The 55,294-nt window shown below is 64.1% G+C and carries 54 protein-coding genes, 1 tRNA gene and 1 pseudogene (2 of these 56 cut by a window edge); 25 read left to right on the top strand and 31 right to left on the bottom strand.

Annotated features, from left to right (window positions below; all coding sequences use genetic code 11):
- Positions 1 to 1,184, bottom strand: partial view of a glutamine-hydrolyzing GMP synthase gene (gene guaA, locus H8F27_RS07545; RefSeq protein ID WP_231596584.1) — the 5' portion only. The gene continues 469 nt to the left of window position 1, outside the view; only the first 1,184 of its 1,653 coding nucleotides appear in the window; it begins with the start codon at positions 1,182 to 1,184; its stop codon lies beyond the left edge, outside the window.
- 49 nt (positions 1,185 to 1,233) lie between these two features.
- Positions 1,234 to 2,385, bottom strand: a complete 1,152-nt coding sequence (cbiD, locus tag H8F27_RS07540) for a cobalt-precorrin-5B (C(1))-methyltransferase CbiD (RefSeq protein WP_370594480.1) — start codon at positions 2,383 to 2,385, stop codon at positions 1,234 to 1,236.
- A gap of 74 nt (positions 2,386 to 2,459) precedes the next feature.
- On the opposite strand from cbiD, the gene H8F27_RS07535 reads away from it, so the two are divergent.
- The 4 genes and pseudogenes from H8F27_RS07535 to H8F27_RS07520 all read left to right on the top strand — a co-directional run bounded on the left by H8F27_RS07535 (position 2,460) and on the right by H8F27_RS07520 (position 6,104).
- A complete protein-coding gene (locus H8F27_RS07535) occupies positions 2,460 to 3,614 on the top strand; it encodes an alanine--glyoxylate aminotransferase family protein (protein WP_197153430.1) in 1,155 nt (384 codons plus the stop codon).
- Between the two features lie 73 nt (positions 3,615 to 3,687).
- Positions 3,688 to 3,759: transfer RNA gene (locus H8F27_RS07530), tRNA-Gly, on the top strand.
- 258 nt (positions 3,760 to 4,017) lie between these two features.
- A pseudogene (locus tag H8F27_RS07525) lies at positions 4,018 to 4,265 on the top strand (type II toxin-antitoxin system Phd/YefM family antitoxin).
- A 270-nt stretch (positions 4,266 to 4,535) separates the two neighbouring features.
- Complete coding sequence (locus tag H8F27_RS07520) at positions 4,536 to 6,104, top strand: IS5 family transposase (protein ID WP_197148269.1); 1,569 nt, start codon at positions 4,536 to 4,538, stop codon at positions 6,102 to 6,104.
- A 528-nt stretch (positions 6,105 to 6,632) separates the two neighbouring features.
- Here H8F27_RS07520 and H8F27_RS07515 read toward each other — a convergent pair.
- The gene (locus H8F27_RS07515) at positions 6,633 to 8,156 is read right to left on the bottom strand and encodes an alpha/beta fold hydrolase (protein WP_197152798.1); all 1,524 of its coding nucleotides are present in this window, start codon (positions 8,154 to 8,156) and stop codon (positions 6,633 to 6,635) included.
- Between the two features lie 286 nt (positions 8,157 to 8,442).
- On the opposite strand from H8F27_RS07515, the gene H8F27_RS07510 reads away from it, so the two are divergent.
- Positions 8,443 to 9,540, top strand: coding sequence for an IS5 family transposase (locus tag H8F27_RS07510; RefSeq protein ID WP_197153429.1), 1,098 nt, complete (start codon positions 8,443 to 8,445; stop codon positions 9,538 to 9,540).
- A 318-nt stretch (positions 9,541 to 9,858) separates the two neighbouring features.
- Here H8F27_RS07510 and H8F27_RS07505 read toward each other — a convergent pair whose 3' ends face one another.
- Positions 9,859 to 10,140 carry a hypothetical protein gene (locus H8F27_RS07505; protein ID WP_197152796.1) on the bottom strand — a complete coding sequence of 94 codons (282 nt, stop codon included), beginning with the start codon at positions 10,138 to 10,140 and terminating at the stop codon, positions 9,859 to 9,861.
- 191 nt (positions 10,141 to 10,331) lie between these two features.
- Here H8F27_RS07505 and H8F27_RS07500 point away from each other — a divergent pair, with 191 nt between their 5' ends.
- The gene (locus H8F27_RS07500) at positions 10,332 to 10,556 is read left to right on the top strand and encodes a hypothetical protein (protein WP_197152794.1); all 225 of its coding nucleotides are present in this window, start codon (positions 10,332 to 10,334) and stop codon (positions 10,554 to 10,556) included.
- Positions 10,557 to 10,838: 282 nt separating this feature from the next.
- Here the strand turns inward: H8F27_RS07500 and H8F27_RS07495 are convergent, their stop codons facing one another.
- From H8F27_RS07495 to istA, 6 genes are all read right to left on the bottom strand, one after another.
- Positions 10,839 to 11,822: an IS5 family transposase gene (locus tag H8F27_RS07495; protein WP_197152793.1), complete on the bottom strand. Its 984-nt coding sequence runs from the start codon at positions 11,820 to 11,822 to the stop codon at positions 10,839 to 10,841.
- 44 nt (positions 11,823 to 11,866) lie between these two features.
- Positions 11,867 to 12,766 (bottom strand): DUF302 domain-containing protein, encoded by a 900-nt coding sequence (locus H8F27_RS07490; protein ID WP_197152792.1) that lies wholly within the window; start codon positions 12,764 to 12,766, stop codon positions 11,867 to 11,869.
- 17 nt (positions 12,767 to 12,783) lie between these two features.
- Entirely contained in the window at positions 12,784 to 13,413 is a 630-nt protein-coding gene (locus H8F27_RS07485; protein ID WP_231596582.1) for an alpha/beta hydrolase, read from the bottom strand.
- A gap of 174 nt (positions 13,414 to 13,587) precedes the next feature.
- Positions 13,588 to 14,190: a hypothetical protein gene (locus tag H8F27_RS07480; RefSeq protein ID WP_197152790.1), complete on the bottom strand. Its 603-nt coding sequence runs from the start codon at positions 14,188 to 14,190 to the stop codon at positions 13,588 to 13,590.
- Positions 14,191 to 14,547: 357 nt separating this feature from the next.
- Entirely contained in the window at positions 14,548 to 15,261 is a 714-nt protein-coding gene (gene istB, locus H8F27_RS07475) for an IS21-like element helper ATPase IstB (protein ID WP_231596354.1), read from the bottom strand.
- Positions 15,215 to 16,852, bottom strand: a complete 1,638-nt coding sequence (gene istA, locus H8F27_RS17535) for an IS21 family transposase (RefSeq protein ID WP_231596581.1) — start codon at positions 16,850 to 16,852, stop codon at positions 15,215 to 15,217. Before istA ends, istB begins: the two co-directional genes overlap by 47 nt.
- A gap of 493 nt (positions 16,853 to 17,345) precedes the next feature.
- Between istA and H8F27_RS07470 the strand changes: the two genes are divergently transcribed.
- Complete coding sequence (locus tag H8F27_RS07470; protein ID WP_197152789.1) at positions 17,346 to 18,371, top strand: AraC family transcriptional regulator; 1,026 nt, start codon at positions 17,346 to 17,348, stop codon at positions 18,369 to 18,371.
- Here H8F27_RS07470 and H8F27_RS07465 read toward each other — a convergent pair.
- From H8F27_RS07465 to H8F27_RS07455, 3 genes are read right to left on the bottom strand one after another with little or no spacing between them, the layout of a single operon-like run.
- Positions 18,308 to 18,841, bottom strand: a complete 534-nt coding sequence (locus tag H8F27_RS07465) for a hypothetical protein (protein ID WP_197152788.1) — start codon at positions 18,839 to 18,841, stop codon at positions 18,308 to 18,310. The two genes, H8F27_RS07470 and H8F27_RS07465, sit on opposite strands and share 64 nt — an antisense overlap.
- A 25-nt stretch (positions 18,842 to 18,866) precedes the next feature.
- On the bottom strand, positions 18,867 to 19,844 hold the full coding sequence (locus H8F27_RS07460) for an alpha/beta fold hydrolase (protein WP_197152787.1): 978 nt from the start codon (positions 19,842 to 19,844) through the stop codon (positions 18,867 to 18,869).
- A gap of 55 nt (positions 19,845 to 19,899) precedes the next feature.
- On the bottom strand, positions 19,900 to 21,765 hold the full coding sequence (locus H8F27_RS07455) for a sulfatase-like hydrolase/transferase (RefSeq protein WP_197152786.1): 1,866 nt from the start codon (positions 21,763 to 21,765) through the stop codon (positions 19,900 to 19,902).
- Between the two features lie 147 nt (positions 21,766 to 21,912).
- Here H8F27_RS07455 and H8F27_RS07450 point away from each other — a divergent pair, with 147 nt between their 5' ends.
- On the top strand, positions 21,913 to 22,770 hold the full coding sequence (locus tag H8F27_RS07450) for a formylglycine-generating enzyme family protein (RefSeq protein WP_231596580.1): 858 nt from the start codon (positions 21,913 to 21,915) through the stop codon (positions 22,768 to 22,770).
- Positions 22,771 to 22,783: 13 nt separating this feature from the next.
- Here the strand turns inward: H8F27_RS07450 and H8F27_RS07445 are convergent, their stop codons facing one another.
- Positions 22,784 to 23,296 carry a hypothetical protein gene (locus tag H8F27_RS07445; protein WP_197152782.1) on the bottom strand — a complete coding sequence of 171 codons (513 nt, stop codon included), beginning with the start codon at positions 23,294 to 23,296 and terminating at the stop codon, positions 22,784 to 22,786.
- Between the two features lie 987 nt (positions 23,297 to 24,283).
- Between H8F27_RS07445 and H8F27_RS07440 the strand changes: the two genes are divergently transcribed.
- The 4 genes from H8F27_RS07440 to psbA all read left to right on the top strand — a co-directional run bounded on the left by H8F27_RS07440 (position 24,284) and on the right by psbA (position 28,825).
- Positions 24,284 to 24,538: a type II toxin-antitoxin system Phd/YefM family antitoxin gene (locus H8F27_RS07440; RefSeq protein WP_197152775.1), complete on the top strand. Its 255-nt coding sequence runs from the start codon at positions 24,284 to 24,286 to the stop codon at positions 24,536 to 24,538.
- The gene (locus H8F27_RS07435) at positions 24,528 to 24,806 is read left to right on the top strand and encodes a type II toxin-antitoxin system RelE/ParE family toxin (protein WP_197152769.1); all 279 of its coding nucleotides are present in this window, start codon (positions 24,528 to 24,530) and stop codon (positions 24,804 to 24,806) included. Before H8F27_RS07440 ends, H8F27_RS07435 begins: the two co-directional genes overlap by 11 nt.
- Positions 24,784 to 27,210: a DEAD/DEAH box helicase family protein gene (locus H8F27_RS07430; protein WP_231596579.1), complete on the top strand. Its 2,427-nt coding sequence runs from the start codon at positions 24,784 to 24,786 to the stop codon at positions 27,208 to 27,210. Before H8F27_RS07435 ends, H8F27_RS07430 begins: the two co-directional genes overlap by 23 nt.
- Before the next feature lie 535 nt (positions 27,211 to 27,745).
- Complete coding sequence (gene psbA, locus H8F27_RS07425; protein WP_197147936.1) at positions 27,746 to 28,825, top strand: photosystem II q(b) protein; 1,080 nt, start codon at positions 27,746 to 27,748, stop codon at positions 28,823 to 28,825.
- Between the two features lie 1,501 nt (positions 28,826 to 30,326).
- On the opposite strand, the gene H8F27_RS07420 is transcribed toward psbA, so the two are convergent.
- Entirely contained in the window at positions 30,327 to 30,581 is a 255-nt protein-coding gene (locus tag H8F27_RS07420) for a hypothetical protein (protein ID WP_231596578.1), read from the bottom strand.
- A 44-nt stretch (positions 30,582 to 30,625) separates the two neighbouring features.
- A complete protein-coding gene (locus tag H8F27_RS07415; protein WP_197152767.1) occupies positions 30,626 to 30,889 on the bottom strand; it encodes a hypothetical protein in 264 nt (87 codons plus the stop codon).
- A gap of 101 nt (positions 30,890 to 30,990) precedes the next feature.
- Between H8F27_RS07415 and H8F27_RS07410 the strand changes: the two genes are divergently transcribed.
- Positions 30,991 to 31,404, top strand: a complete 414-nt coding sequence (locus H8F27_RS07410; RefSeq protein WP_231596577.1) for a DUF6554 family protein — start codon at positions 30,991 to 30,993, stop codon at positions 31,402 to 31,404.
- A 154-nt stretch (positions 31,405 to 31,558) separates the two neighbouring features.
- Complete coding sequence (locus H8F27_RS07405) at positions 31,559 to 31,792, top strand: hypothetical protein (protein ID WP_197152765.1); 234 nt, start codon at positions 31,559 to 31,561, stop codon at positions 31,790 to 31,792.
- Between the two features lie 4 nt (positions 31,793 to 31,796).
- On the opposite strand, the gene H8F27_RS07400 is transcribed toward H8F27_RS07405, so the two are convergent.
- On the bottom strand, positions 31,797 to 33,365 hold the full coding sequence (locus H8F27_RS07400) for a DEAD/DEAH box helicase (RefSeq protein ID WP_197152764.1): 1,569 nt from the start codon (positions 33,363 to 33,365) through the stop codon (positions 31,797 to 31,799).
- Positions 33,366 to 33,439: 74 nt separating this feature from the next.
- Between H8F27_RS07400 and H8F27_RS07395 the strand changes: the two genes are divergently transcribed.
- Entirely contained in the window at positions 33,440 to 33,862 is a 423-nt protein-coding gene (locus H8F27_RS07395) for an HNH endonuclease (RefSeq protein ID WP_197152762.1), read from the top strand.
- Positions 33,863 to 34,079: 217 nt separating this feature from the next.
- The gene (locus tag H8F27_RS07390; protein ID WP_197152754.1) at positions 34,080 to 35,015 is read left to right on the top strand and encodes an SDR family oxidoreductase; all 936 of its coding nucleotides are present in this window, start codon (positions 34,080 to 34,082) and stop codon (positions 35,013 to 35,015) included.
- On the opposite strand, the gene H8F27_RS07385 is transcribed toward H8F27_RS07390, so the two are convergent.
- The gene (locus tag H8F27_RS07385; protein ID WP_197152752.1) at positions 34,946 to 35,125 is read right to left on the bottom strand and encodes a hypothetical protein; all 180 of its coding nucleotides are present in this window, start codon (positions 35,123 to 35,125) and stop codon (positions 34,946 to 34,948) included. The two genes, H8F27_RS07390 and H8F27_RS07385, sit on opposite strands and share 70 nt — an antisense overlap.
- On the opposite strand from H8F27_RS07385, the gene pdxA reads away from it, so the two are divergent.
- Complete coding sequence (gene pdxA, locus H8F27_RS07380) at positions 35,124 to 36,149, top strand: 4-hydroxythreonine-4-phosphate dehydrogenase PdxA (protein WP_197152750.1); 1,026 nt, start codon at positions 35,124 to 35,126, stop codon at positions 36,147 to 36,149. The two genes, H8F27_RS07385 and pdxA, sit on opposite strands and share 2 nt — an antisense overlap.
- A 31-nt stretch (positions 36,150 to 36,180) precedes the next feature.
- Here the strand turns inward: pdxA and accB are convergent, their stop codons facing one another.
- Complete coding sequence (gene accB / locus H8F27_RS07375) at positions 36,181 to 36,669, bottom strand: acetyl-CoA carboxylase biotin carboxyl carrier protein (RefSeq protein ID WP_197152749.1); 489 nt, start codon at positions 36,667 to 36,669, stop codon at positions 36,181 to 36,183.
- 5 nt (positions 36,670 to 36,674) lie between these two features.
- Positions 36,675 to 37,235, bottom strand: a complete 561-nt coding sequence (gene efp / locus H8F27_RS07370) for an elongation factor P (protein WP_197152747.1) — start codon at positions 37,233 to 37,235, stop codon at positions 36,675 to 36,677.
- A 97-nt stretch (positions 37,236 to 37,332) separates the two neighbouring features.
- Between efp and H8F27_RS07365 the strand changes: the two genes are divergently transcribed.
- Positions 37,333 to 38,421, top strand: coding sequence for a peptidylprolyl isomerase (locus H8F27_RS07365; RefSeq protein ID WP_197152745.1), 1,089 nt, complete (start codon positions 37,333 to 37,335; stop codon positions 38,419 to 38,421).
- Between the two features lie 31 nt (positions 38,422 to 38,452).
- Here H8F27_RS07365 and H8F27_RS07360 read toward each other — a convergent pair whose 3' ends face one another.
- From H8F27_RS07360 to gap, 3 genes are all read right to left on the bottom strand, one after another.
- Entirely contained in the window at positions 38,453 to 38,656 is a 204-nt protein-coding gene (locus H8F27_RS07360) for a nucleotidyltransferase domain-containing protein (protein ID WP_197152733.1), read from the bottom strand.
- Between the two features lie 12 nt (positions 38,657 to 38,668).
- Positions 38,669 to 38,953, bottom strand: a complete 285-nt coding sequence (locus H8F27_RS07355) for a nucleotidyltransferase substrate binding protein (RefSeq protein WP_197152731.1) — start codon at positions 38,951 to 38,953, stop codon at positions 38,669 to 38,671.
- A 218-nt stretch (positions 38,954 to 39,171) separates the two neighbouring features.
- Positions 39,172 to 40,194, bottom strand: coding sequence for a type I glyceraldehyde-3-phosphate dehydrogenase (gene gap, locus H8F27_RS07350; protein ID WP_197152724.1), 1,023 nt, complete (start codon positions 40,192 to 40,194; stop codon positions 39,172 to 39,174).
- A gap of 190 nt (positions 40,195 to 40,384) precedes the next feature.
- Here gap and murC point away from each other — a divergent pair, with 190 nt between their 5' ends.
- The 3 genes from murC to H8F27_RS07335 are packed head-to-tail and all read left to right on the top strand — an operon-like array spanning position 40,385 to position 43,124.
- Positions 40,385 to 41,830 (top strand): UDP-N-acetylmuramate--L-alanine ligase, encoded by a 1,446-nt coding sequence (gene murC / locus H8F27_RS07345; protein WP_197152715.1) that lies wholly within the window; start codon positions 40,385 to 40,387, stop codon positions 41,828 to 41,830.
- 5 nt (positions 41,831 to 41,835) lie between these two features.
- Positions 41,836 to 42,747: a UDP-N-acetylmuramate dehydrogenase gene (gene murB, locus H8F27_RS07340; RefSeq protein ID WP_197152713.1), complete on the top strand. Its 912-nt coding sequence runs from the start codon at positions 41,836 to 41,838 to the stop codon at positions 42,745 to 42,747.
- Between the two features lie 35 nt (positions 42,748 to 42,782).
- Positions 42,783 to 43,124, top strand: a complete 342-nt coding sequence (locus H8F27_RS07335; protein ID WP_197152711.1) for a YbaB/EbfC family nucleoid-associated protein — start codon at positions 42,783 to 42,785, stop codon at positions 43,122 to 43,124.
- Here H8F27_RS07335 and rsgA read toward each other — a convergent pair.
- The 4 genes from rsgA to grpE are packed head-to-tail and all read right to left on the bottom strand — an operon-like array spanning position 43,099 to position 46,334.
- Positions 43,099 to 44,223, bottom strand: coding sequence for a ribosome small subunit-dependent GTPase A (gene rsgA / locus H8F27_RS07330; RefSeq protein WP_197152709.1), 1,125 nt, complete (start codon positions 44,221 to 44,223; stop codon positions 43,099 to 43,101). The genes H8F27_RS07335 and rsgA overlap by 26 nt on opposite strands.
- A complete protein-coding gene (locus H8F27_RS07325; protein WP_197152702.1) occupies positions 44,213 to 44,473 on the bottom strand; it encodes a sulfurtransferase TusA family protein in 261 nt (86 codons plus the stop codon). Before H8F27_RS07325 ends, rsgA begins: the two co-directional genes overlap by 11 nt.
- The gene (gene dnaJ / locus H8F27_RS07320; RefSeq protein ID WP_197152700.1) at positions 44,470 to 45,588 is read right to left on the bottom strand and encodes a molecular chaperone DnaJ; all 1,119 of its coding nucleotides are present in this window, start codon (positions 45,586 to 45,588) and stop codon (positions 44,470 to 44,472) included. Before dnaJ ends, H8F27_RS07325 begins: the two co-directional genes overlap by 4 nt.
- A complete protein-coding gene (gene grpE / locus H8F27_RS07315; RefSeq protein WP_370594479.1) occupies positions 45,588 to 46,334 on the bottom strand; it encodes a nucleotide exchange factor GrpE in 747 nt (248 codons plus the stop codon). The genes dnaJ and grpE overlap by 1 nt, the downstream gene beginning before the upstream one ends.
- Before the next feature lie 88 nt (positions 46,335 to 46,422).
- On the opposite strand from grpE, the gene H8F27_RS07310 reads away from it, so the two are divergent.
- From H8F27_RS07310 to H8F27_RS07300, 3 genes are read left to right on the top strand one after another with little or no spacing between them, the layout of a single operon-like run.
- Positions 46,423 to 47,922 carry a GspE/PulE family protein gene (locus tag H8F27_RS07310; protein WP_197152698.1) on the top strand — a complete coding sequence of 500 codons (1,500 nt, stop codon included), beginning with the start codon at positions 46,423 to 46,425 and terminating at the stop codon, positions 47,920 to 47,922.
- A gap of 29 nt (positions 47,923 to 47,951) precedes the next feature.
- Positions 47,952 to 49,031 carry a type IV pilus twitching motility protein PilT gene (locus H8F27_RS07305; RefSeq protein ID WP_197152697.1) on the top strand — a complete coding sequence of 360 codons (1,080 nt, stop codon included), beginning with the start codon at positions 47,952 to 47,954 and terminating at the stop codon, positions 49,029 to 49,031.
- Positions 49,032 to 49,034: 3 nt separating this feature from the next.
- Entirely contained in the window at positions 49,035 to 50,294 is a 1,260-nt protein-coding gene (locus H8F27_RS07300; protein WP_197152695.1) for a type II secretion system F family protein, read from the top strand.
- A gap of 15 nt (positions 50,295 to 50,309) precedes the next feature.
- On the opposite strand, the gene H8F27_RS07295 is transcribed toward H8F27_RS07300, so the two are convergent.
- The gene (locus H8F27_RS07295) at positions 50,310 to 51,575 is read right to left on the bottom strand and encodes an aminoacetone oxidase family FAD-binding enzyme (protein WP_197152693.1); all 1,266 of its coding nucleotides are present in this window, start codon (positions 51,573 to 51,575) and stop codon (positions 50,310 to 50,312) included.
- Between the two features lie 35 nt (positions 51,576 to 51,610).
- Here H8F27_RS07295 and dusA point away from each other — a divergent pair, with 35 nt between their 5' ends.
- Complete coding sequence (dusA, locus tag H8F27_RS07290; protein ID WP_197152691.1) at positions 51,611 to 52,636, top strand: tRNA dihydrouridine(20/20a) synthase DusA; 1,026 nt, start codon at positions 51,611 to 51,613, stop codon at positions 52,634 to 52,636.
- A 28-nt stretch (positions 52,637 to 52,664) separates the two neighbouring features.
- Here the strand turns inward: dusA and H8F27_RS07285 are convergent, their stop codons facing one another.
- From H8F27_RS07285 to H8F27_RS07275, 3 genes are all read right to left on the bottom strand, one after another.
- A complete protein-coding gene (locus tag H8F27_RS07285) occupies positions 52,665 to 53,192 on the bottom strand; it encodes an RNA-binding protein (protein ID WP_197152689.1) in 528 nt (175 codons plus the stop codon).
- 90 nt (positions 53,193 to 53,282) lie between these two features.
- Entirely contained in the window at positions 53,283 to 54,677 is a 1,395-nt protein-coding gene (gene argH / locus H8F27_RS07280) for an argininosuccinate lyase (RefSeq protein WP_197152682.1), read from the bottom strand.
- 32 nt (positions 54,678 to 54,709) lie between these two features.
- A protein-coding gene (locus H8F27_RS07275) for a PP2C family protein-serine/threonine phosphatase (RefSeq protein ID WP_197152680.1) crosses the window boundary here: on the bottom strand, positions 54,710 to 55,294 show its 3' portion. Its footprint extends 774 nt past the window's final position; the window shows 585 of its 1,359 coding nt (coding positions 775-1,359); its start codon lies beyond the right edge, outside the window; it ends in the stop codon at positions 54,710 to 54,712.

Raw genomic sequence — 55,294 nt, 5'->3', positions numbered from 1 at the left:
AACTGGAGATCCTTGGGCAGGCCGCCCACGTTGTGGTGGCTCTTGATCTTCACCGCCACCCGCTCGCCGGTTTTGGGATCGATGCCCGTACCGGCACTTTCGATCACGTCGGGATAGAGGGTGCCCTGGGCCAGGTAGGCGAAGGGGCCGAGCCGCTTGCTCTCCTCTTCGAACACGCGGATGAACTCCGTGCCGATCAGCTTGCGCTTCTCCTCCGGATCGGTGACACCATCGAGCTTGTTGATGAACCGCTCCCGGGCATTGATGTATTCGACGTTGATGTGGAAGCGCTTATCGAAGAATTCCACCAGAAATTCAGGCTCCCCTTTGCGCATGAAGCCCTGGTCGATAAACATGCAGGTGAGCTGGTCGCCGATCGCCCGGTGCAGCAGGAAGGCCAGGGTGGAGGAGTCCACACCGCCCGACAGGGCCAGCAATACCCGCCTATCGCCCACCTGGGCGCGCACGTCGGCCACGGCCTCGTCGATGAAGGCGGCGGTGGTCCAGTCAGCCTCACAGCCGCAGATGTGGTAGACGAAATTGCGGATCAGGGCCATACCGCAGCTGGAGTGCACCACCTCGGGATGGAACTGCACGCCGTAGAGGCGCCGCTGGTGGTCGGCAACGGCCGCTTCCGGGGTGTTGTCGGTGTGGGCCAGGCGCGCAAAGCCATCCGGCAGGCGCTGCACCGAATCGCCATGGCTCATCCACATCGTGGAGCCCGATTCCACGTTGGTGAGCAGGTCGATCGGGTCGTCCACGTGCAATGGCGCCTTGCCGTATTCGGCGCGACCGGCGGCCACCACCGCCCCGCCCAGCTGCTGCACCATCAGCTGCATGCCGTAGCAAACCCCCAGCACCGGGATGCCCAGCCCCCAGATAGCCGGATCACACACCGGCGCCCCGGCCTCATACACGGAATTGGGGCCGCCGCTGAGGATGATGCCCTTGGGCGCCAGGGCCGCCAGCTCCTCGGCGCTGGTGGTGTAAGCCATCACCAGGGAGAACACCTCGGTTTCCCGCACCCGCCGGGCGATCAGTTCGGAATACTGGGAGCCGAAATCGAGGATCACGACCGCCGGATAGCGGCTCGATTGGGACGTGGCGTCGATTTGGGGCGACAGGGCGGTCTGGGGCGACAGGGCAGTTGTAGATGCGAAGGTGGGGGATGGGGCTTGGGACATCGACAGCGCTTTAGCCCGAAGGCATTCTGGTCAGCCTAGGGGCGGCGATCTACGACTGCACTCCCAGGGCGCTGAGCTGCTCGAAACCCACCGGCCCGACAGCGCAGATCTGCCGGGAGCGGTCAAAGAGCACCGCCCCCACCGCCATCCGCTCCTGGCCATAGCGGGCCAGGTAGGCGAGGCTGCGCCGCTCCACCGCCGCCGCGATGCTCTGGCGCAGCCGCTCCGCCCTGGCTGGGTCGTGCCGACTCAACTGCGCCAAGGCCTCCTCCACCGTGGCGGCATCGTGCAGGGCCTGCAGCGCAGCCCCGCCCAGGCCTGCTAAGGCTGCCAGCGCCGTGAGCACCTCAGCCCGTCCATCGGCCAGATGGTGATGGGTGTGAAAAATACCGCCCGCCAATTTGATCAATTTGCCCTGATAGCCAAACAACAGCAGCCGCTGCACCCCCGCCTCGGCCGCAGCCACCAGCAACGGCCCGATCCAATTGCCCGCCTTAACCAACAGGTCAACCGGCACCCCCAGCTGCTGGGCCAGATCCAGGCCGTTCTCGCCGATCACCAACACCAAAGCACCGCCAAAGCCTTCAGCCCCGCAGCGCCCGCGCAGGTCAGCCAGGGCCAAGGCCAGCTGATCGGGGGCCGCACTGCGCTGCACCTCGGCCTGGGTGCCAATCAGGGCCAGTCCGTCCACCACGCCAAAGGCGGCGTTGCTGGTGCGCTCGGCCAACCGCCGCCCCTGGGGTATCACCACCACAAGCTCGAGGCCCCGGCCCTCGGGCACCAGGGGGCGGAGATTGCACTCCAGCAGCTGGCGGGCATAGGCCGAGAGGCAGGGCTCGCCGCTGGCCTGCAGCACCCCCACCCCCTCACCGGCCCGCAGCGCAAGCCACTCACCCGGGCCCTGGCGCCAACGCAACAACACCCACAGAACCAGGCCCCGGGTGAGATCGAGCACCTCAGGCCCCGGATCACAGCGGACCATCGCCAGCACCCAACCATCGGCGAGGGGTGCGGCCGACTCCACCGGCACCAGAGCGGGCTGCTGCGCCTGCTCCGGGCCCGCCGGGCTGGGATCGAGCCAGAGGGGCTGGAGACGCTGCCAGGCTTCGCCGCGCAGGCTGAGCAGGGCCGCCCGCGCCGCCGCCGCCAGCCAAACCGGCACGGTGTAGCCCTGGGGCGGGGCCGACGGATCGATCGGCATGGGCACAGACACGGGCAGGACTTTTTTATGGTGGTTGATTGGCCAGCCCGCTGCCGCCAGCCCTACCCCTCACCATGCAGGACAAACTCAGCCTGATGATCCCCGGCCCGACCCCAGTGCCGGAAACCGTTCTGCAGGCCATGGGCCGTCACCCGATTGGTCACCGCAGCGCCGATTTCCAGACGATCGTCAAGCGCACCACCGAGCAGCTCCAATGGCTGCACCAAACCAGCAGCGATGTGCTGGTGATCACCGGCAGCGGCACCGCCGCCATGGAGGCCGGGATCATCAACGTGCTCAGCAAGGGCGAGCGGGTGCTGTGCGGCGACAACGGCAAGTTCGGGGAACGTTGGGTGAAGCTGGCCCAGGCCTACGGCCTGGACGTGCAGGTGATCAAGGCCGAATGGGGCCAGCCGCTGGATCCCGAGGCGTTCAGGGCCGCCCTCGAAGCCGACACGGCCAAGGCGATCAAAGCGGTGATCCTCACCCACTCGGAAACTTCCACGGGCGTCATCAACGACCTGGAAACCATTGCCCAGCACGTGCGTGCCCACGGCACCGCCCTCACGATTGCCGACTGCGTCACCAGCCTGGGGGCCTGCCCTGTGCCGATGGACGCCTGGGGCCTGGACGTGATCGGCTCCGGCTCCCAGAAGGGCTACATGATGCCGCCGGGCTTGGCCTTCGTGGCCATGAGCGCCCGCGCCTGGGCCGCCGCTGGGCGCTCCGATCTGCCCAAGTTTTATCTGGATCTGGCCAAATACCGCAAAGCGGCCCAGGCCGACAGCAACCCGTTCACACCGGCCATCAACCTCTACTTCGCCCTTGAGGCCGCCCTGGAGATGATGCAGGCCGAAGGACTCGAGGCGATCTTCGCCCGCCACAGCCGCCACCGCACCGCGGCCCAGGCGGGCATGAAGGCGATCGGCCTGCCCCTCTATGCCGCCGAGGGCCATGGCAGCCCGGCCATAACGGCGGTGGCACCAGACGGCATCGATGCAGAAGCCCTGCGCAAGGCCGTCAAACAGCGCTTTGACATCCTCCTGGCCGGTGGCCAGGACCACCTCAAAGGCCAGGTGTTCCGCATCGGCCACCTCGGCTTTGTTTGCGATCGCGACGTGCTCACGGCCGTGGCCGCCATCGAGGCCACCCTGGCAGACCTGGGCATGCACCAGGGCAACCCCGGAGCTGGAGTCGCCGCCTGCGCCGCTGCCCTGGCCCAGGGCTGAGTCGCATGCGTTGCGGGAAGCCACTGACTGGCCGTAGGCTTCCCGTGACTCTGTTAATTTAAATCTACACCTTGCGGGTGTAATTCAGTGGTAGAATGTCAGCTTCCCAAGCTGAACGTCGCCGGTTCGAATCCGGTCACCCGCTTTCAGTCCAGGACTGAGATTTATTGTGCCTTGAGTAATTATCTCTCTTGGCACGCGTTGGCAGCATGCCAGATGCTGACCGTGGATAACAGGTCATGCCCGCGATTGGTGCAACCTTCTCACAGGGCTTCTCACTGCCGGGTCGTTTCATGGCCTGATTTGACCGTCCTTGATCGGTCCGGATCGCCGCAGTGGATCGACCGAATCCGAGACCTGAAACGCGACCTCTGATGCAGTCCTGAGCTGGCCTGACCCCCAGGTGGCGTACCGCGTGCTGACCGAGACCGCCGTAAGCATCTCGGAACAAAAAAGAACCCGATGGCCACCGTGGCGGCCGGTGACGGGATGGCGGTCGCGGTGCCCAACAGCAATGAGCCGGCCATCTACTGCGTTCCGGCCAAGGCCTACGAGGAGCTGATGGATCTCGTGGAAGACATGGAGCTAGGCCGCATTGCCGATGCCCGCCTGGCGGCCGGCCAGGAAGGCTGCTGGTCAGCCTCGATCTAAGTGGTTGTGCCCAGGCGGTTTTGATTGTCAAGCGACATCCGCTTTTGGTCCTCCGCTCAGTTTTCAGTGTCGCTTGACACCGGCTCGCGGCTCTGGCCGCCAGGCACGATCTCCCGGTTGAGGAGAGGCCCACCTCGACGAAGCCATGCTGCTTAGGGACTCCTGAAAAAGCCAAATCGACTGCAGCGCAGCTTGTTTCAGCGATCTAAATTTGATAAACTGGGCTCGTTCAGGGCAATTGACGATTGCTACAACTGCTGAGCACTGCAGATGTACCAGAAACGCCATAACGGGCAGCTCTCAATCGAGGATTTCCATCTGCCTTTTGGCGGCACGTTGGACACGGACAATCGCTGGGTAATCTTCTCCTCCCTGATGCCATGGGAAGAGTTGGAGGAATCATATGCACCTCAGTTCAATCCCACCACTGGCGCCCCAGCAAAGCCTGTACGGCTGGCATTTGGTGCGCTGTTCATCAAGCAGCGGCTTGGTCTGACCGACGAGGAGACCGTTGAGCAGATCCGAGAAAACGCTTACATGCAGTATTTCCTTGGCTATGCCGGCTATTCCAGCAAGGCACCATTCGACCCATCAATGATGGTTCATTTCCGCAAGCGTTTCTCCGAAGAGGAACTCACCCGGATCAATGAACTCATTGCCGAGCGGGGCAAGGCCATGCTGATGGAGGTTGTGGCGTCACAACAAGATGACGACGACACTAACGATCCAAGTGCCTATGCTGACAACCAGCTCTCACTTGACGACTTTGTGAAGCCGGCCGATTGGCCAGAAGGCAAGAATTGGGGAACACTCAGCATTGACGCCTCGTGCACACCAGCCGACATTACCTATCCAACTGATTTGAAGTTGCTCAACGAAGCGAGGGAGTCGACCGAACGGATCATCGACGATCTCTGCGAACAGAATTCAGACCTACGGAAACACAGTCCCCGATATGACCGTGGCAAGGCGCGTGCCAATTTCCTCAGGGTTGCTAAGCAGAAAAAGCCGCGTCGCCGCAAAATCAAAGCCACGATACGACGCCAGCTGGACTATCTGCAGCGGAATCTTGATGCTATTGATGCCCTGATCCACTCCGGGGCAATGCTTTCGGGCTTGAAGACCCATTGGTGGCAGAAGCTCCTCGTGATCAGCGAGCTGCACCGCCAGCAAAGCATCCTGCTGTACTCGAAAACGCGCAGCATGCCCGATCGTATCGTGAACTTGGTTCAGCGACACGTTCGGCCCATGGTTCGTGGTAAAACGAGAGCTGCTGTTGAGTTTGGCGCCAAAATTAGTGTTTCTGTGCGAAATGGCTTTGCCTTCCTGCACAGGATCAGCTGGGATCCATACAACGAATCCGAAGACTTAATTCCACAGGCCATGAAATACAAGCAAGAGCATGGCTGCTACCCCGAGCGAATCTGCGCTGATCGAATCTACATCAATACCAAGAACCGAAACTTCTGCACTCGGAACGATATACGGCTCTCTGGTAAGCGATTGGGGAGGCCGCCGAAGAATCCAGAGATCAGTGCTGCTCACAAGCAGCAGCTAAGCGCTGACCAGCGGAGGCGAAATGAAGTGGAGGGATGCTTTGGATCAGGGAAGAGGAAGTATTCACTGGACTTGATTATGGCTCGGCTGAGCAAAGGTGCAGAGAACTCCATCTCCATGGCCTTTGTGGTGATGTGCGCAGAGAAGATCCGGAGGCTCCTCCGCCTCTTTTTTATCACTATTTTTGCCTGGTTATGTACCTGGAAATGGCCAGGTAGTCTCTGGATGGGGCTCAGGAACATTTGGCAGCTTGAAACAAACCAATCACTGGCCACTGGATAACCGTGCGTTTGGGCTGCCTACGCCCTGCTATTTGGCTGCGATCGGATCCAGGTTGCGGTTCTTTTTTCAGGAGTCCCTGCTTAAGACCCGCAGCCGCAAGGTCTGCATGACCTGCCACAGCTGCCGGCAGCACATTCGGCCCACGGACCTGCAGGACGATTGGTCCCCTGGCACCGGACAACGCCAGCATCGTTGCGAAATCCAGGTCGTGAGTGAACACCGCATAGCCATGGGCAGTCGCGCACTGCATCAGGGCCGGCGGCCGTCAGCAGCGGGATCTATGCGATCGACACTGTCTCTTGTCAGCGACCGGTCATGTCGACCAGAAGGCTGGCCATCAGCTCAGGACCAGCGCCTCTTCCCGCTCTTGCGCGCGCCAGGCGGTGTAAGCCAGACCCTCATCGATGACGACATGCCCACTGTGATGCTTGGGCTGTTGCCGGGAAGCGGCAAGGGCAAAAGGTCGGGAGCCTCGATCACCACCCGCGCGACAGCCACCAACCGGCGGCTTCACCGCATCCCGCTGGGTCAGGGGCTCGCCAGGCGGCTGGTGACATCGGCCATCGGCAGGTCGGCATTGCCCCAAGCCTGACCGGTCAGCAGAGGAGCAGCCCCCGGCGACGGCCGTACTGCGGGACCGGCTGCAAAGGCGGCTTCCGTCCAAGCCAGCAGGAGCGGCCCCACGGCACCACCTGCGCTGTTCTGCCCAGGCCGCAGATTGAAGTGATCCCCGTCCTGTACTAGCACCAGTTGGTTGCCCAGGGTCTTGCCCCAACGCATTGGCTGGATCGCTTCGGGATCGGGAGGCACGACCCAGTCGCGGCTGCCGCTCACCAGCAGCACACGGCCGCTCAATTCGCCGCCTGAGCCCCGGGGAAACAGCAGCGACACCGGCGGGCTGACAGCCCCCACGGCAATGACGCGGGGATCTCGGAGGGCGGCATTCTGTGCACCCTTCAGCCAGCTGCATTGCAGCGTCCAGCTCAGGTTTCGATCGGGATCATCCACGTTCGAGCAGCGTTGGCGCAGGCTGCTGTCGGTGGGCCTCACCCCGGCCACCTGCAGGGCCGTGGTCGCCCCCCAGGAATGGCCCAGCACCACGACCCGCTCGGCATCGACAGGCCTGGCGAAGCCCAGCCGACCCGCCAACACCGCATCGAGCACGCCGCTCAGATCCTGCGGGCGCAGGGCCAGCTCCTCGGGGCCCGGCGGCGGCGCCTGGCCCGCCAGCACCGCCTCCTGCTGGCTGCTGTCGCTACCGGGATGGCGAGGCAGCACCACGGTGTAGCCCCGTGAGGACAGCAGCGTTCCCCAGCCCTCGAAGCTGGTCGGCTTGTCCCACAGGCCGTGGGAGATGAGCACCAGACGGCCGTTGGCACCGCTGGCTGGCTCGATCACCATCACCTCCAGCGGCTGGGGCCGATGGGGAACCTGCAGGCTGGCCAGCCGCCGGTTCACAGCCACCCCAGGGCCGTTCGTCGTGCCAGCGGGCAGGGCGGCGGCGGTTGTGGTGGCGAGCAGCGCTTCAGCCTGCTGCCGTTGCCCCGCCATCCGGGTGACGATCTGACGGGCGCGGCCGAGATTGAGCGTCACCCGTTGACCGGGGATCGCCTGCATCAGGCTCAGCAGGGTGGGCTCGCCGTTCGCGGAGGCCCGCAGCAGGGCTTCATTCAGCGTCCGCCCGCTGAGGTCGGTCGTGCGCCCCTCCACCGTGCCGAGCGAGGCGATCACGAGCATGGCCTGCTCGAGCAGGGGCGAGCCCACCGAACCATCGGCCACCTGTTTCACGCTGAGGGGCACTGGCTGGAGCAACAGCTCCCTGAGCTGGCGACCTGCGGCGCCACCGGTGGCGCGATCCAGCTCGGCCAGATCACTGTTGCCCTGGCGCAAGGCCTCAGGGGACTGCAGTTCATCCAGGCGTACTGTGAAACGGGTCTCCAGCAGGGGGATCTCAATCACCACCTCTTCTAGGGCCCTAGCCGGGGCCGAAGCCATCAGGGTGGCGATCAGTGCGCTTCCAAGCCGTCCGGCCAGGCGTAAGTGGCAGTTCATCGTCTGTTCAGCATTGTTGGTGACTTTCGCTGCCGGGATTGCCGCTGGCCATGGTGACCCCGCCAGGGTTGCAGGCCCCAAGCCTGGCGGCCTGTGGGAGGCATCGATGAACAACGAGTCGTGCTCTTGAGCTTCCATGGGCATCAGTGCCAGGCTCGTCCCAGAAGTGCAATGTCTCTCCATGGCCGCATCAGCGGGAGCCCCGCTGGTGCGTCGGCTGCGGATCGAGCACGACGATCTGGGTTTTCTCGAGGAGACGTCACGGCTGCTGGGATTTCGCAGCCGCATGCTGCAGCTGGAGGCGGGCACCAACCCCAGCCACCCGCTGCGGCGGATCCGGAAACTGGCGGATCAGGCCCTCGATCGACTCAATCCCACCTTCTGTGCGCTCTACGCCGCAGAAGGCCGACCCTCGGTGCCGCCCGAGCAGTTGCTCCTGGCCTCGTTGCTGCAGGCGTTTTACGGCATCCGCTCGGAGCGGTTGCTGTTGGAGCAGCTCAACTACAACCTGCTGTTCCGTTGGTTTGTGGGGCTGAGCCCGGATGATCTGATCTGGCACCCCACCACATTCACCAAGAACAGGGAGCGGCTGCTCAATGACCAGGTGATGGGAACGTTCCTGAAGAAGCTGATGGCGGCTCCCGAGATCAAGCCCCTGCTCAGTGATGAGCACTTCTCCGTCGATGGCACGCTGCTGCAGGCCTGGGCGTCGCATGCATCTCTGGAGCGGATCGACGGGCAGGACGATCCACTGCCACCACCGTCAGGCCCCGGTGAGGGCTTTGGTGCTCCCAAAGGCGAAAAGAAGCGTGCCAAAGGCGACTTCCGCGGCATCAAGCTCAGCAACCAGACCCATCGCTCCAGCACCGATCCCGACGCGCTCCTGTGCCGGAAATCCAATGCCCACCCGGCACTTCCCAGCTACCGGGGGCATGTGCTGATGGACAACCGCCATGCCCTGATCGTGGACTGCAGGGTGACACAGGCCGTGGGCACTGGGGAGCGGGATGCCGCCAAAGACATGGCTGCTGCCATCCCCGGTGCCCACCAGAAAACCCTTGGTGCCGACAAGAACTACGACACCCGGGGCTTTGTCGTCCAGATGCGGCGGCGTGGCGTGACACCGCACGTGGCGCAGAACACAGCTCGGCCTGGTGGTTCTGCGATCGATGTCCGCACCACTCGCCACAAGGGCTACGCCAAGTCGATCAACGCCCGCCGCGGCATCGAGAAGGTGTTTGGTTGGATCAAGCAGTGGGGCGGGCTGCGCCAATTCAAAGTGCGCGGCACTGAGAACGTCAATGCGGTGTTTGGCCTGCATGTGATCGCCTACAACCTGATCCGGCTGGGCAACCTGCTCAAGCCAGCGATGGCAGCGGCATGACCATGAAAAGGTCGTTGCCCCGAAGTGTGACCAGGCGGCAGGGATCAGACAGACCCAACAGAGCAAAACGCAAAACATCGTGCGTTCTGATCCGCTGATTTGCTGAACCCGGGCCCTTCCGGCGTGTGATCAGTTCTCCGGAAGGAAAAACGCGCCTCGTCAGACGGTTTTTCTGCAAACTCCTAAGAGATCAAAACGGCCCACACCTGGAACGTTCGGCCCCAGGCGCCAACGCCAGCAGCTTCGACCATCTACAGCCATTGGAATGTTGATTGGTTCAGGACCCTCGGGCACTGCTCGGGGGTTTTTGATTTCTCCCTATTGGCCATCCCCGCACCCCCGCTGCAGCACTTCCCGTCGCAGAGCATCAAGGTCGTTGGAGCGCGGATCCTGTGGAGCAAAGAGCAGCGCCCAGGCCAGAGGCACTTGCTGGCGATCAAGAGCCGAATCCACGGCACTCAACCAAGCCTTGGCATCACCACCGAGCCGAGTCACCAAGGACTGGTTGGCCTCCATCTCGCTGGCGCTGGCACCGGTGAGCTCGATCCGCGCAAAGTCACCGCCTGAGGCGCCGCGGGGCCGCAGCCTTGAGGTCCACATGGGCAACGACGCCCGCTTCATGACGCGCGACCTTGCCAGCGCCTTTGATGTAGCCAATGGGGTGACGCCCGCACCTATCTCTATAGGGGGTTGAGGTTGTCAAGCGACATCCGCTTTTGGTCCCGGACCAGTTTTCGCTGTCGCCTGACAGAGGTGATTTCGCCTAGGGTCGCTGCACTCTCAAAAGGTCGATGCGCCTGATTCAGCTGCTTACGATCGTACTGTTCGCTGCTCCTGCCTTCGCTCAGGACGGGCAGGTCTACTTCCGCAGGAAGGGCAATCAGCAGTTCATCGGACCTAATACCGAGCTGAAGCCAACCAACTGCAAGACCGCAGACGACGGGACCATCAGCTGTGACGTTCAAATCCAGAACCCCGCCGACCCAAGCACCCGCTACAGAATCCAGCAGCAGTAGACACCACCCTGGCGGAGGCCCTGGCCCGCAGCAGCGCGTCCGGTCCAGCGCCTTGCGCTCGATGAGTGAACGACGCCGGCGACTAGATGGGCTCGAGCGGTCATTGCTCTAGGGAAACTCTGATCAAGCCCCGCTCCTCAGTTCAGGGTGGTCTCAGTCTCGTCTATGAGACCTCTACACGTGATGATTCTGCATCGCTGGCGCTTTAGATCGCTTCATGCGGCCTGAATCATCGTCTTCTGTTCAGGATTTCTGGCTTTTAGGCACACTGAGCCTCTGCACTCATGCTGTTGCTGGTCTTCGTTGCCTGATCTTGTAGAGGTTGGCCAGGGCGAACAGCATCTTGAGCTTGTGATCGTTCTTCTTGATGCCTCGGTAGCGCGTCTTCTGGAAGCCGAATTGTCGTTTGATCACCCGAAAGGGATGTTCCACCTTGGCTCGCAGGTGAGCTTTGGCCGTCTCAAACAAATCCTCCAGCCTTCCCTCCGCCGTATCGGGTAGCGCACGGCGCTGGCCTGGCCTCATGGCGATCCGGAACTGGCACGGACTGTCTGCGAATTCCTCGCGCTTCTCAATGCCGAGATGGCCTGAATCTCCGTAGACCATCTTCTCCTCGCCGTGCAGCCGCTCGGTGGCGGTGTTCAGTTCATGCACATTGGCGGCGGTGCTGACCACGGAGTGGACCAAGCCTGAGGCCGCATCCACTCCGATATGGCAACGCATGCCGAAAAACCACTGGTTCCCCTTGGCCACCGAGTGCATCTCCGGGTCCCGTTCACACTTCTTGTTCTTGGTGGAACTGGGGGCGTGGATGATCGTGGCATCGAGGATCGTCCCCTCCTGCAGCAGGGCGCCTTGATCCTTGAGCGCCTGCTTGACCGCCTCGAAAATCTGCTCGCCGATTCCGTGCTCCTCGAGCAGATGACGAAAATTCAGAATCGTGGTCTCATCTGGAATCCGCTCAGAGACCATGTCGATCCCCACAAAGCGCCTGAAACAGGGGGTGTCGATCAGCATCTCCTCCATCAACGGATCCGACAGCGTGAACCACTGCTGCAGCAAGTGAATGCGCAGCATCACCTCCAACGGAAACGGCGGCCTGCCTCCCTTGGCAGATGGCTGATGGTAAACCGGACGGATCAGTGCATGGAAGTTATTCCAGGGGATCGTCGCTTCCATCTCGTCGAGGAAGATCTGCCGCCGCGTCTTCTTCTTGGCGTAGACCTGCTCGTAATCGCTGAACCCCAGCTGAAGTGATCCGCTCACCGGACAGTCTCAAGCTTGGACTTGAGGCCAGTTTACTAGGTTTTTCAGGGGTTCCCTAGGGCTTCTGACAAGGTCTTCTTCAGCCGACGATTAATGAGCCGAAGCGGTAATCCAACTGAAATCTTCTGTCTGTCGGCAAGAGCCAGTAGGTCATTGAAGGTCACGTGAACGGTGCCACTATTGTCCTGCCAGATCAGAATCTTCTGACAAAAGGCATCGAGACCCATTGTCGGTGCCGACTCCATCGCCTTCCCACCGGGTCCCGGCGCGCCGAACAGAATCAGGGCTGTTGGATTCAAGACGACGCCATGCTCCTTCGCGCGGGCGGCAAAATCGACTCTGGCGAAGGTCACCGCGTCCGATTGAGCGTCAATCGTGCCTTGGATTCGCCGCTCGGTTGCCTCAAAGTCATGCGTACTCTGGAGAGTGACCAGCCCTGCGTCCGGCATTGCGTCAGAGGGAAACCTCGCTACCGAGCTATCTGGAATTCCCCTCACGGCCTTGGCAATTGCGGCCTCATAGCGCGTTCGGACGCCCGCATCCTCGGGCAACGAATAGCGACGTGCCACATAGTCGTAGGTGTTGGTAATCACGGCAGCCCTGCCCGTGCTCTGGTCCTCGAACGCGAGCGCTCGCAGCGGCAAGTCGACGCCCGCGCGCGGGTTGTTTCGCAGGATCGCAGCCTCCAGTTCCGGATCAGACCAGATCAGCACATGGGCCGGCGGCATCGATGAGCCAGCCTCCGCGGCACGCCGGGAGTGATCGATGTCCACGATTACCTCGAACTCCGGATTCGTCCGGACGTTATTTGCAAGAGCCTGGTACAGCCTGTCTGGCTCGACGTAACGGCTTTCCGAGATGCTCTCGTTATCGCGGGAACATGCTGTAGCCAGAAATAGGACGCAGATCAGGAACAATCGGCGCAGGCCGAGTCTGGGTGTCATGCTCACCTCCGGGTGAATCAATCATCGCGCGAACTGGCCGCAGCCACCGGCGCCTGGGGAGTTGCAGGGGCGGCTGTTGTTGCCGTTGTGCTGGCGAGGAGAGCCTCCGCCTGCTGCCGTTGGTGCGCCATCCGGCTGACGATGGCGCGGGCGCGGCCGAGATTGAGGGTCACACGCTGACCTGGGATCGCTTGCATCAGGCTCAACAGAGTGGGTTCCCCCTGGGCTGACGCCCGAAGCAGCGCGTCCCGCAACGTGCGTCCGCTCAGGTCCGTGGAGCGTCCCTCCACCGTGCCGAGCGAGGAGATCACCAACATCGCTTGTTCCAGCAGGGGGGAGCCCACGGAACCATCGGCCACCTGCCGGAGGCTCAGTGGAACGGGCTGCAGGAGGAGGCTCCGCACCTGACGCCCGACGGCGCCATCGGTGGCACGATCCAGCTCCGCCAGATCACTGCTTCCCTGTTGCAGTTTCTCAGCACCACCCAACTCATTGAGGCTCACCCTGACGGTGGTTTCCAGCAGAGGAATCTCGATCAGCACCTCCTCTAGGGCCAGAACCGGGGTCCCCGCCAACAGAGCGGTCAGCACCCCGGCACCGAGCAGGGCGGCCTTCAGAGCACGACGGCGGCACTTGTGGAAGGTCATCGGCATCTCGAGGATTGAAAACGGTTCGTGCCCAGGCCTGATCGCGACTGGATGCGCCGAAAGGAAGATTCTGAGGACGCTGCAGCATCGAGGCGGGGGCTGAAGCGGGCAGCGTCTGAGCAGCCAGCTGGCACAACCATGCAAATCCGCACCGCGCGGACCCATGCATGCTTGTCAGAACAACACCTTCACGCCAGCCTCCAAGCCGTTCTGATAGCTGCTGAAGCCGTTGTCCGGTGAGCCTCCGTTGTTGTAGTTGATGCCGAAGTAGCGCCAGGAGAGCCGCAGCTGGGTGCTGTTACCCACTGCATAGGCCAGTCCCAGTTGGGCATTGCCGCTGAGATCGTCGCTGCCACTAAGACCGAAGCCACCGATATCCGCCCGGGCGAACAGCTGCAGCCTTGGAGACAGAAACACCCCGGCCTGGGTGCCCAGCAGCGGCTGCACCCAGGTGCGATCAAGGGTTCCTTCCGGCTGTTGGCGACCATTGAGGAGCTCCGCCGAGACTCCCAGCTCCGCCTGCACCAGGCGTAGTCCTGCATAGGGGATGACGCTGAATTGACCTGAACGGCCCACGGCAGTCTCGCGATCACCGAATCGATAGCGCAGAGCGAGGTCGTAGAGCCCCTGGATCGTCGTCAGTTCACCGCTGCCGCTGAACACGCCGTAGCGACCTGTCCGCACCTTCTCTGCACCGAGGCGCACGTAACTCAGATCCGTGAGCAGGCCCAAGCGCTCGTGTTCAACGCTGCCGCGCAGGGCTGTGTCCCGCGTCAACCCCCTTGGCCGCTTGGCGTCAATCAAGTTGGCCGGTGAGGGGAACTGATTTCCCCCCGGTTGTCGCCGGCGACAACCGGGGGGAAATGGCGCTGGAGGCGACACGAATACTGAGCCATCCATCGCTCAGAGCCATTGCCAGCACTGACTTCCTCTGATCGGCACCAGGCGACAACCACGTTGGCCGGTTAGGCGCCGAGACCTCCGCTGAACCTTGCCCTGGAGCGCACGAGCCGGCGGACCGCACAGTCCGCCGGCAGCGCGGAGCTCCCCGCCGGGGTCTGGCACCATCGGCACCAGGTTGTCGCCGGACGACAATCTCCCGGGCTGTTCTCCGCTTCTCTACGGCTGCTGTGGCTATTTGCTGCCGCTGCGCCGGCTTGCTTGGGCGCGGCGGTGGCTGTCGCCGCTGATCTCGACGATGTGGCAGTGGTGCACCAGCCGGTCCACCGCCGCCACGGTCATTGAGCTGCTGGGGAAGATCTCATCCCAGGCGGTGAACGGCTGATTGGCGGTGATCAGCAGCGATCGGCGCTCGTAGCGGTGGCAGATCAGCTCAAACAGCACGCTGCTCTCCTGTTCATCCCGCCGCACATAGCCAATGTCATCGATCAGCAGCAGCGGGTAGCGATCCAGCCGCTCCAGCGCTGCCGGCAGGTTGTATTCGGCGCGGGCCTTCTGCAGCTCCTGCACCAGGCTCGTGGCGGGATAGAAGCGGCAGGCCTGATCCAGGCCGATCTGCGCCAGGGCGATGCCGATGGCCAGATGGGTTTTGCCCACACCGCTGGGGCCGAACAAGAGCACGTTTTCACTCCGCTGCAGCCACTCGCTCTGGCGGCTCAGAGCCTCCAGCTCCTGCCATCGGTGCGCCTCGATTCGGCCGCCATGGTCGTAATCCGCCAGCACCTTGCTCCAGGGCAGCTGGGCTGATCGCAGCAACCGTTGCTGGCGGGCCTGCTGGCGCTGCTCCACCTCCTGCTCACAGAGGGCATAGAGAAACTGGCTGGGGCTCCAGCCCTCGCCCTCAGCCTGCGAGGCGATGCTCTGCCAGTGGCAGCGGATCCATGCCAACCGCAGCTGTCGCAGCAGGATCGGCAGGGCGGCTTCCGCCGCCTGGGGCCGCGGGATGGAGGGCAAGGAGGTCGTCATAGCTCTGCAGGCTGTGTTGGGGAATGCGTTGCGGTGGGTGGGGGCGATGGGGCGGCAGCCGGAAGCGTTGCTGCAGCGCCGCCAGCGACAGCCCTTGCCGTTGATGGGCCTTCTCGAGCCAACCCAGCACTGGCTCGTAGCCCGCCAGGCGGCAGCCCACATACAGCGCCTCGACCATCAATCGGGCGGCGGCGTCACGGTCACCGCCATTGCGCAGCTGCTGCCACAGCTGCCACCAGCGCTCATCGGGGAACAGCTCCCGCTGGTAACTGCAGTGCAGCAATGCCCGGGGTTTTCGCCTGAGCGCATCGATCAGGTGCTCCAGATCGATGCTCCACGCCCGCCCATGACGCTCGACACCGCCGTGGCGCCGCTCCAGTTCGCAGGCGATCTGCCGGCCCAGAAGCAGCTGCAGCCGGTCGTGGAAGATCCGCACCGTCAGCCGCTGGTCGATCAGCCGCGGCGGCACCGAATACACGACTCTGCGTACCTCGATCGTGCTGGTGCGCCGCACCGTGAGCTGTTCAATGTCGTAGTCGGCAAAACGAAACCGCGGTAGTGGCCGCAGCGCCGCCTGCTCCTGCTCCAGCCGGATCAGGCGCGGCCTGTTGTACTGGTCAATCACCGCGGCCAGAAAAGCCTGGTATTGAGCCAGCGTCTCGAAATCACTGCTGCCGCGCAGCAGCAACGCCTGCTCGATCCGCCGCTTGAGATGGCCATGGGGACTCTCCACACGGCCGTTCTCATGCGCCACCCCCAGGTTGTTGCGGCTGTAGGCCAGGCTGTAGTGGCTGCAGAGGGCGTGATAACGGCGGGTGATGTCGGAGCTGAAACTGCCGTTGCGGTTACGGCACGCTGCTGATAACCGGTCGGTGCGCAGTTCACCTGGCACCCCGCCGCAGGCAGCCAGAGCGTTCTGCAGACCCTCGGAGAGGGCTGCAAAACTCTCGCCGCCCTGGACCACCTGCGCATAGCTCCAGCCGCTCCAGGCCAGGCGGTAGTGGAACAGCAGATGGGGGAACACCTGGCCGGCGATCGTCACCTCCACCCCCTTGAGCTGGGTGAAGTCACAGAAGGCAATTTCGCCAGGCTCATAGCTCAAAGGGAAGATCACCTCCGGCGCCGGGCCGTGCAGTGCCTTCCACTCCCGCACCCGGCGCTGCAGGGTGCGCTGTAGCGGAATCCAGTCCACATCAGGTTTCTGCTGCTGCAGATGCTCCAGGAGCGTGATCGGCGTCAGCGCGGGTGAGCGCTGCAGCAACGGCACCAGCTCCTCCTCCCATACCCCTACCAGCGGATCGGGGCGGGTGCGGCCACGGGGCTGGTTCGCCCGCGGCTGCAGCTGATTGCATTCAATCCGGCGAGCACTGCGCACTGAGATGCCCGCCGCCGCGGCAGCAGCCTCCTGGCTGCTGCCGCCTCGTCGTTTCGTCATGAACAGATTGCGTTGGTGGCTTGTCAGTGGTGCCGGCATCACCTGGTCCCTGCGCATCGGCACCAGGGTCTCCAGCACTCACCCCACCGGCCAACGAGCTTGTCGCCGACCGGCCAACTTCATTGTCGGCGGACAGGGCTGCGCCAAACTCGAGCAACGGCAGAGCCTCGCCAAGGGTCACGTCACTCTCGACCGTGAAGCCGCGCACGGTGGTGTCGCCAGTGGTGCGCAACGGAGCGAAGCCGTAAATCTCAGCCGTCCAGGCCCAAGGATTGGCGGCGGATTTCGGCTGATCCGATGCCGGGATGGGGAGCTGCTGCACATCAGCAGGCGACGACTCTGCTGGGTCTGGCGCCGCACGCATCGGCTCGGCCCGCAGCACTGCTGGTGCGCCGATGAACAGCAGCATCAGGAGTGCAGGCAGGCTCGGTCGGCGGCGGATGAATGGGAGCGACGGGGTGGCCTGGTGCGAGGCGTCCACAACAGAGCGGCGGGATTGTGCAGATTGTCTTGGAGTATCCGCAGCCCGCCCGACCCAGAAGTGCAAATCTCGCCACCACCTGGCACCCGCGTGGGCACTCCTTCGGTGCGGCGGCTGCGGCTGGAGCACGACGACCTGGGATTCCTGGAAGAGGCGGCGCGGCTGCTGGGGTTTCAGAGCCGCATGCTGCAACTCGAGGCGGGCATCAATCCCAGTCGCCTGGAGCTGGTGGCAACTGAGGGGGTGAGCCTGCTGCGGCTGCAGTTCAGTCGGCGCACCTTCATCAGCGGCCCCAAGCCGGTGGGGCGCGTGTTCTGCAACATCACGCTCCGGTCTGCGGCTGAGTTGCCGCGGGTGCATGGCCATGAGCTGAACCCTGAGATTGCGGTGGGCTTCGACCTCCAGCGCGAGATTCACTTCCAGGCCCCCGCTGCCCACCGGTTCGCCGCTGTGCTGGTGGAGGAGAAGCTCTTCTGGCAGACGGCGGCCCTGATCGGCCGAAGGGATCTGGATCCTGATGGGCTTGCTGTCAATGCCTTTCAGCTGCATCCGGCCTGCAGTGGTGATCTGCGGCGGCTGCTCTGCCAGGCCTTTCAGGCGCCCACAGGCCCGCCGGGCGATGCCGGGCAATCCTGGGCCACCTGCCGCTTGATGCGCGACGACCTGCTGCCATTGCTGATCGCCGCGATCGAAACGCCCGATTGCCACCACGGCATGACCAGCAGCCGCAATGACCGGCTGCTGATCACGGAGCTCAGCCGGCGGCTGATAGAGGAGCGGTTAGACGACACGATTAGCCTGCGCACTCTTTACAGCGCCATCCCCACTTCACGCCGCACCCTGGTATATGCGTTCGATGAGATATTCGGAATGGCACCGATGCGCTTCCTGCGCCTGCAGCGACTGGAAGCCGCTCGCCGTGCTCTGACCCGTGCCGAACCAGGCAGCACGACCGTGGCTGTGATCGCCCAGCGCCATGGCTTCGCCAACCCCAGCCATTTCGCTCGTCTCTATCGCCACCATTTCGGCGAGGTACCAGGCGACACTCTTCTTCAGCGCCAGAGGTTCCTGGGCTGGTCGCTGTCCTCACGGGTGGCCCAGCGGGCGGCGAAGTAGGCGAACAGCGGCGTTTCCTCATCTGCATGTTGTTGCGACCAGAAAAGGGTGCGAATCAGCTTGCTGGCGATGAAATAGAAGAATGGCAGCCGTGCGCCGATGCGACATTGAAACAGTGTGCGATCTGGTCCTGCGGCTTCTACCCTGAGATCCCAGTAGATAGGGAAAATCATCGGCCACACCTGCAGAAAGCGAGCTTTCGTGCGGCTTTCCAGACGCACGTGATGGGGCGTCATCACCTTAGGCCGATAGAACTGGGTCATCATGAAGCCACCGACGTATTCGTCATTGCGAATCACGATGTCGCCATCGGCATCACGGTAGAGGCCTGAATATTGGTGGGAGTGGGAGGCCGGCGTGCAGGCCACGTACTGCTCACAAGAGAAGTTCACGATCCAGTCGGCTAGATCGAGCTTCCCGACCGGGAGAGTCAGCAGCACCGAGGTGCCGAAGTTGAGGTTGTACTTCATGGCAAATGGCGACAGGGCAAGGGTCTCAGACCGTGCGGTGGTCGTGTTCCACCCAGCGGATCACCAGATCCGCGAACGTCTTCGCGTCGTCCTGGTAGCTGAAGTGGCCGGCGTTCTCGAGAACCTCCAGCCGAACGCGGTGCAAGCGCTGCTGCAGGCGCGTGGCGTTCTCCACATTCAGCAGGGCGTCATGGCGGCCCCAGAACAGCTGCACCGGTAGATCCAGCTGCGCCAGGGCGGGGTCTGTCGTGGCGAGGCTTCTGGGGTAATCGCGGAACCAGCGGCAGATCGGGCCGATCCGCCCCGCATAGGAGCGGATGTAGTCGTCCACCTCGATCTGGTTGGGGGTGTAGCTCACATAGGCCAGACGGTTGGCGGCTTCCACAAAGGTGCCGGCTCCGGCCATGGCCACCATGAAGCGCCAGAAACCGGAATGCACCAGCTTGTTGATGATGCTGCCGTTGTTCGAAGGGGCGATAGCGGGCCCGTCGCCGATCATCAGGCTGCTGGCCAGGCCGGGATGCTGGGCCTCACCCGCCACGGCAGCGGCCATGCCCACATCGGGCGCCACGATGTGGGGCTTGTTGAGCCCCAGCTTCGCGATCAAGGCCGCCAGAAAACGCCCCTGGGCTTCAAAGGTCATCCAGCCAACGCCTCCACTGCTGCCGCCGAAGCCCGGTAGATCCACCGCCACAAGATCGAAGCGCTCCGCTAAGGCGGTCCAGATCGGCGCAAAGGCCACGATGCTCTGGGGCAGCGGGCAGAGCAGCAGCACCGTGGGCGCCCCGGTGCGACTCTGGCGGGCGATGCGGATGCGCTCGCCCAGCAGCTCGATCGTCTCCAGGGGCATGGCCGGCGGCTGGGCCAGCGTCGGCGTGTTGGAGCGGCCGTTCCCGCGCTGCCGGCGACGCACGTTCCGGTACTCCGGCGTGATCAGCAGCAGGGCTGAAGCGATCGCTTTGTCCAGCAGCGAAGGGCGGCGCAATGGGGTGGCGGGAATCATCAGGGAGGGGTCAACAGGAGATGCACCACAGGCCGACTGATCAGCCGAGGTGGCTTCAGCGGCTGGCGGGAGCGGCAGAAGCAGGGGAAGCAGGCATTGGCAGTGGCGTTTCGGCGGGTCTCGGTAATGTCTTGAGATACCCCTGCCAGGGGCTCCAGTTGTCGGCAACAGGCACAATCCCCTTGGCCTTGGCATAGCTCATATAAAGGTCAAGCAGTTGCCGCAGGCGCTGGGGCTGGGAGGCATTGAGCGGTGTGGTCTCGCCGGGATCGGCTTGAATGTCGAACAGGCGCCACTGGCCGTCGCCGAACATGGCGCGGCTCTGGCGGGAGGCCTTGTAGCGGCCGGCCACAATCGAGCTGTTGCCGAAGATGTCGCTCACCACCCACTGCTGTTCCGTGCGCACGCTGCTAGCACGGCCCTCCAGAAAGGGCCGCATCGACAACCCCGTGGGCGTGACGATGGCGCGATCCTGATAGCGGCCCGAGGGGGCGCGAATCCCTGTGTAATCGAGAATCGTGATCGGCACATCCTTCACATTCACGTAGGCCTGGCGGATGCCACCACGGGACTGCAGGGCCGCGCCGACGGGAGGGCGAATCACCAGCGGCGTGCGCACGCCTCCCTCCGCCAGATACCACTTCCACCACTGCAGGACGCCGTTGGAGGCGTTGGCCCAGTTCGCTCCCATTTCCAGGAAGGTGTTGCCACGGCCGATGTCTGCGGGGTTCTGGCTGAAGTTCTCGTTCACCCAGCGGCTCAGGGTGGGGTTCGCAGTCGGACCTTCGTCGTCCATGCCCTCAGGACCATTGTCCGAGAGGTAGATGATCAGGGTGTTGTCGATCTGGCCGGTTTCGCGCAGGTAGCTCAGCACGCGGCCGATGGTCTGATCCTGTTGCTCGAGCATGGCCGTGTAGGTGGCCATGGCCCGGGCCTCACTCTGCTTCTCCGCCTCGCTCAACGCATCCCAGCGCTGCAGCAGCCAGTTGGCGCTCTGATCCGGGAACGGCGCATCAGCGGCGATCAGCCCGGAGCGCTTCTGGGCCTCGTAGCGAAGCCGCTTCAGACCCTGATAACCATGTTGATAGAAATAGGGGACGAATTTCTTGATCACCGGGGGCGCCACCTGCAGCGGCGAGTGCGGCGAGGTGAGGGCGAGATAGGCGAAGAAGGGCTTGCCGCTGCTGCGGCCCTCCTCCAGATCGGCCAGCAGCTTGCCGCTGAACAGATCATCCGAATGAATGCCCAGTGGCCGCTCCACCGGCCGGCCATTTTCAAAATATGGCTCGGTGGGCACGATCCGCTGGGCCATCAGCGCCCGATGCTCGGGGTTCTTGGGGCTGGGCCCGAACACCTGCTGGTTCCAGTGGTTGGCGCCGCCAGTGAGGATGCCGTAGGAGTGTTGGAAGCCCCAGTCCCAGGGCCCCCAGCCGCCATGGCCTGGGCCGCCCAGGTGCCACTTGCCTGCCATCACCGTCCGGTATCCGGAATCTCGCAGCAGTTCGGCGATCGTGGCGGTGTTGCGGGTCAGGTAGCCCTCGTAGCCGGGCTTGCCCTTGGTGGGGGGATAGATCGCGTAGTCGAATGCGCCGAGGCCGACATCGATCGGGTCGTTGCCGGTGAGCAGCGAGGCACGGGTGGGCGAGCACACCGGCGAGGTGTGGAAGTTGCCGAACGCCACACCATCGTTGGCCAGGGACTGGAGATTGGGCATGGCGGCATTGCCGCCTCCCCAGGGCACATCGCCAAAGGCGGCATCGTCGGAGACGATCAGCAGCACGTTTGGACGCTGGCGCAGGTTGCTGGATTCAGCGGCCTGCGCCGGCGTCGCTGCGCTGGTCAGGCAGAACGCCTGCAGCAGGGCCAGAAGCAGGGCGGCCTTCCCCTGAGGGAATCGGTGGTGGCGCTGGACGCGAGCCATAGCCGAAAGGAGCCGGAACCATTCATGCATCAGCTGGTTCTACGGGCGTTCGCCGGGCGGCAGTGATCTAAAAGTGCAAATTCGGCGCCGCTGCCCTTAGCTTCCCGGCGGAGCTGAAACAGTGGGGCAGAGCCAACGCCCCCGACCATGACACGGCGATCCTGCCCCGATAAGCCCGGTGGGATGGTGACGATCCCACCGGGCCGCTACCGCATCGGATCCGATCGCTTCTATCCCGAGGAAGCGCCAATGCGAGAGGTGCAGCTCACGAGCTTTCAGATCGCGTTGGCGCCGGTCACCAATGCTGAGTTCGCCACCTTCGTGGCATCCACGGGTTATGTGACGGTGGCCGAGCAGCCGCCTGATCCACACGCATACCCGCACCTAACGGCGGAGCAGCGGATCCCCGCATCCGCCGTGTTTCAGCCTCCACCGCCCAGCGTGGATCGCAGCCGGCCCCAGCGCTGGTGGGCGCTGGTTCCAGGGGCCGACTGGCGGCATCCCCAGGGACCCGGCAGCACCCTCGACGGGCTCGAAGCGCATCCGGTGGTTCACATCACCTGGGCCGATGCCCAGGCCTACTGCGTCTGGGCGGGCCTGCGGCTGCCCACAGCGCAGGAGTGGGAAGTGGCGGCTCGCGGCGGCCTGGTGGATGCCGATTACGCCTGGGGACAGGAACTTAATCCCCAAGGCCGCTGGATGGCCAACACCTGGCAGGGGCCCTTTCCGTGGAGCAATGAACAACGGGATGGTTGGTTCGGGACCTCCCCGGTGGGGGCTTTTCCGCCCAATGGCTATGGCCTGCTGGATGTGTGCGGCAACGTCTGGGAATGGACCAGCACACCCTGGCCCGTCGACCCTGGCGAGCAGGAGCGGCGGATCGTGAAGGGGGGATCATTTCTGTGCGCCGACAACTACTGCCTGCGCTACCGGCCCTCCGCACTGATCGCCCAGACCCTTGACACTGCCACATGTCACATGGGCTTTCGCTGTGCGTCGGACTGAACCTGGCACTGAATCAGTGCGTTCGGCAGCTCCAAGGAGGCTGGAGAGGCACCGCCTCAGCGACTGGCAGGAGCATCAAGAGGCCCCACAGCAGCACGCAGGCGACAGGAAGTAACAGCAGAACCCAGTCCGTCCACCGCAGATGTCTGAGCAGGCCGTCATCGGTGCGAATTGGGAACAGGAGATCAAGAACGATGCTGTTGCTGCGACACTCCCGATCAAGGATCTGAAGACGAAAGTGCAACTGATGGATTCGCAAGACAATCGCTCCTAGGGTGAGAGCCATGGCCACAGCAGACCCAATCCCCAACAGCGGCGCCCAAATGGGAGGCATGGAGCCCCGCCGCTGATCCGACAGGTACAGGGGAAACAGCACCCCTTGCGCGGCACTGAACCAACCAAGGCGATTCCCGATGATTACTTGTTGCGCTTGAATTTGTCCGCAGAGAAAGCTCAGACGGTCAAAGGCCCAACGCTGTTCGGAAAAGCCAGAAATAGGTGGTTCATGATGTCGAGAATCCGTCATGGGCAAATGCTGATTTCAGAGGCAAACCTTGGAAGCAAAACACAGCAGGAACGACTCCAGCCATCCTGAGGGGCTGAGGTGGCTGCGGCATCCCCCAAAGTGCAATTTCCCGCCAAGCAGCCGATGTTCATACACAGCCATCAGGGCCTTCCGCGTGGAATCCCACCTTGCTGAGTACCGACCCAAAGGGCGCTACCGCTGGCTGGCGGAAGAGGCGCCCTACCTAGCCCACCATCGTCACTACCGACGCGGTCGTCGTCCAGTCCGGCTACGTGTTCGTCGTGAGGCAGCCCTGTCTTTGATGGACCGGGACGATCGGCACCCGGGCGGGAGCGACAGACCTCAGCTGACGACCGGACGCACTGCTGAAACCGCAGGGGATTCGACGATGGTTACCTCAGCCTGCCAATCTCTCGAGGCCTCTGGATCCAACTTGCAGACCTCGCTTCTACCTTCCGGCCTTTGCATAGGAATGCCCTAAACAAAGAATTGCTGGGCATGCGCCAAGAGAACGCCTTTCACAGACCCGCCCATGCCCCTCCGCCCTACATCCGCCGGCTCAAACCTGCGCCTTCTCACAGCAAGGGAGAAGGCCAAAACCTTCTCACAGACCTTCTCACATCCAAGCCTGCGGGCTTATGAGACTCGCCGCAGCGCAGGCGGTTCGGCTAATCCATCGAGAAGCTTCCCAAGCTGAACGTCGCCGGTTCGAGTCCGGTCACCCGCTTACCAGTTCAGGCCTGAAAGTTTGTTGCTTCTCAAGCGATCATCTCGCTTGGCACTCGCCGGCAGCACTCCAGAAGTTGACTGTGAATGACAGCTAATGCCCGCGATTGGTTCAACTTTCTCACAGGGCTTCTCACCTCCGGGTCGTTTCATGGCCTGATTTGACCGTCCTTGATCGGCCCGGGTTGCCGCAGTGGATCGACCGAATATGAGACCCGAAGCGCGACCTATGACGCAGTCCTGAGCTGGCCTGACACCCTGATGGCACATCGCGTTCTGACCGAGACCGCCGTAAGCATCTCGGAACACAAAAAGAACCCGATGGCCACCGTGGCGGCCGGTGAAGGGATGGCGGTCGCGGTGCTCAACCGCAATGAGCCAGCCTTCTACTGCGTTCCGGCCAAGGCCTACGAGGAGCTCATGGATCTCGTGGAAGACCTGGAGCTGGGCCGCATTGCCGATGCCCGGCTGGCGGATGGGCAGGAGCCGCTGCGGGTCAGCCTCGATGAGCTATGAGCTGGCCTTTCATCCCGAGGCCCTGCGGGAATGGCGGACCCTGAGCGCAGGGATCCGGGAGCAGTTCAAGAAGAAGCTGGCCGAACGGCTGATCGAACCGCGGATTCCCGCCAGCAAGCTGAGGGGATCCAGTCATCGCTACAAGATCAAACTCCGCGCCGCTGGTTTCCGCTTGGTCTACGAAGTGCGGGATTGCGAGGTGCTGGTGCTTGTTGTGGCAGTAGGCAAGCGGGAGCGCATGACCCATGGCCGACTCCAAGCGCTCTGAGCTGGATCAACTACGCCAGGAGAACGCTCGCTTGATTGGGCTGCTGGAGGCTCACGGCATCGCCTGGAGTCCCGGCGGACCTGCCCGAGCAGAACCCTCGCCCATTTCGGTTCGCCCCTCCGCCAATGGTCCTCTTTCGCCTCAGGAGAAGGTGGCGCTGTTCCGGCGTCTCTTCCGCGGCCGCGGAGATGTCTATGCCCTGCGCTGGCAGAGCACCAGCAGCGGGCGCTCGGGCTACGGGCCTGCCTGCGCCAATGAGTGGCGGCAGGGCATCTGCGAAAAGCCGCGGGTGGCCTGCCGCGATTGCCAGCACCGGGAGCTGTTGCCCCTCAGCGATGCAGCGATCTACGGCCATCTGGCCGGCGAGCACACCATTGGCCTCTACCCCCTGCTGGAAAACGACCATTGCCACCTGCTGGCTGTCGACTTTGACGAGCAGGACTGGCGGGACGACGCCCGGGCCTTTATGCGCTCTTGTCGGGAGCTGGCGGTGCCCGCAGCGCTGGAAATCTCCCGCTCCGGCGAAGGCGCCCACGTGTGGGTGTTCTTCGAGGAGGCCGTGTCGGCGCGGGAGGCTCGCCAGCTGGGGGCCACCCTGATCAGCCATACCTGCTCCTCGACACGCCAGCTGGAGCTGGGCTCCTATGACCGGCTATTCCCCAACCAGGACACCCTGCCGAAGGGCGGTTTAGGCAATCTGATCGCCCTGCCGCTGCAGAAGGAAGCTCGGCAGCGGGGCTGCAGCGTGTTCGTGGATGACGACCTGCACCCCTATCCCGACCAGTGGGCCTATCTTGCGACTCTGCAGCGATTGTCGTTAGCGGGGCTGCAGAGCGTGATTCAGGGCGCCACCGGCGGCGGCCATCCCCTCGATCTCGCCTTCATCGTCGCGGAGGACCTGGCGACCCCATGGCTGACACCTCCGCCGGTGCCAAAGATCAGCGGGCCGCTGCCGGCGGCGCTCAGCCTCACCCTGGCCGATCGGCTGTATGTGGAGCGCTCGGGGTTGCCGCAGCCGCTGCTCAATCGCCTGATCCGCCTGGCGGCCTTTGCCAATCCCGCCTTCTACAAAGCCCAGGCCATGCGCCAGTCGGTGTGGGACAAGCCGCGGGTGATCGGCTGCGCTGAGAACTTCCCGCAACACATCGCCCTGCCGCGCGGCTGTCTGGAGCCGGTGCAGACCCTCCTGCAGGAGCAGGGAATCGGCTGGGAGCTGGTGGATGAACGCCAGAGCGGCTCACCGCTGGAGCTGGCGTTCGCGGGCCAGCTGCGGGACGACCAGGCGGCCGCAGTGGAGGCGATGCTGCGCCACGACATCGGCGTGCTGCAGGCACCGACGGCCTTCGGGAAAACCGTCGTGGCGGCAGCGATCTTGGCTCAGCGAGGCTTGAACACCCTGGTGCTGGTACATCGGGCCGAGCTGTTACGCCAATGGCAGGAGCGGTTGCAGACCTTCCTAGACGTCTCCGCTGAAGCGATCGGTCGCATCGGTGGCGGCAAGGCCAAACCCTCCGGCCGCCTCGACATCGCCGTGATGCAGTCCTTGGTGCGCAAGGGCGAAGTGAACCCCGTAGTGCAGAACTACGGGCAGGTGATCGTCGACGAGTGTCACCACATCGCGGCGGCGTCCTTTGAGGCGATCCTGCGCCAGGTGAAGGCCCGCTACGTGCTCGGGCTGTCGGCCACCCTGGTGCGCCGCGACGGTCTGCAGCCGATCATTTTTATGCAGTGCGGCCCGATTCGCCACACCGCCAAGCGGCCCGCCGGGGCGCCCCAGACCCTGGAACTGGTGAGCCGCACCCATGAACTCCAAGCGCTACCCACTGATCTGCCGATTCAGGAGCTGATGCGCCGGCTGGCGGAGGATCCACACCGAACAGATCAGATCGTGGCCGAGGCCCTCGCCTGCTGGGAAGCGGGCCGCAAGCTGCTGCTGCTCAGTGAGCGCACCGATCACAGCACGGCGATCGCTACAGCTCTGGCTGAGCAGGTGTCGAACCTGTTCCTGCTGCATGGGCGACTGAGCGCTCGCCAGCGCAGCGCCACCCTGGCCGCGCTGCAAGCGTTGCCTCCCGATGCACCCCGCATCGTGGTGGCTAAGGGGCGTTTGGTGGGTGAAGGCTTCGACCATCCGCCACTCGACACCCTGTTGCTGGCGCTGCACGTGTCGTGGAAAGGCACGCTGCAGCAATACGCCGGCCGCCTGCACCGGCAGCAAGCAGGGAAAACCAGCGTGCGCATCATCGACTGGCTCGATCTCGGCCACCCAATGCCGCAACGCATGTGGGAGCGGCGGCTGCAGGGCTATCGGGCCATGGGGTATGGGCTGATTTCAGATCAACAGACTATGCCGAGTTTTTGGTCCTATGGGAGATCGACAATCTCTCGGAAGCAACTGCAGTAGTCGGAGCCTGCGCCATCGGCTCCGCTCCAGGACAGTGAGAACAAAGCCCAAATAGTCAGGCTCAGCCACCGCATCAAGCCAGGCAGCGATAAAGATCCTTGTTTTTGCTCAGAACCAATCAGCAGCAGCCAGCTCTGCTCAGAATCGCTGACACGGAGAAGGGAAGCTGTTTCGCTCAGAGCTAGGGCCTGCTGGTCGCCGAACTCGATCGCAATTCCCAGCGGCGGCATCCAACTGGAGGTCTGATGCAATCAAGTTTGGCACCAAAGATCGGAGATGGCCTCAAAGCAACGCAAGGCTCCGCAAGGGGTGCTTGCTGCGGCTCCTCTCGAGTTGAGGCCCAGCAGGGTGTGATCAGCCGGGCTTATCGGTGCCATCAGCCCTGCTACTGGCCAATGGTGGCCCGGAACTGACTTGAAAGTGTGAACAGGTGTTAAGTTCAGATGAGCGGGCGGTTTCCTGCTCCGCACCTACCTACCGCTTTCCTGCTGAGCCTTCCGGCCCAGATCTGGCGAGCACTTCCCCATCCGTTCTCATGACAACCACTATTCAGCAGCGCCAAGGCGCTTCTGCGTGGAACCAGTTTTGCGACTGGGTCACCTCCACCAACAACCGCCTCTACGTGGGCTGGTTCGGTGTGCTGATGATCCCCTGCCTGCTGGCTGCCACCATCTGCTTCATCGTGGCCTTCATCGCCGCACCCCCTGTCGACATCGACGGCATCCGTGAGCCCGTAGCTGGCTCCCTGATGTATGGCAACAACATCATCTCCGGTGCCGTTGTGCCCTCCAGCAACGCCATCGGCCTGCACTTCTACCCCATCTGGGAAGCCGCCAGCCTCGATGAGTGGCTGTACAACGGTGGGCCTTTCCAGCTGGTGGTCTTCCACTTCCTGATCGGCATCTACGCCTACATGGGCCGCGAGTGGGAACTCTCCTACCGCTTGGGCATGCGCCCCTGGATCTGCGTTGCCTACAGCGCCCCTGTGGCAGCAGCGTCTGCTGTGTTCCTGGTGTATCCCTTCGGTCAGGGCTCCTTCTCGGATGCCATGCCCCTGGGTATCTCCGGCACCTTCAACTACATGTTGGTGTTCCAGGCTGAGCACAACATCCTGATGCACCCCTTCCACATGCTGGGTGTGGCAGGTGTCTTCGGTGGCAGTCTGTTCTCCGCCATGCACGGTTCGCTGGTTACCTCCTCGCTGGTGCGTGAAACCACCGAGAGCGAGAGCCAGAACTACGGCTACAAGTTTGGCCAAGAGGAAGAGACCTACAACATCGTGGCTGCCCACGGTTACTTCGGTCGCCTGATCTTCCAATACGCCTCGTTCAACAACAGCCGCAGCCTCCACTTCTTCCTGGCTGCCTGGCCCGTGGTTGGCATCTGGTTCACCGCCCTGGGCGTGAGCACGATGGCCTTCAACCTGAACGGTTTCAACTTCAACCAGTCGATCCTCGACGGCCAAGGCCGCGTGGTGAACACCTGGGCAGACGTGCTGAACCGCGCTGGTCTGGGTATGGAAGTGATGCACGAGCGCAACGCTCACAACTTCCCGCTTGACCTGGCTGCTGCCACCGCCACCCCCGTGGCACTGACCGCACCGGCTATTGGCTGAGGCTTTACAACCTGGCTAACGCCAACCCATAAACGGAATCCCCCCGGCCCCCTCGCAAGAGGGGGCTTTTTTATTGGCTCGGGCTTTTGACTACGGCCCAATCTCAATCGATCACCCGCCACGATGGGAGCCACCCCAACGCTCGCCTTGCTTTTCTAACCCTTCTGAACCATCACCACAGCCAAAGTGCTGCCCCTCTAGGCCAAGATCCGCATCGCCGGCTATGGCAGCACAGTCCAGTTCAGGTGGCCAGAAACCACAATGTTCTGGCTTTTGCTGTCCGCCGCACCACCAGTTCAAGGTTTGGGCGCAGCAGCAAATTGACGCCTTCCGGCACCTATGGGATCGCATCGGCCGGCAGCAGTTACAGCCTTGCAGCTTGATTGCGCGCAATGCGGTTAGTGGCCCGAATTAATCATCTCTCCAGACTGCCTGTGGACGACCTTGTTGCCGGCGTCTCCCCTAAAAGCTAGTGAGCTGGGCTGTATCAGGATGGCTGGCTAGTCTTGGAGAGAAGGCGCACACGCCGGCTCAGACGACGACTGAAGCAGAAGGCAACCCCTAGGCCAAGCAGGGGTAGTGGGCCGGGAACGGATACTGGGCTCTGACTGGAACTGGCACTGGCATTGACTTGGACTGAGAGTAGCATACATACCCAAGGACGCGAGCATTATACCGCTGAAGGTGAAGCCGCTGAAAATGGAAGCACCTGAAACACATGTGGAATCAATCCCGAGTTACCATAAAAATATTCAAAGCCCAAGTTAATGCAGCCGTCGCTTGATTAATAAGTTTTGGGGCGAACTATGCCCTCTCCAAGGCTGGCTGACCCAGTGATCTCACAAAGGCCAATGACGCTGCTAAAGAGAGAATAAAAGTAGTAATCAAGCATTAAAAGACCACCCAGTTCCCTCAACAACCAGATTGCCGACCGATTCATAGAAATTGAAAATCAACACGGCCTTGGACGAGCATCTCCCCCAATAAAGCCCGTCAACCCCCCTTGTTTTTTCTATGGGGCCATCGACACCGAGCTGGCGGGGCTAGGGCCCAGGGCAAAGGAGTTGCGGAGCCCTGAGTTCTGTATGGACTGTACTGAATCCTGACGCAGGCGTTTGGGCTATCCAGCTCCTGCAAATCAACCTGCATGTGGCGCAGCCCGCCCCTTGATTTCTGGCTCAGGCCCGGGGCCTGATCAATTGCAGTACCTGGGGATTGGTCGCCGCTATCCGGCGTTCCCCATCCAATGCAGCGAGAATAAGGCGGGCTGCTGCTGCCACATCTCCCCGTTCAGCAGCTAGCTGGGCTTGGCTGGTGTTGGTGTCAATCAAATTCTGGAGCTGATCCCTTCGCCCGTCTAACTCGGAGGCCCCAGCTCTGGCTGCTGGCTTCGGGGCCGAAGCAGTTTGTTCTGGGGCCGCAATTGGCACTTGGCTGGAAAGAATCGCTGTCATCTCAACCATATGGAACTGAAGGAATGGGGGCCATCCAGGCCCCCCGCTCAGGTGCCCGGCTCTTCTAGATTGCCCCCCAAGGCCGCTATCTGATCGCGCAGAGTTTGGGACCTCTGCAGATCTCCCCGGGTGAGGGCAACTGCCAAGGCAAACTCCAACTTCTCTAGCTGGTGGTCGCCCTCGCCGCTGTTGGAGGGGAAAGAGTTACGGGAAGGGGAAGCAGCGGACACCCCGCCAATTTGGGGGCAACGGTTGGCTGAGCCGTGCTGCAAACCGGAATGGAACTGCGTGGGATAGGCCATGGCCGCTTTCTTACCATTCTGCCACTGGTGACCAGCCCCCGCGCTCAGGCCGCCGCTGCCAGCGGAGCGGATTTCTCGCCCGGTTCCTCCTGCATCTCAAGCAGGGCGCGGCAGTCGAGCACCAGTCGCTCCACATTGGCGAGGCTGGCGATCTCCTGGGGATCCGAATCCAGCCGCCGATCCAGCTGCAGTTCCAGACCGGCCAAACGCTGCTCCAGCTTCACTAGGCGCTGGGAAAGGGCATGGACGGTATGGGCCAGATCCTCGGCGTTGCGGCTGATGCGGAAGGAAACCGACTCGGGGGCCATCGCTAGACGAGCAGTGATGCCGATAACAGCACAGAAACCGGGCCTGGCCAAGGCCAGCTGAATCGATACGGTGGGCCCTAACCGTTGACGCTGCCCTAGCCATGGCCCCGAGCCTCCCTTTGCCGCCATCGCCGCGACTGCGCCAGGGCATGCTGCGGATCGTCCTGTTTGTGACGGCATGCCTGCCACTGGCGAGCCTGCCCAGCCAGGCCCAAACGCCAGAGAGCACTCCCAGCGCGGGCGGGAAGGGGGCACAGATCTATTGCTTCATGCGCAACAACGGCAACAGCCACCAGGTGAGCTGGGATGCGGCCTATGCCGTGATCAAGCGCCAGAGCGACAAGCTGTTTAAAACCTCTCCGGAACACGCTGCAGTGATGATCACTGAAGCCGTCGTCCAGAACCCCAGTGTCTATCCAGACTGCGGCCGCTATCTCGGTGACCTGTTCTCAAAACCTGAAGCCAAGCCAGAGGCGGGCAGCAGCAGTGCCCCCAATAAGAAAGTCAGTCCATAGGTCTCACCATGGCTGGCTGCCGGGTTCCGTGGCGGCCGCTAGGGCACTGCTCACCGGAGCCCTGCTCATGCTCCTGGCAGGTTGCTCAGAGGAGCCTCTGCCTGGCCAGCAACTGCGCAGCCATGAATGCCTCCAAAACATAACGCTGGACAAGTTGCCCGAGCACGTCAGCCACTGCGATGCCGTAGTGGCGGCCTTCCCGGCCAACCCCAGCCCGCTCAACGACCGCTATCTGCTCCACAGCCTGGCCGGAAATGAGGCTGCCGCCTGCGCCGACATAGCCAAGGCCTCCTCCCTGGCCCGGCAAATCCCGGCAAACAGCCTGGATCCCCAGCTGCGCAACGATCTGAAGCTGCGTCAGGAGCTCTGCCGCCGAGGCAAACCCTGAGCCATCACCAGCGAGCCAGCAGATCCCGCACCATGGCCGGCAGGTTGCGGCGCTCCAAAAGCAGGGCGATTCTCTCGGCCTTACTGGCGATCAGCCCATCGACCAACTGATCAGCTACCCCCAGCTGCAGCCAGTGGCAGGTGAGACAGGCGCCCATGCCGATGCGGTGGCAGCGGTCTTCCGCCTGTTCCACATCGCCCGGGGTCCAGGGCCGCTCCACCAGCACCACATGACGGGCCCGATGCAGGGTGAACCCCAGCCCACCGGTGCCATAGGTGGCAATCAGCAGGGGTTGCTCGCCCCGCTGGAAAGCATCCACCTGCCCCTGGCGCTGCGCCGGAGGCAGGGCCCCGGTGAGCAGGCAACTGGCGGCAAAACTGCGATGCAAGAACTGGGCAGTGGCCACAAAGGCGGTGAACACCACCACCGCCTCGCCCTGGCTGAGCAGCCCCGCCACCAGCTCCCTGGTGGCGGGCAACTTGTAGTCGGAGCCGATCTGCCGCAGGGCCGTCAGCACCGCCAACACCTCCCCATCCCGGCGCACCTCGCCGCGGGCCGCCCGGCGGCGGTAATCTTCAACCTTGCTCTGGAGGCGGTGCTGGAAACCGCGGGCCTGGGGGCCAGCGAGCTCCACGGGCCACAACTGCCGCCGCTTGGGGGGCAGGTCGAGACAATCCTGCTTGCGGCGATGCAGCACCAGGGGCCGCACCAGCCGCTGCAGCTCCTCCAAATGGCTAGCCCCACTGGCCTGCCAAAGCCGCCGCCCCGCCTGCTCACGCCAGTGGCCCTGGCAGAAGTTCTCCTCAAAGGCCCGTTGGTCCCGGGCCAGGGGGTGGCCGATGGCGGCCAGGAGCGGGAACAACTGGGCCGGGCGACCATTTTTCATCGGCGTGCCCGTGAGCAGCCAGATGGCCCTGAGCCGGGGATGGCGGGCCAGCCGCAACAGGCCCTGGCTGCGCCGGGTCTGGCCGTTCTGGGCGAAATGGGCCTCATCGGCGATCAACACGGTGCCGGCCGGCGGCAGGGCCGGCGGCAGCCGAGCCCAGCTGTGCAGCTCGAGCTGCAGGCCCAGGGCAGCCGCTTCGCTCTGCCAGTGGCCATGCAGGCCGACAGGGGCAATCACCAGGATGCGGCAATCGGCCAGCCGCACCAGGGCCCTGGCGGCAACCAGGGCGGTAAGGGTCTTGCCCAGCCCCATGGCGTCGGCCAGCACCGCGCCGCGCCGCGCCAGCAGCCAGCGCACCGCGGTCCGCTGGTGGGCAAACAGACAGCGCCCATCCAGCAAGGGCTCACCCAGCTGGGCCTCCACCACCAGCTGTCGGTGGGGTGGCAGGGGCGGCAGGGGTTGCTCCATCCAGGCCAGCCAACGGGCCAGCTCAGGCTCCAGCGGGAAACGACCCGCCAGGGCCTGCCGCAGCGCCGCTCCAGCCTCCAGGGGAAAACACCAGCAGCGCCGCCGCCCCGACCAGGAACCCCGGGGCCGAATCGCCCGCAACTGGGCCTGGGTCACCGCGTCGTAGGGGCTGACCACCTCGATCTGACCCGTCGCTCCCAGGCGCAACAGGCAACGCATCCGCTGAAGTGCAACCCTCGACACATTGACACTCCAGGCGATGAAGGCACACTTCCGCCAACTGGGGCGCTCTGATGCAGGCCAGGGATGGGGTTTTCTTAGAAGATCTATGTCCCAAGTTGCGCGTCAGACGCTGGCGCCAATCCCTTCACCTCGTCACCGATCGACGTTGCGTCTACTGCGGCGAACCCTCTGAATCGATTGACCACGTCCATCCCCAGAGCCGGGGGGGCCTGAGCGTCACCGAAAACTGCGTACCTGCCTGCCTGTCCTGCAACGGCCACAAGGGGGACGCCAACGCCTTTGAGTGGTATCGGCGCCAAACCTTCTACGACCCTCGGCGGGCGATGGCGATCCGGGCCTGGTGCGATGGCGATCTGCGCCTGGCCTTGCGCTTGCTGCAGTGGGTCCATCCCGGCGGAACCCTGGAGCAAGCGGAAGCTCACCAGACCCGGCAGGCCTCCACGCCGTTGTGGCGCTGGCAGATGGCCTCCTGAACCTGGGGGCGCTCAGGGGCGACCAGCACGGCCAGCAGCAAAAGCAGCACGGCCAGGCTCCCGGCCCCCTGCCCCCCGTGGGAGGAAAGATACCTGGCGGATTTCGCGGATTTCAATGGTCTGGAACGGCCCTTTTCGAGCCTGGTGGAGAGTGGTGAAGAGAGTGGCGCTGGGACCGCCATCGCATTAGCCGCGGAGAACTGATACAGGTGTACTCATGAACAAGCCGCTTGTCAAGCCTGCGCGCCAGCTGCTGGTCATCGGCGCTGGCTACACCGGCCTGCGCCTGGCCCGCGCTGCCCACCAGCGGGGCCTGGCGGTGCGGCTCACCAGCCGCCGGCCCAGGCAGGGGGAGTGTGCAGACCAAGACCTGGGCTGGTTTCAGTTCGACAGCGCCAGCGAACCTGCCCTGGTGCCCGCCGCCGAAGCCCTTGCCGGCATCACGGACGTGCTGGTTACCGTGCCTCCCGGCCAGGGCAGGGCCGAGCCGAGCCTGGAGCTGCTGGGCCCACTCCTACGGCAGCTCCCCCTGCAGTGGCTGGGCTACCTCTCCACCACCGGCGTCTATGGCGACACCGGTGGGACCTGGGTGGATGAAACTGCCCCCCCCGCCCCCCGGGCCGGCCGCAGCCAGGCCCGCCTGGCTGCCGAACAGGCCTGGCTGGCCAGCGGCTTACCCGTACAGATCTTCCGCTTGCCGGCGATCTACGGGCCAGGCCGCTCCCCCTTTGCGTCCCTGCGGGCCGGCCAGAGCCGCTTGATCCACAAGCCCGGCCAGGTGTTCTCCCGGGTGCATGTAGACGACGTCGTTGGCTGCCTGCTGCACTGCCTGGCCCTGCCCAGCGGGCGGCGTCCAACCGTGCTCAACGTGACCGATGACTGCCCCTGCCCATCGAGTGAAACCCTTGGCTACGCAGCCCACCTGCTGGGGCACAAACTGCCATTGGTGGAGCACTACGCCGCCATTGAGGCCAGCATGGGTGCCATGGCCCGCAGCTTCTGGTCTGAAAACCGACGGACCAGCAACCAGCTGCTGCGCACCACCCTTGGCTATGTCCTGCGGTACCCCAGCTATCGGGAGGGCTACCGGGCCTGCCTGGCAGAGGAGCTGGCCGGTGGACAGTCCTTGAGATCGGCCGGATCGGCCACGTAGGGCAGGCCCAGGTCGCCGAGCAGGCGCCCCCAGCGCAGCTCGATCCAGCCCTTATTGATTCCCGTGGCCAAGCCCAGCACCAGACCCCCCAGCAACAACCAGCGCAGCATGGGTTCCTCCACCAGCAGCCAGTCCCCATCCAACTCCAACCCGCCGCGCCTGGCCATCTCCCTGGGGGATCCGGCCGGCATCGGCGCCGAAGTGACGCTCAAGGCCCTCGCCAGCCCCCAATGGCGCCATGAAAGCCCCCTCCTGGTGGGCTGTCGCCGTTGGCTGGAAGAGAGCTACCAGCAGCTGCGCCACCACCCCGGCCCGACCCTACGGGACCCCGCCGAGCTGGAGGTGCTCGACCTGCCCCTGGCCGCCCCCTGCCAGCTAGGAGTCAGCAGCCCGGCCTGCGGGGAGTCGAGCTTCGCCTGGCTCACCGCCGCCTGGGAACAGGTGCGGAGCGGCCGCTGCCAGGCCCTGGTCACGGCCCCGATTGCCAAGGCCAGCTGGCATGCCGCCGGCCACCCCTACCCCGGCCAGACCGAGCGGCTGGCCGAACTGGCCGGCGTGGTGGAGGCGTCGATGCTGTTCACGGCCCTGGCTCCCGCAGGCCACTGGCGCCTGAACACCCTGCTGGCCACAACCCACATCCCCCTTGCCGCCGTGCCGCGCCAACTCAATGGGGAACTGGTGCGGCGCAAGCTGGATCGGCTGCTCGCCTTCTGTCAACGCTTCACCCCAGCCCCCCACCTGGTGGTGGCGGGGCTCAATCCCCATGCGGGCGAGGCGGGCCAGCTGGGTCAGGAGGAGGTCTGCTGGCTGGAGGCGGCGCTGGACAACTGGCGCCAGCAGCATCCGCAGGTGCGCCTGGAGGGCCCCCTGCCTCCGGACAGCTGCTGGCTGAGCGCGGCGGCGGCCTGGACCGGCGGGGAGCGGGGCCCCGATGGCTACCTGGCCCTGTATCACGACCAGGGGTTGATCCCGGTCAAACTGCTTGCCTTCGATGCCGCCGTAAACACCACCCTCGGCCTGCCCTTCCTGAGAACCTCACCAGATCACGGCACCGGTTTTGGCATCGCCGGCCAGGGGCGGGCGCGGGCCACCAGCATGGAGGCAGCCCTGCTGACTGCCAGGGATTTGGGCTAAGGATTTCAGGCTAGGGATCTGGGCTGGCCTATCAGGCTGGCCGAACCCGCATCAGCACCTGGCCGAATTCCACCGGCGTGCCGTTTTCCACCAAAATCTCCACCACTTCCCCGGCCACCTCGGCTTCAAGCTCGTTCATCAGCTTCATCGCCTCGAGGATGCACACCACCTGGCCGACCCTGATGCGGGAGCCCACCTCGACGAAGGCCCCCTCACCAGGGGCCGAGGAACGGTAGAAGGTGGCCACCATCGGGGCCGTGACCTCGTGCAGATCGCTGCGGCTGCCAACGGCGACAGGGGGCGGCGCCGAGAGGGTGACCGGCGGGGGGGCGGCCGCAGGAGGCATCGGGATGGCCTGGGGGGGAGCCGCGGCGGCCTGGAACACCGCCGCCGGAGCCGCAGCTGGCAGGTTGCGCCGCACCTCGAGCCGAAAGTCGTCCCCTTCGAGCTTCAACTCCTGGATGTCGCTGTCTCCCAGGAGAGTCAGCAACTTTTGAAGCTGGTCGTGGCTTAGCTGCATGGCGCTCAGTTCTCCCGCCCGAGATAGCTGTCGGTACGCGTATCGATCTTGATCTTCTCGCCGATCGAGAGGAACAGGGGCACCATCACCTGGGCGCCGGTTTCAACGATGGCGGGCTTGGTGCCGCCGGTAGCGGTGTCGCCCTTGACGCCGGGATCGGTCTGGGTGATTTCCAGCACCACCGAGTTGGGCAACTCCACTTCCAGGGGCTTGCCGTTCCAGGCCACCACGTTCACCTCCATGCCCTCCTTGAGGTACTTGCGACTCTCGCCGATCTGCTTGGCGGTGAGGCGGGTCTCCTCATAGCTGCCCATGTCCATGAAAACGAAGTCGTCGCCCTCCATGTAGGTGTGCTGGAGGGTGCTCTTTTCAAGCACGGCCTGGGGCAGCATCTCGCCGGCCCGGAAGGTCTTCTCCACCACGCTGCCGCTCTGCACAGCCTTCAGCTTGGTGCGCACGAAGGCCGAGCCCTTGCCCGGCTTGACGTGCAGGAACTCAACGACCCTCCAGACCTGGCCATCCAGCTCAATTGAAGTGCCAGTTCGAAAGTCATTGCTGGAGATCATTCCGGCAGTTCAGAACGGGTTGATTGTACGTGGGGCGCCCAGAGCCATTCCGCTGCCAGGCGCCTATGCCAGAGTCCGCTCAGTCACGGGCATCTCGATGGCGAGGAGATCGTTGCAAACCGGCTCCGGGTACGGGCTAAAGCTCCTGGCGGCCTGCCTGGTGGCGCTGCTATTTGCCCCCGTCGCCTGGGCGGCCCTGCCCCAGGGCAACGCCGTGAAGGATCCCGAGGCGATCCTGCGCAACGCCCTGCCCATCGACGCTCCCCAGCTGCAGGATCTGCAGCACCGGCTGGAAGCCACCAGCGACGACCTGCGGGCCAAGCGCTGGAAACCCCTGGCGGGATCGGTGACCCGCAGCCAGTCGCTGCTGACGACCCAGCGGGACGCCATCCTTAAGCGCTTCGACTCCGAGGATCAGGCCACGGCCGCAGAGCTGCTCGACCAGCTCGAGCAGCAGCTGCGCGAGGTGGCCACGGCCGCCGATGCCCAGGATCGGGATGCCTTCCTGGCGACCCGTCGGGCCGCCCTGGCGACCATCGGCAGCGCCGAGGCCCGGCTGGTGGGCCCCTTCCCCTTCCAAATCCCAGCTGAGTTCGACGCCCTGCCGAGGCTGCTGGGCCGGGCCACCGTGGTCATCAGCACCAGCAAGGGCGACCTCACCGCCGTGATCGACGGCTACAACGCCCCGCTCACGGGCGGCGCCTTCGTGGATCTGGTGCAGCGCAAGTTCTATGACGGCCTTCCCTTCACCCGGGCCGAAGACTTCTACGTGCTCCAGAGCGGCGATCCAAAGGGCGAGGCCATGGGCTATGTGGATCCGAAAAGCGGCGTGGAACGGCACGTGCCGCTGGAGATCCGCATCACCGAAGATGCCGAGCCGATCTACAACCAGACCTTCGAGGACGTCGGCCGTTACAAGGCAGAACCGGTGCTGCCCTTCGCCACCTACGGCACCCTGGGCTGGGCCCACTCCGACGGGAAGCTCGACGACGGATCGTCCCAGTTCTTCTTCTTCCTATACGAGCCGGAGCTCACCCCCGCCGGCCTCAACCTGGTAGATGGGCGCAACGCGGTGTTCGGCTATGTGGTGGAAGGAATGGACGTGCTCGAGGAGCTCGGCGTCGACGACCGAATCGTTTCAGCCCGGGTGATCGAAGGGGCAGAGAACCTCCAGCCCCACGCCTGAGGCGCGGCAACAAGCGTCATGCCGGTGCCGCTCAGCCAGGCACCACCAGCTGCCGCCCCACCCGCGCCACGTGCTGGCGCAAGGGTTCGGGCAGCTCGTGCAACAGCGAGAGGTCGATGCTCCAGGGCAGCAGCAGTTCATCGAGAGCCCCCATCAGCCGCAGGCGGTCGTCGTGGCGCAGACCCGGCGCCACCAGGGTGAGGTCTAGGTCGGAACCGGAGCGAAAGCGGCCCAAGGCACGGGAGGCTCAGCCATCCCCTTCCTCCGCGGCGGCGGTGCTGCGGTTGTAGGGGTGGCTGGTGAGGTTGCGGTCCTGCACCATCGCTAGCCAGCCCTCGCCATCGTCGATCAGCCCCATCCGGAAAGCCAGGCGCAGCGGGTTCCAGCCCAGATCGAAACAGTACTCAAACGCCTTGATCAGACCCTGACGCACCCGCTCATTGAGCGCAGGGGGCTCGAAGAAGGTCTCCAGCTGATCGAGGGCTAGGCAGAAATTGGCGAAACGCTGCTGCCCGCGGATATCGGGCGGCATGGCGGTGGGGCGATGGAGGCAGTCTGATGCGGGGAGCAGCGCTGCAGAGGTGGCTGATGCATAGGGCCAGGCTGTCGATTGCCAAGCCACTGGCCGGCGTGGCCTTAATCGCCACTCGCAAGGAGCTGGATGGTCTGCGATGAAAACGGCAAACTAATCAATCCGCAGCAAAAAGCCGCCCCGAAGGACGGCCCGCACAGATCAGGCCCAGCCTGAACTCACTGCCACTTCTGGGCCACGATCTCGGCCAGATCGACAACCCGCTGGCTGTAGCCCCACTCGTTGTCGTACCAGGCGATGACCTTCAGCATGTTGCCTCCCATGACCAGGGTGAGGTCTGAGTCAATGATCGCCGATTCGTCGGTGCCGGCATGGTCACTGGAAACCAGGGGCAGGTCGCAGTACTTGATGATGCCCTTCATGCCATTTTCAGATGAGGCCTTGAGCAAGGCATTTACCTCCTCCTTGGTGGTATCACGGCTGATATCGAGCACCATGTCGACCACCGACACATTCGGAGTAGGCACGCGCATGGCGATGCCGCTCAGCTTGCCCTTCATCGGCGGATAGACCAACGCCACCGCCTGGGCAGCCCCGGTGCTGGTGGGCACAATGTTGACCGCCGCGGCCCGGGCACGGCGCAGATCGCGGTGGGCTGCATCGAGAATGCGCTGGTCACCGGTGTAGCTGTGGGTTGTAGTCATCGTGCCCTTGACGATGCCGAACTCCTGATCCAGCACCTTGATCACCGGGGCCATGCAGTTGGTGGTGCAGCTGGCGTTGCTGAGGATGTCCCAGTCTTCGTGGCGGTATTGGTCGGCATTAACTCCAACCACGAAGGTGCCCACTTTTGCCCCCTTTCCGGGTGCGGTGAGAATCACCTTTTTGGCGCCGGCTTCGAAGTGCTTACTGGCGCCCACATCGTCGTTGAAGACGCCGGTGGACTCAATCACCAGATCCACGCCCCACTCCTTCCAGGGAAGGTTGGCGGGGTTGCGGTCATAGAAGACCTTGATCTCCTTGCCGTTGACGAAGATGGCGTTGTCGGTGGTGGTGACATCGACGCCCCGCAGGGGGCCCAGCATCGTGTCGTACTTGAGCAGGTGGGCATTGGTGGTGGTGTCACCGGAGCCGTTGAGACCCACCAGCTCGATGCCGGTGTTGGCCCCGCGGCTCAGCCAGCAACGCAGGAAATTGCGACCGATTCGCCCAAATCCATTGATCGCAACGCGCAGGGTCATGGCCGAATACGGCAAAAGCCGCTAGCTAAGGTGGTTTTGGCTGCAGATCATACAGAAATTAAGTCGCCGAACCCTCTTGCCGAAGGGACTCCGGCCATGGACCATGGCCAAACGCGCAGCAACTCGTAAAGATCGAGAAGCAGGTGCCCGTTTAATTTCTTGCCCACCGGACCCTGATCAGGATCTGAACTTGCCGCCGCTGCTCGATCGCCATCAACCACTGCACTTCATCGGAGTTGGTGGCATCGGCATGTCTGCCCTGGCAGGGATCCTGGCGGAGCGGGGCTATGCGGTGAGCGGCTCCGATCCCCGCGACCACGCCGTGCTGGACCGGCTGCGCCGGCTGGGGGTGCGGGTCTTTCTGGAACAGAGCGCCTCCACCGTGGCGGCAATCCGCAGCGGCACCTCCGTCTCCCCCCTGGTGGTGATCAGCTCAGCGGTGCCGGAAACCAACCCGGAACTGGCTGAGGCGCGCCGGATGGGTCTGGCCATCTGCCATCGCTCCGATGTGCTGGCCGCCCTGATCAACAGCCAGCCCTCGATCGCCGTGGCGGGCAGCCACGGCAAAACCACCACCAGCAGCCTGATAGCCACCTTGCTGGCGGCCACCAACCACGACCCCACCGCCGTGATCGGGGGCATCGTGCCGGCCTTCGGCAGCAATGGCCGCCATGGCAAAGGCCCCCTGCTGGTCGCTGAAGCCGATGAATCCGATGGCTCCCTGGTGAAATTCAAGCCCTCCCTCGCCGTCCTCACCAACGTTGAGCTGGATCACACCGACCACTACCCCAACCTTGAAGCCCTGATCACCACCCTGCAGAGGTTTGCCGGCAAAGCCGAGCGGCTGCTTGCCAACCGGGATTGCCCCACCCTGCGGGATCAATTCCAGCCAAGCCACTGGTGGTCGATCGAAGCGCCCGAGGGGGTTTCCTTTGCCGCCATCGCCCGGGAGCAGCGCGGTGACGGGACCCTGGCCGACTTCTACGAAGACGGCGAGGTGGTGGGATCGTTTGAGCTGCCCCTGGCCGGTCGCCACAACCTCAGCAACGCGGTTGCGGCGATGGCCGCCTGCCGGCTCGAGGGGGTGTCGTTTGCCGAACTCGCTCAGGCGATGGCCGCCCTGCAGACCCCTGGCCGGCGTTTCGATTTTCGCGGCATCTGGGAGGGGCGGCTGGTGGTCGACGACTACGCCCACCACCCCAGCGAGGTGGCTGCCACCCTGGCCATGGCACGCCTGATGGTAGACAGCGGCCGCAGCCCCTTGCCGGCGCCCCCCCGGCGCCTGGTGGCGGTGTTTCAGCCCCATCGCTACAGCCGCACCGCCCAGTTTCTAGATGGCTTTGCTGCGGCCCTGGTCGAGGCCGATTCGGTGCTGATCGCCCCCCTCTACGCCGCCGGGGAAGCGCCAATCCAAGGCATCAACAGCGCCGCAATCGCCACGGCCCTGCTCCAGCTGGATCCGGGCAAGCCCGTGCTCGTAGCCGCCAATCTCGAGGAACTGGCGGTCCAGGTCGTCATTGCCAGCCGGGAGGGTGACCTGGTGCTGGCCATGGGCGCCGGGGATGTCAATGGCCTCTGGGACCAGCTCTGCCAGCGCCCACCAGCGGCTGGCAGCGTCGCTCCCCTGGCCGCCTGAGCACGATGGCCCCGGCTCCCAGCTGGCCCCTCGCTTTACGCCAAGGGGTCGCGCTGGCCAACTTCACCAGCTGGAAAGTGGGGGGGGCTGCCGAGTGGCTCGCCGAGCCAGGCAACCAAGCGGAGCTGGTGGCCCTGGCGGCCTGGGCCCAGGCCCAGGCCATGCCCCTGCGGTGCATTGGGGCAGGCTCAAATCTGCTGATCGCCGATGCCGGGCTGGCGGGCCTCACCCTCTGTAACCGCCGCCTGCAGGGCAGCAGCCTCGATGCCAGCACCGGCCTGGTGGAGGCCGAGGCCGGCGAGCCGATCCCCACCCTGGCCCGCAAGGCGGCCCGCCTCGGCCTCAGCGGCCTGGAGTGGGCCGTGGGCATCCCAGGCACCGTGGGCGGGGCCGTGGTGATGAATGCGGGCGCCCAAGGGGGCTGCACGGCCGAGTGGCTGAAGTCGGTGCGCCTAGTGGATCCCACCAGGCCCGAAGCTCCTTTTGATCTGCCTGCCGAAGCCCTCGAGTTTGCCTACCGCCACAGCCGCCTCCAGGCGGAGGCCTGGATCGTGCTCTCGGCTCGCTTCCAGTTGGCGGCCGGCCACGACCCCGCCGCAATCACGGCCCGCACCAGTGCCAACCTGCACAGCCGCACCAGCACCCAGCCATACCAGCAACCCAGTTGCGGCAGCGTATTTCGCAATCCAGAACCGCACAAGGCCGGCCAGCTGATCGAGGCCCTGGGGCTCAAGGGACTGCAGATCGGCCAGGCCCAGGTGTCGCCGATCCATGCCAATTTCATCGTCAACACGGGCCAGGCCACGGCCGCCGACATCAGCGCCCTGATCGAGGAGGTGCAGCGCCGGGTAATGACAGGCTGCGGGATTGCACTCCACCCCGAGGTGAAGCGACTGGGCTTCGGGCCAGGGGGCTGAAGGGCAACTAGCCTGCGCTCAGCAACTCCCTGGGCATGGCTGGCTTCGGACTCCCCAACTTCGGTCAGCTCACCGAAGCCTTCAAGAAAGCCCAGGAACTCCAGCAGAACGCCCAGAAGCTGCAGGAGGAGCTCGACGCCATGGAGCTGGAAGGCCGCAGCGCCGACGGCAGGGCAAGCGTGTGGCTCTCTGGCAACCAGCAACCCCTGCGGGTGCAACTGGCCCCGGAGCTGCTGGCAGAAGGGGCCGCCGCCAGCGAGGCGGCCGTGCTGGAGGCCCTGCAATCGGCCTATGAGCTCTCTACCGGCACCATGAAGGGCCGCATGGAGGAGCTGACCGGCGGACTCAATCTCAATTTGCCAGGCCTGGGGGGCTGAACTCGGACTGGCTTTCGCGCTCCAAATCGCTTTCAGAATCGAGATTCGAATCACCATCCGCTTGACCGAGGGACTCCCCGTCCAGCACCTGCTGGCGCTGGAGCCGCCGGGATGGCTGGCGCAGGTGGCTGGCCAGGCCGGGGCCCCCAGAGCGATTTGAGCGCTCTGCCTGGCTACCTGACTGCCTACCTGCCTGCCGCCCGCTCTGGCCAGCAAGATCTCCAAGGCACTGGCTGTAAAGCGGGTAGCGCTCCCAGTCGACCCCAACTGCACAACCTGGATCGCCCAGGTGCAGGCAGTTCTTAAAACGGCAACATCCTGCCTCCAGACGCCTGCGTATTTCTGGGAAGAGGGGGCCCAAATCGCTGGCCTCGCCAGGCAGCTCTGGCCGGTTGAAGCCAGGTGTGTCGGCCATCAGGGCGCCCGGAGCCAACTGGAAAAGCTCCACGTGGCGGGTGGTGTGGCGTCCCCGCTGCAGCCGCCCCGACACCGCCGCCACCCTCAGGCCCAGCTCCGGGCAGAGGGCATTGAGCACGCTGCTCTTGCCGACGCCGGAGGGGCCGCACAACACGGAAATGCCCGGCTCGCTGAGCCGCTGGCTGAGCCGCTCCAGCCCCTGGCCGGTCTGGATGGACAGCGCCAGGGCCTCGTAGCCCCAGGCGCCAGCCCGCCGGCACCAGTCAGCGGCCACCGCTGGGGACACCAAATCGGCCTTGGAAAACACCAACAGCACCAGCCGGCCCGTGGCCTCGGCCGTCAGCAGGAAGCGGGTGAGCTGCAAGGGATCAAGCTCCGGCTCGGCCAGGGCCACCACCACCACCACCCGGGCCACGTTGGCCACCGCCGGCCGCTCCAGCAGGCCGGCGCGGGGCTCCAGGGCCGCCACGGCCCCCCGGCCCGCCGGCCAATCGATACCCTCCAGCCAGACGTGATCCCCCACGGCGATGGTCTGGCCGCTCTTGCCAAGCCGGGTGCGCCTGGTGCAAAGCAGGCGGGTGACCCCGCTGGAGCCGGGCTGGTCCAACTCCACCCAGCAGTAGTTGGCGAGCAGGGAAACCACCAGCCCTCTCAGGCGCTGGGGTTTTGGCTCAGCCGCCATGGCACAGCACCAGCAGGCGCACCGCGCCCTCCTGGTGGGGGTGGACCCGGCATTCAACCCGGTGGCCGGCGCTGATCAGGCCTTCGCTCACCAGCTGCTGGGGCTCGCCCCCATCGAGATCAACCCAAAGAAGCTCTCCGGAGCCAAGCCGTTCGAGGGCCAATTTGGTGCGGATGAAATTGAGCGGGCAGGGGGTACCGCGCAGGTCGAGCTGGGCCGCCGGAGCCGATGGATCGGGGCCGGCTGTCAACCGAATAGGCCTCCGAACAGACCACTCTTGTGGGGATGCCTCTGGCCCTTGCTGGTGTGGTGACCGGCCAGCTGTTCGAGCAACTGCCGCTCCTCCCCATTGAGCTTGGTGGGCAGCTGCACCTTGACACTGAACAGGTGATTGCCTCGGGCCACCGGATTGCCGAGCTTGGGAACCCCCTTGCCCTGCAGGGTGATCACGGCTCCAGGCTGGGTGCCGGCGGGAATTTCCAACTGCTCATGGCCATCGACCGTAACCACCTCGATGGTGTCGCCCAGGATTGCCTGGAGGTAGTTCAGCGTCACCTCCGAATGGATGTGGATACCATCGCGGCGCAGGCCCGAAGCCGACTGGACGGTCAGAAATACATAGAGATCGCCGCTGGGGCCGCCCCGCTGGCCCGCGTTGCCCTCGTTGGCCACCCGCAGCCGGGTGCCCGAATCAACGCCGGCGGGGATGTTGATCCGCAGCTTTTTACGCACCTGCTGCAGCCCCTGGCCGCCGCAGGCATTGCAGGGGTCAGCAATTACCTGGCCGCTGCCCTCACAGGTGGGACAGGCCGCCACCTGGGTGAAGTTGCCGAAGGGCGTGCGGGTAGCCCGGCGCACCTGGCCAGAGCCGCCACAGGTTCCGCAGGTGGTGGGGCCACTGCCCTGCTTGGCTCCGGTGCCCTGGCAGGTGTTGCAGGTTTCGAGATGGCGGATCTGCACCTCCTTCTCGATGCCAAACACCGCCTCCTGGAAGCTGATGGTGAAATCCAAGCGCAGGTCGTCCCCCTGGTTGGGCCCTCGCCGCCGGGGGCCCTGGCCAGGAGCCGCCCCGCCAAAACCACTGAAAAAGGTCTCAAACAGGTCGGCAAAGCCACCCATGTCGCCCATGTCGGGCATGCCGCCGCCGCCCCCCAGACCCGCCTCGCCGAACTGGTCGTAGCGGCCCCGGGTCTGGGGATCGCTGAGCACCTCGTAGGCCCGACCGATCTCCTTGAACCTGTCCTCGGCACCAGGGTCCTTGTTGACGTCAGGGTGGTACTGGCGCGCCAGCCGCCTGTAGGCCCGTTTGAGGGTGTCGGGATCGGCATCACGAGCAACGCCCAGCAGGTCGTAGTAATCGGCCATCAGCCGTTGTGCTCCTCAGGCGCGCCTGGGCCAGCTGGGGCGCCCTCGCTGGAATCGGCCGGGCCGGGCCCCATGGAAACCTTTACCAGGGCATGGCGCAGCACCCTGCCGTTGAGGTGGTACCCCCGTTGCAACTCCTCAATCACCACATCCTCGGGGTGGGCGTCGCTGGGCTCCCGCAGCACCGCCTCATGCAGGCTGGGATCAAAGGGCTCCCCTTCGACCCGCATCGGCGACACACCCAGCTGTTTAAACACGTCCACCAGCTGCTTGTAGAGACCCTGGTAGCTGCGATGCAGGGTCTGGGCCTCCTCATGCTGGGGATTGAGCTGCTGGCGAGCCCGATCGAAATTGTCGACCACCGGCAGGATTTCACCGAGGGTGGAGCAGGTGATCTGGAGGCGCAGGTCGTCGCTATCGCGACTCTGACGCTTGCGGAAATTGTCAAAATCGGCGGCCAATCTCATGTATTGGCCACTGAGGGCCTCATGCTCGGCCTTTAGGGAAGCCAGCTTCTCCTCCAGCACGGAAGCCGATTCGGCTGCGCCAGCGGGGGCCTGGGCCCCTGCCCCCTCGGCCGAATTTTCCCCGGCGGAGGGGGCAGGGTTGTCTGCACCGGCTCCAGGATTGCTGTCAGCCGGCATCGAAGCGGGCATGGGGCTGTCTCCTGGCAGGGAGCTGTCTCCTGGCAGGGAGCTGTCGCCGCCCATGCAGGGGTCGCCGCTCATAGAGGTGTCACCGTTCATGGCTGACAAGATCAGACTTTAGTTTTAAACATGTTGAAGCTTCAGGCCCACCTCCCACAAGCGGCGGAAGCCCGCACCTCCTGACGCCATGAGCTCCACACCGTCGCGTCCAGGCCAAATGCTGCCCCCCAGTTCCCCACCGGCTGCGACCCGATCCCTGACCCAGGAGCTGGGGATAGCCAGCTCGGGCCCTGGCCAGCTTCAGGAGATTGCCGAGATTGAAGATCTGGAGACCAGCGCCGCCGCGGGGGCCAGCGGCACGGCATCGCCAATCATCAGCCTGGTGGACCGAATCCTGATCGAGGCCCTCACCTCCGGGGCGAGTGACATCCACGTTGAACCCCAGGAAAACACCCTGGAAGTGCGCTTCCGCCTCGACGGCGTGCTGCAAAAGCAGTTTGAAGATCTGCCCAAAAGCCTCACTCCGGCGGTCACCTCCCGCATCAAGATCATGGCTGAGCTCGACATAGCCGAGCGTCGCCTGCCCCAGGACGGCCGCATCCGGCGCATGTTCAGGGGTCGGAAAATGGATTTCCGCGTCAGCACCCTGCCGGGCCGCAACGGAGAGAAGATCTGCCTGCGCCTGCTGGACAGCGGGGCCACCCAATTGGGCCTGGACACCCTGATCACCGATGGGGAGGCCCGCCAGACCCTGCGGGAGATGGGATCCAAGCCTTACGGCATGCTGCTGGTAACCGGGCCAACTGGATCTGGCAAATCCACGACCCTCTATGCACTGCTGGCCGAGCGCAACGATCCGGGGATAAATATCTCCACGGTTGAAGATCCAATCGAATACACCCTGCCTGGCATCACCCAAACCCAGGTCAACCGTGATAAGGGATTTGACTTCAGTACGGCGCTGCGCGCCTTCATGCGTCAGGACCCGGACGTGCTGCTCGTTGGCGAGACCCGCGACCTGGAAACGGCAAAAACAGCTATCGAGGCGGCCCTCACAGGCCACCTGGTAATGACAACCCTGCACTGCAACGATGCGGCCAGCGCCATCGCACGCCTCAGTGAGATGGGCGTCGAACCCTTCATGGTGAGTGCTTCCCTGCTCGGAATCGTCTCCCAGCGCCTGGTGCGCCGGGTATGCCCAGCCTGTCGAATCAGCTATGAACCCAGCCCCGAAGAGCTGGCCAGATTTGGCTTAATGGGAAGCAACGAGACCCATGTCACCTTTTACAAAGCAAACACCCAAAGTTACAAAGCAAACACCCAAAGCCGCAACGATCACAACCGCTGCAGCAGCTGCAACGGCGCCGGCTACAAAGGCCGCGTCGGTGTATACGAGATTCTGCGCATGAGCGACGGGCTTGCCGCTGCGGTGGCCAAACATGAAAGCACCGATGTGCTGAGGCGAATGGCCATAGAAAACGGCATGAAAACCCTGCTGGGCTATGGACTCCAGCTGGTGCGCGATGGCCACACAACCCTGGGCGAAGTTGAGCGCATGTTGTTGACCGATTCCGGCCTCGAGTCAGAGCGACGGGCGCGATCATTGAGCACCCTTACCTGCACAAGTTGCGGCGCTGGCCTGCACGATGAGTGGCTCGAATGCCCCTACTGTCTAACCACCCGCTGAGTACTCGCTAACCACCCGCTGACCTACCCATGGCCGTAATGATCGAAGAGCTGATGGGCCAACTGGTTGCAGATGGGGGCAGCGATCTGCACATCAGCGCCGGCCTGCCGCCCTATGGAAGGTTCAATGGCCAACTCAGGCCCATGCAGCCTGAAATCCTCGAAGAAGAAGCCTGCAACAGGCTGATCTTTTCGTTGCTGAACAACTCACAGCGAAAACAACTGGAACAAACCTGGGAGCTCGATTGTGCCTATGGCCTCAAAGGCCTAGCCCGCTTCAGGGTCAACGTCTATCGGCAGCGGGGCAGCTATGCCGCCTGCCTGAGGGCCCTGGCCAATAAGGTGCCATCGCTCGAGAGCCTGGGGCTGCCGCCGATCGTTGAGGAAATGAGCCACACGCCAAAGGGGCTGATCCTGGTAACAGGCCCCACAGGTTCGGGTAAAACCACCACCCTGGCCGCAATCCTGGAGCACATTAATCAAACACGAGCAGAGCATATTCTCACCATTGAAGACCCGATTGAATTCACCTATAAGCCAGCTAAAAGTATCATCCACCAACGCCAGGTAAACGACGATACCCGCAGCTTTTCAAATGCACTGAGGGCAGCCCTTCGCGAGGATCCAGATGTGATTTTGGTAGGGGAACTGCGCGACCTCGAAACCATCCAGCTGGCCATCACAGCCGCCGAAACTGGTCACCTCGTCTTCGCAACCCTGCACACCAGCTCGGCCGCCCAAACCGTCGACCGGATGGTTGATGTGTTTCCAGCTGGCCAACAAACCCAGATCCGGGTGCAACTGAGCACCAGCCTGGTGGCGATCTTTGCCCAAACCCTTTGCAAACGCAAGCACCAGGGCCCTGGCGAGAACGGCCGGGTACTGGCCCAGGAGATCATGGTCAACACCCCGGCAACGGCAAACCTGATCAGGGAAGCAAAAACGGCCCAGCTTTATTCCCAGATCCAAACAGGGGGACAACTGTCCATGCAAACCCTGGAAAAGGCCCTTGCCAACCTGGTACTAAGTAACCAGATCAGCCTGGATACGGCCCTTTTAAAATCATCAAGACCTGAAGAACTCAAACGGCTTGTGAGCCAATTGGGCTGATCCATGCCGACCTTTGCCGCCACCTACATCAACCCCCGGGGGAAAGCGGCTGTCATCGACATCGAGGCGGCGGATCCAAGCCAGGCCAAACGCTCCCTGCGCCTGCGCGGCATCCGAGCCACCGAGATCAAACAGAAAACGGAGGCATCGGTCAGTGAATTCAATGCCAAAGCACTCCTGAATCAGAAGCTGAACTTCTCACGCTTCAGCGAACTGATCGAGACCAGGCCAGGCATCAAGGACAAAGCTGTTTTTGCGAGCAAGATGGCCGCCTTAGTGAATGCTGGCGTTCCGATTGTGCGCAGCATCGATCTGATGGCAGGCCAGCAGAAGCTGCCAATGTTCAAGCGTGCACTCGAATCGATCAGCCTGGAGGTGAACCAGGGCACCTCCCTCGGTGAAGCCCTAAGACGTTGGCCCAAGGTTTTTGACAAGCTCACCATCGCCATGGTGGAAGCTGGGGAAGCAGGCGGGGTACTGGACGAATCCCTCAAACGGCTTGCCAAGCTGCTGGAGGACAATGCCAAACTTCAAAATCAGATCAAAGGTGCCATGGGCTATCCCGTGGCGGTGCTTTTTATAGCCGTCGCCGTATTCCTGGGCATGACCATTTTCATCATTCCCACCTTTGCCGGTATTTTTGATGGCCTTGGCGCTGAGCTGCCCTGGTTTACCCAGGCCATGGTGAACCTGAGCAGCCTGCTGAGATCTCCATTCACCCTTTATTTGGCAGCCGGCCTGGCAATCTTTATTTATATCTTTGGCAGGTTTTATGCGACGCCGCCAGGAAGGCGCAGGGTTGATTCATTCATTCTCAAGCTCCCCCTCTTTGGCGAGTTAATTCAAAAATCAGCCACCGCCCAATTTTGCCGCACCTTCAGCTCCCTTTCGCGGGCGGGAGTGCCAATCCTAATGTCCCTTGATATCGTCAAAGAAATAACGGGTAATTCAATCATGGCTGATGCGATCAGCAGCAGTCGCGAGGGGGTCCTGCAAGGCATCCCCCTGAGCGTCGCCCTCGGCAACATGAAGGCATTCCCAGAGCTGTCGATCAGCATGATGTCAATCGGCGAAGAAACAGGCGAAATGGATACCATGCTTTCCAAGGTTGCCGACTTTTACGAAGACGAAGTTGGCGCCACAGTCAAGGCCCTAACCTCCATGCTCGAACCGGCACTGATCGTCGTCGTTGGCGGCATTGTCGGCTCAATTCTGCTGGCAATGTATCTGCCAATGTTCTCCGTATTCGATCAAATCAAATAGGCCCAAGCCAGCTTCTCAGGCCCTGGCCAAGGCCTGACCCGCAAGCCAGCCACTGCTCCAGCAGTGCTGGAAGTTAAATCCACCGGTGACCCCGTCTATGTCCAGCAATTCACCCACCAGGTAGAGGCCCGCCTGACGGCGGCTTTCCATCGTGGCCAGGTTGACCTCACCGAGGGGGATGCCCCCGGCCGTCACAAATTCTTCGCCGAAGGGTCCCCGCCCCGTCACGGCCACCCGCGTATCCCGCAGGGCCGTGATCAGCCCCTGCTGCTGACGCTTGGTCAGGTCGGCCCAGCGCTGCTGGGGATCGACCGCCTGGCCCTGGAGCAGGGCCAGCCAGAGGCGGCGACTCAACTGCGGCCAAGGCCGCCAGTTGGCCAGCTGGCGTTTGGCCTGGCCGCGCTTGGCTTCGGCAAACATGGACTCCAGCTCGGGCTGGGACTGGCCGCCGGTCCAATCGAGCCGTAATTCGCCGCGGTAGCCGGCAGCCTTGAGGGCCCGGGCTGCAAAGGCCGTCAGGCGCAGGGTGGCCGGCCCGGAGATGCCCCAGTGGGTGATCAGCACCACGCCCCGCTGGCGAAAACGGCTCCCGCCCGCACCGCCCGCCGGATCCGGGGGCAACTGCAAGGCCAGCTCCACCGAATCCATCACCACACCAGCCAACTCCAGCAGGGGATTGCCGGCCATGGCCAGGGTGAACAGGGAAGGCACAGGAGGCACCAGCCCATGGCCCAGGCTCGCCGCCAAACGGCGGCCGCTGGGGTGGCTGCCAGTGGCCAGGACCAACCGCCCAGCTGTCATCTGCTGGCCCTGGCCACCGCGGAGCTCCAGGGCAAAGCCCCCGCCACTGGCCAGGGCAGCCCCCTGCAAACCCACTCCCGTATGGAGCCGCACGCCGGCCTGCAGGGCCGCCCGGCGCAGGCTGGCCACCACAGACTCGGAGCGGTTGGAGCGGGGAAACAGGCGGCCGTCTGCCTCCTCCACCAGCTCCAGCCCGTGCCGGCCAAACCAGGCCACCGCATCGCCGGGGCCAAAGCGGCCAAAGGGGCCCCGCAGGGCCTGGCCGCCGCGGGGGTAATGGCCCACCAGCGCCTGGGGATCCCAGCAGGCATGGGTGACGTTGCAACGGCCGCCGCCGCTGATCAACACCTTGTGCAAGGGCTCGCTGGTGGCCTCCAGCAGACAGATATCGCCCACCCCCGCTTCGGCGGCGGCGATGGCAGCCATGAAGCCCGCCGCTCCACCCCCTGCCACCACCACGGCGGCATGGCTAGACGGCATGGTTAATCAGCATCGCGGGCGGGCAGCATGGGGGCATGGGGCAGATCGATCCGGCCAGTTATCGCTTCAGTGTGGCTCCGATGATGGACTACACGGATCGACACTTCCGGGTGTTGATGCGCCAGATCAGCCGGCGCAGCCTGCTCTACACGGAGATGGTGGTGGCCCGAGCCCTCCATCACGCCCGCCTGGAACCGGGCTCCAGCCAGCCCGATGGCCGGCTGGAGCGGCTGCTGGGCTTTGATCCAGTAGAAAAACCCCTGGCCCTACAGGTCGGGGGCGACGATCCGGCACTGCTGGCGGAGGCCGCCCAGTTGGCGGCCGACTGGGGCTACGACGAAATCAACCTGAATGTGGGCTGCCCAAGCGAAAAGGTGCAAAAGGGCCGCTTCGGGGCCTGCCTGATGGCCGATCCGGGCCAGGTGGCCCGGTGTGTGGCCGCCATGGCCGCCGCCAGCCCCCTGCCGGTAACGGTGAAACACCGGATCGGCATTGACGAGCGCGACAGCTACGCCGAACTGCTTGGCTTCGTCGACTCGCTGGCGGCGGCAGGGGCCCGACGCTTTGCGGTCCATGCGCGCAAGGCCTGGCTGGCAGGGCTCGATCCCAAACAGAACCGCACGATTCCGCCCCTGCGCCCCGAGCTGGTGCATCAGCTCAAACGGGATCGGGCCGGCCTCACTATCGAGCTCAACGGCGGCCTGACCAGCCTGGAAAGCTGCCTGGAACAACTCCAGCTGGTTGATGGGGCCATGGTGGGCCGGGCGGCCTACGGGCACCCGCTGCAGTGGGCGGGGGTGGATCGGCAGGTGTTCGCGGACGACAGCCAGCCCGAGGCCACCGCATCGAGTGTGGTGCGGGGCCTGATTCCCCATGCGGAGCGATGGCGCCAGCGGGGCAAACGGCTCTGGCCGATCGCCCGCCACCTGGTCCACCTGGTGGAGGGGGTAGAAGGAGCCAGGCGCTGGCGCCAGGGCCTCACCCGAGCCGCCGGCTGCCGAGATGCGGACCCAAGCGTGCTGGAAGCGGCAGCCCTGGCCCTGGAGGAGCGGGGCTATTAGGCGGGGTCTGGCCAGCCAGCGCCCCTGCCTAGCCTTCGGCGCCCCCGTAGTAACTGCCCCCACCGGTATCGCCGCCACCGCTGCGACGGCGACGGGTGCGGCCCGCATCAAAATTGTCGCTGGGGGCAGGGGCGCCAGAGCCATAGCTGCGGTCTTCCCAGCCGCGGGCACCCGAGCCGCCGCCCCCAGTGCTCCTGCCGCCACCTCCACTGCTATTGCCGTAGCCGCCGCCACCCCCTCCATAGCCACCGCCACCTCCGCCGCCATTGCCGTAACCGCCGCGACGCTGGCCGCCACCCCCGCCGCCGCCGGCCCCACGGGGCTCAGCCTTGTTGATGCGCAGGGGGCGCCCCATCAGCTCAGCCCCTTGCAGGGCGTCGATGGCCTTGGTTTCGGCAGCGTCATCGACCATCTCCACGAAGGCGAAGCCGCGCTTGCGCCCGGTATCTCGCTCAAGGGGCAAGGAACAGCTGACCACATCACCGAAGGGTGCAAACAGTTCCGCTACGTCGTCCTGCTCAGCGCGGAAAGGAAGGTTGCCGACAAAGATACTCACGAACCGTAGATCGACCACGGGGCCGATGCATGTGGGCCCTTAGGCCGCTAACTCCAGCACCCTAAGACGCCCACCAAAAGCTGACGGCCCTCAGGAGTCAAGAAGACTCCGAATTCGTTGCAGCTGCTGCTGCACTTGGTCAAACCCCGTACCCCCCTCACTGCGGCGTGCCGCCACCACCTGGCGGGGGGTGATCGCCGCGTGGATGTCGATTTCAAAAGCGGCATGAAGCTGCTGCCAGCGCTCCAGCGGCAAATCCCTTAGCAGAATCCCCTCCGCCAGGCAGTCCTTCACCAGGCCGCCCACCAGCTGATAGGCCTCACGAAAGGGCACCCCCTTCGCCACGAGGTAGTCGGCCACGTCGGTGGCATTGGAAAAATCTGCCGCCACCGCCGCCTCGAGCCTCTCGGGCCGAAACTCCAAGCCCTCCTCAAACAGAATCGCCATGGCCTCAAGGCAATCGAGGCAGGTGCGCACCCCGTCAAACAGGGCTTCCTTGTCTTCCTGAAAGTCCTTGTTGTAGGCAAGGGGCAGACCCTTGATCATGGTCAGCAGCCCCATCAGGTGGCCAAACACCCGGCCGCTCTTGCCACGCACCAGCTCGGCCACATCCGGATTCTTCTTTTGCGGCATCAGGCTGCTGCCGGTGGCGCAGCGGTCGGTGAGGCCGATGAAGCCAAATTCCTGGGAGGCCCAGAGAATCACCTCCTCGCTGAGCCGGCTGAGGTGCACCATTACCAAGCTGGCGGCCGCCATGAACTCCACCGCAAAATCCCGATCGCTCACCGCATCGAGGCTGTTGGCATAGATGGCCTCAAAGCCCAGCTCGGCAGATGTCTGGCGTCGATCGATCGGCACAGGCGTGCCCGCCAGGGCAGCCGCCCCCAGGGGGCAGCAGTTCACCCGGCCGCGCACATCGGCCAGGCGGGAGCGGTCCCGTTCGGCCATCTCGATGTAGGCCAGCAGGTGGTGGGCAAGGCAGACCGGCTGGGCCCGCTGCAGATGGGTGTAGCCGGGGATCAGGACGCTGCTGTGGAGCTCGGCCTGATCCAGCAGGGCCCGCTCGAAACGCAGCAGCGCCGCATCGATCGCATCGATCTGGCTGCGCAGCCACAGCCGCAGGTCCGTGCCCACCTGGTCGTTGCGGGAGCGGCCGGTGTGCAATTTCTTGCCCAGGCTGCCCAGCAGTTCGATCAGGCGCCGCTCCACGGCGAAGTGCACATCTTCGGCCTCCAGCCCGGGCTGGAAACTGCCGCAGGCCGCCTCGGCACGCACTGCCTCCAGGCCCTCGATCAGTTGGAGCGCTTCGGCTTCGCTGATCACCCCACAGCTACCCAGCATGCGGGCATGGGCGACGGAGCCGTCAAGGTCATGCTGGAGCAAGTTGATGTCGAAACCAATCGATGCGTTGAAACGCTCAATGGCCGGATTCAGCCCCTGCTCAAAGCGTTGGCTCCAGTTGGTCTCAGCTGGATCAATGGCCATTCGGGGCTGGGCAAAGGGCGCGGGGCGGGGATTCAGCTTGGCAGCAAGGGCAGCATCAGCTCCTCCCGCACCTTCAGCACCACCATCGAGGCATCGTCGTCAAGCTGCCGTTCCACCCCCACAAAGCGATCGAGCCGGGCAAACAGCTGGTCGAGAATCCCCTGGGCTCCCAGGCCGGCATGGCAGGCCGACTGCAGCTGGCGGATCAACCGCTCCTCATCGAAGCGTTCGCCGCTGAACCCGGTGGCCTCCGTGACGCCATCGGTGTAATAGAGCACCACATCACCCGACTCCAGCACTACCTGCTCGATGCCGTAGTCAGCCTCGCTCTGCAGGCCGATCAGCAGGCCGGGGGCATCAAGACGATCCACCTGGTTGCGCCGCCGCCGCCAGATCAGGGGCGGATTGTGGGCCGCATTGGCGAAGCGCAATCGGCGAGTTTTGGGGTCGTAATCGGAGTAGAAGAGGGTGACGAAACGGTGCGAATGGGCCAGGTCTTCCTGGGCCAGCTGGTTGAGATCGTGAAGGATCCGTTCCGGGGAGTGGCCGCTCAACACCTCCGCCCGCAACATGCCCCTCAACAGGGTCATCAACAGGCCCGCGGGCACACCCTTGCC

Origin of the sequence: Synechococcus sp. CBW1108 (assembly GCF_015840335.1) — a bacterium.
Lineage (GTDB): Bacteria > Cyanobacteriota > Cyanobacteriia > PCC-6307 > Cyanobiaceae > Cyanobium_A.
Note: the sequence above shows the minus strand (reverse complement) of the source record. Positions and strands in the feature narration are given on the sequence as shown.

Excerpts from the sequence above, each read along its gene's own strand:
- H8F27_RS07415 (WP_197152767.1), bottom strand. The coding sequence starts at position 30,889 with ATGGCCCCCGAGTCGGTTTCCTTCCGCATCAGCCGCAACGCCGAGGAT.
- H8F27_RS07440 (WP_197152775.1), top strand. The coding sequence starts at position 24,284 with ATGGCACATCGCGTTCTGACCGAGACCGCCGTAAGCATCTCGGAACAC.
- dusA (WP_197152691.1), top strand. The coding sequence starts at position 51,611 with ATGGGGCAGATCGATCCGGCCAGTTATCGCTTCAGTGTGGCTCCGATG.
- H8F27_RS07300 (WP_197152695.1), top strand. The coding sequence starts at position 49,035 with ATGCCGACCTTTGCCGCCACCTACATCAACCCCCGGGGGAAAGCGGCT.
- H8F27_RS07420 (WP_231596578.1), bottom strand. The coding sequence starts at position 30,581 with ATGGCCTATCCCACGCAGTTCCATTCCGGTTTGCAGCACGGCTCAGCC.
- murB (WP_197152713.1), top strand. The coding sequence starts at position 41,836 with ATGGCCCCGGCTCCCAGCTGGCCCCTCGCTTTACGCCAAGGGGTCGCG.
- cbiD (WP_370594480.1), bottom strand. The coding sequence starts at position 2,385 with ATGCCGATCGATCCGTCGGCCCCGCCCCAGGGCTACACCGTGCCGGTT.
- grpE (WP_370594479.1), bottom strand. The coding sequence starts at position 46,334 with ATGAACGGTGACACCTCTATGAGCGGCGACCCCTGCATGGGCGGCGAC.
- H8F27_RS07365 (WP_197152745.1), top strand. The coding sequence starts at position 37,333 with ATGGCGAGGAGATCGTTGCAAACCGGCTCCGGGTACGGGCTAAAGCTC.
- pdxA (WP_197152750.1), top strand. The coding sequence starts at position 35,124 with ATGGGTTCCTCCACCAGCAGCCAGTCCCCATCCAACTCCAACCCGCCG.
- H8F27_RS07310 (WP_197152698.1), top strand. The coding sequence starts at position 46,423 with ATGAGCTCCACACCGTCGCGTCCAGGCCAAATGCTGCCCCCCAGTTCC.
- H8F27_RS07460 (WP_197152787.1), bottom strand. The coding sequence starts at position 19,844 with ATGATTCCCGCCACCCCATTGCGCCGCCCTTCGCTGCTGGACAAAGCG.
- H8F27_RS07295 (WP_197152693.1), bottom strand. The coding sequence starts at position 51,575 with ATGCCGTCTAGCCATGCCGCCGTGGTGGTGGCAGGGGGTGGAGCGGCG.
- H8F27_RS07505 (WP_197152796.1), bottom strand. The coding sequence starts at position 10,140 with ATGTGGACCTCAAGGCTGCGGCCCCGCGGCGCCTCAGGCGGTGACTTT.
- H8F27_RS07490 (WP_197152792.1), bottom strand. The coding sequence starts at position 12,766 with ATGACACCCAGACTCGGCCTGCGCCGATTGTTCCTGATCTGCGTCCTA.
- H8F27_RS07430 (WP_231596579.1), top strand. The coding sequence starts at position 24,784 with ATGGCCGACTCCAAGCGCTCTGAGCTGGATCAACTACGCCAGGAGAAC.
- H8F27_RS07410 (WP_231596577.1), top strand. The coding sequence starts at position 30,991 with ATGGCCCCGAGCCTCCCTTTGCCGCCATCGCCGCGACTGCGCCAGGGC.
- dnaJ (WP_197152700.1), bottom strand. The coding sequence starts at position 45,588 with ATGGCCGATTACTACGACCTGCTGGGCGTTGCTCGTGATGCCGATCCC.
- H8F27_RS07455 (WP_197152786.1), bottom strand. The coding sequence starts at position 21,765 with ATGGCTCGCGTCCAGCGCCACCACCGATTCCCTCAGGGGAAGGCCGCC.
- rsgA (WP_197152709.1), bottom strand. The coding sequence starts at position 44,223 with ATGGCGGCTGAGCCAAAACCCCAGCGCCTGAGAGGGCTGGTGGTTTCC.
- gap (WP_197152724.1), bottom strand. The coding sequence starts at position 40,194 with ATGACCCTGCGCGTTGCGATCAATGGATTTGGGCGAATCGGTCGCAAT.
- H8F27_RS07535 (WP_197153430.1), top strand. The coding sequence starts at position 2,460 with ATGCAGGACAAACTCAGCCTGATGATCCCCGGCCCGACCCCAGTGCCG.
- H8F27_RS07385 (WP_197152752.1), bottom strand. The coding sequence starts at position 35,125 with ATGCTGCGCTGGTTGTTGCTGGGGGGTCTGGTGCTGGGCTTGGCCACG.
- H8F27_RS07485 (WP_231596582.1), bottom strand. The coding sequence starts at position 13,413 with ATGACCTTCCACAAGTGCCGCCGTCGTGCTCTGAAGGCCGCCCTGCTC.
- H8F27_RS07390 (WP_197152754.1), top strand. The coding sequence starts at position 34,080 with ATGAACAAGCCGCTTGTCAAGCCTGCGCGCCAGCTGCTGGTCATCGGC.
- H8F27_RS07515 (WP_197152798.1), bottom strand. The coding sequence starts at position 8,156 with ATGAACTGCCACTTACGCCTGGCCGGACGGCTTGGAAGCGCACTGATC.
- psbA (WP_197147936.1), top strand. The coding sequence starts at position 27,746 with ATGACAACCACTATTCAGCAGCGCCAAGGCGCTTCTGCGTGGAACCAG.
- H8F27_RS07355 (WP_197152731.1), bottom strand. The coding sequence starts at position 38,953 with ATGCCGCCCGATATCCGCGGGCAGCAGCGTTTCGCCAATTTCTGCCTA.
- H8F27_RS07400 (WP_197152764.1), bottom strand. The coding sequence starts at position 33,365 with ATGCGTTGCCTGTTGCGCCTGGGAGCGACGGGTCAGATCGAGGTGGTC.
- H8F27_RS07445 (WP_197152782.1), bottom strand. The coding sequence starts at position 23,296 with ATGACGGATTCTCGACATCATGAACCACCTATTTCTGGCTTTTCCGAA.
- H8F27_RS07465 (WP_197152788.1), bottom strand. The coding sequence starts at position 18,841 with ATGAAGTACAACCTCAACTTCGGCACCTCGGTGCTGCTGACTCTCCCG.
- H8F27_RS07305 (WP_197152697.1), top strand. The coding sequence starts at position 47,952 with ATGGCCGTAATGATCGAAGAGCTGATGGGCCAACTGGTTGCAGATGGG.
- efp (WP_197152747.1), bottom strand. The coding sequence starts at position 37,235 with ATGATCTCCAGCAATGACTTTCGAACTGGCACTTCAATTGAGCTGGAT.
- H8F27_RS07335 (WP_197152711.1), top strand. The coding sequence starts at position 42,783 with ATGGCTGGCTTCGGACTCCCCAACTTCGGTCAGCTCACCGAAGCCTTC.
- H8F27_RS07520 (WP_197148269.1), top strand. The coding sequence starts at position 4,536 with ATGTACCAGAAACGCCATAACGGGCAGCTCTCAATCGAGGATTTCCAT.
- accB (WP_197152749.1), bottom strand. The coding sequence starts at position 36,669 with ATGCAGCTAAGCCACGACCAGCTTCAAAAGTTGCTGACTCTCCTGGGA.
- H8F27_RS07435 (WP_197152769.1), top strand. The coding sequence starts at position 24,528 with ATGAGCTATGAGCTGGCCTTTCATCCCGAGGCCCTGCGGGAATGGCGG.
- H8F27_RS07500 (WP_197152794.1), top strand. The coding sequence starts at position 10,332 with ATGCGCCTGATTCAGCTGCTTACGATCGTACTGTTCGCTGCTCCTGCC.
- argH (WP_197152682.1), bottom strand. The coding sequence starts at position 54,677 with ATGGCCATTGATCCAGCTGAGACCAACTGGAGCCAACGCTTTGAGCAG.
- H8F27_RS07395 (WP_197152762.1), top strand. The coding sequence starts at position 33,440 with ATGCAGGCCAGGGATGGGGTTTTCTTAGAAGATCTATGTCCCAAGTTG.
- H8F27_RS07450 (WP_231596580.1), top strand. The coding sequence starts at position 21,913 with ATGACACGGCGATCCTGCCCCGATAAGCCCGGTGGGATGGTGACGATC.
- H8F27_RS07510 (WP_197153429.1), top strand. The coding sequence starts at position 8,443 with ATGCTGCAGCTGGAGGCGGGCACCAACCCCAGCCACCCGCTGCGGCGG.